This is a genomic window from Marinomonas foliarum, from assembly GCF_003337275.1.
Lineage (GTDB): Bacteria > Pseudomonadota > Gammaproteobacteria > Pseudomonadales > Marinomonadaceae > Marinomonas > Marinomonas foliarum.
In genome coordinates, this window is record NZ_QPJQ01000001.1 from 57672 (window position 1) to 115342 (window position 57671).

The following is a 57671-nucleotide window of genomic DNA, read 5'->3' on the forward strand; positions in this document are numbered from 1 at the left end:
TCAGCAACGTGAAGGTATGTTTGCGCAAATGGCAGAAACAATAAAAGAAGTCGACGAGTTTAAAAATGAAGTCACTAACAGTACCCAAACCACTCTCATTTCAGCACAAAATACTGCCGAAAAAACCCAAACAGGGCAAACCTCAATTAACCAAACCGTTGAGTCACTTGAAAAGCTGTCACACGAATTAGAGTCCGGTTTAAATTCAGTGGTTCAATTAGCAGAACAATCACAGACTATTGGTTCCGTATTAGATGTTATAAGCGCCATTGCAGAACAAACCAACTTATTGGCACTCAACGCAGCCATTGAAGCGGCACGAGCCGGTGAGCAAGGCCGTGGATTTGCTGTTGTCGCAGATGAGGTACGGGGGTTAGCAAGCCGCACACAAGCCTCTACCGACGAAATACAACACATGATTAACAAATTACAAAGCGGGGCAAAAGAAGCTGAAACCCGCATTACTGCAAGTCATCAGCAATCACAAAGAACCACTGAAGAAATCACCTTAACCACACAATACCTTCAAGATATTGCCGTTTCAGTGGACGACATAAATAAAGCCAGCAGAACAGTCATTGAAAGCGTCAACATGCAAAGTGATGCAGTCCAGAGACTAAACAGCCTTAATGAAAAAGTTGCTGAGCTTTCAGCACAGGCAGGGTTGCAGGTTAAACAAAACAATGAGACCAGCGAGTCATTAGCAAAAACAGCTAAAGAGACCCAAAAGATAATGTCGATATTTAAGCTTTAAAGGCATCTTTGAAAACAGCCAATGAGTATATTTTCTGGCTGTTTTTCTAGAAAATCATATCACCGTACAAAGCGGGTTTCCCATACCGGACTTCCAAGCCCTCTCGAACGGACTTTTTTAACTTCCTAACAACCAAACTGTATGAATGATCGATTTGCCTTTGGATCTCCCCCATTGGCAAATCGCCAGACAATACAACTGAATTCCAATGTCGCTTATTCATATGATAAGCAGGAATAACATCAGAGAAAATATCGCGTAATTCAATAGCATGATCCGGGGTGCACTTAAGGTTCAAGAGCGGCGATCCTTGCTTCTTTATCAATAAAGCAAACATCTTACCTTGCACTTTAAAGACGGCAGTATAATCATCAAATGGGTAATACTCTTCAGCCTCGGGCTTAGAAAGCAGATATTTTTTAAGTGTTGTTGAGTCCAAAATAGCTCCCTTTCAAGGTTTAAAACTGTTATCAGTATAAAACAAAAAAGCCGTTTACTGGATGTCAGTAAACGGCTTTATATAGAAGGATACTTAAGCAAGCTCAGCCCTGATGAGCAAGGTACTCGTCGTAAGTGCCTTGGAAATCAATAACCTTTTGCCCTTTGATTTCAATCACTCGATTCGCCAACGATGATACAAACGCCCTGTCATGACTAACAAAAATCAGCGTGCCGTCAAAGTCGAGTAACGCATTATTTAATGCCTCAATGGCTTCCATGTCCATGTGGTTAGTTGGCTCATCCATCACTAAGACATTTAGATCCATCATCATCAACTTACCAAACAGCAAGCGGTTCTTCTCACCACCAGAACAAACTCGTACTTTTTTATTGAAGTCATCCGCGGTAAACAGCAAACGCCCCAACATAGCACGAACTTTTAAATCATCATGTTTTACTGTACGCCATTTCGACATCCAGTCAAACAAGGTTAAATCGCAATCAAAGTCTTCTGTACTGTCTTGCGGGCAATAACCAATAACGGCATTTTCAGCCCATTTAATCTCACCTTGCTTGGCTTCTAGTTCATTCATCAAGCAACGCAAGAAAGTCGTTTTACCGGCACCGTTTTCACCGATAATCGCCAATCGAGAGCCAGCTTCTAAAATCATATTACCGCCAGAAAATAGCAGTTCATCATAACCATGGCCTAAATCTTCTAAGATCAAAGCATGACGGTGAAGTTTTTTATCTTGCTTAAAAGTTAGCGAAGGCGTCATACGGCTAGACTGTTTTACTTCTGACAGTTCAATTTTTTCTAGTTTTTTCGCACGAGAACTGGCTTGTTTTGCCTTAGATGCGTTGGCTGAGAAACGGTTAACGAAAGCTTGAAGATCGTCCATTTCTGCACTTTTCTTCGCGTTTTCAATTAATAATTGCTCGCGAATCAAAGACGAGGCTTCCATGAAGTATTCATAGTTACCTGGGTAAATACGCAACTCACCAAAGTCTATGTCCGCCATGTGAGTACACACAGAATTCAAAAAGTGGCGGTCGTGGGAAATAATGATCATGGTGCACTTACGCTGGTTCAGTACGCCAGCCAACCAGTTAATGGTATGAATATCCAAGTTGTTGGTAGGTTCGTCCAACAGCAAAATATCGGGATTAGCAAACAAGGCTTGCGCTAACAAGACCCGAAGCTTCCAACCCGGCGCCACTTGGCTCATTAGACCAAAATGAAATTCTTCTTCGATGCCCGCTTCCAACAAGATATCACCAGCGCGGCTTTCAGCACTATAGCCATCCATCTCGGCAAATTCTGCTTCTAGCTCGCCAGCTCGCATGCCATCTTCTTCACTCATTTCTGGCTTAGAGTAAATAGCATCACGCTCTTGTTTTACTTTCCACAACGCCACATCGCCCATGATCACGGCGTCAACTACAGAGTATTCTTCGAACGCAAACTGGTCCTGACTTAAGGTACCAACTTTTTCACCCGGTGTGATAGACACATTACCTGACGTTGGCGTCAGCGCCCCACTCAGAATTTTCATGAAAGTAGACTTGCCACACCCGTTGGCGCCAATTAGGCCATAACGATTACCGTTGCCAAATTTCGCTGAGATGTTTTCAAATAATGGCGTTGCGCCAAACTGCATAGTGATATTAGCCGTGGAGATCAAAAGAAAGTCCTGAAAAAAGAAAATAGAAAGCCGTTTAAATTTGCCACTAAGTCAGCGTACAAAATATAAACATAAAGGTGGGCGAATATAGTGATTTATGGGGATAAAGTCGAGGGATTAGGTGGTTTTTTACCAAACTAGTTTAAGAAAGCGTTAAAGAAGACAAGATCTCTATACTTTGCTCTTACTTGGAAAGACGTCTTCTATATCCTGATCGGTTTTTACAACACCGCTGTCAGGTATATTCTCAGTTGGGTCTGACGTTTTTGGGGCATCTTCTGCCCGCTCTGAGTCTTCCGGCTTTGGGTTTGGGGGTTCAGCAGTCATGTAAGCACTCGCTTGAGAGATCAAAAAGCTTAATACATCTCGACTCGCACCATTTAATAGATTTTTTCTCGCTTTTCGAGTGATATCCAGCTGAGTACTAGCGCCTAAGACAAAACTGGCAAGTAAACCTGTTGGACTGGTTGCTTTATCGAGTAGATTATCAACTGCTTTATCACGAGAGGCCTTGGCACGTTTTTCCAAGATTTGAGTACGAAAGTATAAACGTTCTCTTTGCTGACGCATTCGCTTTAGGCCGAACATATATTACTCATCTTCTGTTGGAATAATGGCATCAAAAGTACGGGTGAAATCCATGCTTTTCAATGTTTGTTTCACCAAATACAGCAAAACGATAGAGCTTAAAAAGGTCACTAATGTTGCCGTTAATAAAATTCCGACCAAAGAAAAACCATAACTCCATGCAATAGCCGCACTGCTTGCAATAATTAATAACCAAGTAGTGAGCAACAAAAAGATAACACCACACATTAAGGCAAGGAGCTGGGCACTGGATGTCACCCATAATTTTGCTTCTAACGCTCCTAGCCCTAATACACTCTTTAACCAGCTTTTGTGAGTGCCAATAACCTCATCAAAGTCAGATTTTTCTTGATCTGAGTCAGCGTCAGAGTGCTGCGGTTTTTCCATCAATACAATTCCTAAATTTATTTACGCTTACTTAGAAGACTAGCCGCTAAAGCGCCTGCTAGAAATGCAATACCAATTGTTTTAACTGGGTGTTCCTTGGCATATTCACCAACCGCTGTAGACACTTTTTCAGATTGGCTCTTAGCTGTGTCTGCAATTTTATGTGCTTGCTCACTAATCTGATGAGCAACTTCTTCAATTCGCTCTTGGCTTTGCTCTTTCATTTGCGCGGCACTATCTACACCTTTATGCGCTGCTTCTGCTGCGCTGTCTACTTTCTCATGTGCCTTTGATTGGGTCGTGCTCTTGGTTGTTGTAGCCATTCTTTATTCTCCTTGTAGAATTGAAATTAACTTTTCAACGCCAACGTAGCGACAAAAAACTGAACTAAACTATTATAGTTTAGTAAATAAATTAAAAAGGTTTATGCATATCACTTTAAGATTTTCTAAAGCTAAATGCTTAAATACATAATTTAAAAGCTATACATTAAAAATCGACTTACCTTTCCCTATTTACACTACGCGGTTAATTCGCGATGGTCAAAGCCACACATCATAACGCCTCCCTTTTCCTTTTTTTATCGTTAATCTTTAAGCTATTAGAGGCTAGACATAAATGCACACAGATTGAGAAAATAATATTTAGATATATTGGTCAATGATCTCCTATCAGCTTTTCTGACAATAAAAAAGGGCAGTAAGCATACAACCAACAGGTATGCTCTTTGCCCTTTTAGAATAGACTCATATCGACTCCTATCTACAGGTATCAGCCAAAGCTTTTCAATCTTTAAACTGGAACACTTTATTTTTTAACATCTACCCAAGCATCCCATCCTTTCCAATCATCCATGTCTGAATGGCTTCCTGTTTCAATATCAACAGGCTCTTTAGTACGACGACTAAATACATGTACGTTCATTAGCTTTTTAATTAAACGAGACATTTCCGCTTCCCTCATCTTTCATGATTTTGGAAATATCATCCTAACACCGAAAAACTAAAGTAATCGTCAACATAGCCTAAAGGAAGTATCTTTCCCTATTCGAAGGATTATTATTGATTTTCTTGACGTTGGAGTGCTTTATGCAGAATAAGTGACCATTTCATTCAATCAATAGCCACACTATGAAGATTATAAGGCACTATCAAACAAGCTTTTACCTACAAATAGACCATTGACGAGCAAGCATTAACGATTCGTTTAACAAAGACCAGCCCAATAAACTTTGCTGGTACTCACCTGCTTTACCATCCAAAGACACTCCATACGCTTTTAGACGGAAGGCAAGAATCGCATAAAAAGCATCTACTGCACCCGCTTGATCAAACATAAAAGGTCCTTTTGCTTGGGCAAAAATCGTTTCAATACGCTCAATCTCTTTTTTCATCGCATCCGATAAATTATCCAACGGAGAGACCGGATCAAAGGTAAACCCGCATTGACCACGCAGATTTATAAAGCCTGAATGCATTTCCATACAAAGGCTTCTTGCTTGTGCTCTTTCAGACTGATTCTTAGGATAAAGTGCACCATTGGAGCATTCATTAAGGTATTCGGTAATTGCTAAAGAATCGTGTACAACATCATCATCCACCAGCAATACTGGCACCAATCCAGTCGGCGAGTATTTCAATACTTCAGCTTTATAGCCTTTGGCTTCTAAATTAATTGGGATAAGGTCCAGTTTGATACCTGCAATTTGACTGCAAAGATACGCCCGTAGTGACCAAGTCGACAATGTTCCAACAACTAATTTCATACCGTCCATCCCATTTACGTTGCTACTTTAATTTAGTCACTAACAGCTGTTCAACTCTGACGCCTTCCAAATCCAATACTTCAAACTTATAGCTGTCATAGACATAAAAGTCCGTGCGCTTTGGCAAACGCTTTAAGCTGTAAGTAATAAAACCACCAAGCGTTTCATATTGAGTACGATCAGGGAACTCTTCTATATTCAAACTGCGCATCACATCATTGATCGGCGTTAACCCTTCAATCAACCAAGAGTTCGCATCACGTTGTACTATTTGCTCCTCATCATGAGGCGTTAACAAGCCACCCATAAAGCCACCTAATAAGTCTTTCACCGTTACAATACCGACAATCGTTGCGTATTCATTCACGATGACAGCAAAAGCTTGTGGCGCTACTCGAAATGCATTAAGCGCCTCGGAAAGCGTCAAGGTTTCTGGTAGATAAAAAACCTCTTTATCCACTTTTTCAGGTTTGATTTGTGCTGACTCACCTTTAAGCACCAAGCGTAGTATTTCTTTCGAATCAATAATGCCTTCGATTTTATCCAAACTGCCGTTACAAACTAAAAAGTCATTATGTGGATGATCAATAATCTTTTGGCTGATCTCTTCACTACTGTCATCGATATCAAAATAGATAATCTGATCTCGTGGCGTCATGGCACTAGAAATGTTTCGAGTTTCTAATTCGAATACATTGCCAATCAATTGATATTCTTGGCTCTGCAAACTGCCGTCTTCTGCGCCAGCATCCATCATGGCAACAATGTCTTCAGTAGTAACGACTTCTTGGCGCTCAATAGGCACATTAAATAAACGTAAAACCAAGTTAGTAAAACCGTTAAATAGAAAAACCACTGGTGTCAATAGAAAGGTCACCCAGAGCATAGGCGTGACCATTCGAATTGCCACAGCTTCTGGCATAATCATCGCCAAGCGTTTAGGTAATAGATCGGCAAATAGAATAAAAAGTGACGTCAGACACAGAAAGGAAACAACAAAGCTAACTTGATCCAATAAAGGTCCAGCATAAAGCAAACTAACAAGCTGCTTTATATAAGGCGTCAGAGCCTGTTCACCAACAATACCACCTAAGATAGCAATAGCGTTCAGCGCAATTTGAATCATGGCAAAAAAAGCGCCTGGTTTTTGTTGCAAGGCAAGCACAGCTTGCGCTTTAACGCTGCCTTCATCCGCTAAGACTCGCAGCTTAATCTTCCTAGCCGCCGCCATGCCAATTTCAGCCATAGCAAACAAAGCTCCAGCAATTATCAGCAATCCTATACTAAATACATCACTCATTTTTTTCTCTTTATATCGAAAGACAGAACGTCAATATAGGCCGCATTATAGAAGGAAGTTGCTACGATACAATGCTTATTTTTTATACTTTCAGAAGGGGTAAACGCAGTTCAAAAAAACACATTGAAGGCGTAATATAAGGTAACTAAACAGCGTAAAACACTGTCTTTATTTATTGATCAGCAGGACCCAGCATGATTATCACTCTAACGACTCCCGCAATGTTGTTCCCCGCCGTTTCTTTATTGCTTTTGGCTTATACGAACCGCTTTGTCACACTAGCATCAATTATTCGTAACTTTGACCCAAAACTTGAAGACGCAAACACAACAGATCAAATTACAAATTTACGTAAACGTATTTATTTAATAAGACGCATGCAAGAAGCTGGGGTGATTAGCTTTTTTCTGTGTGTATTATCTATGATGGCAATCTACCTTGAGTACCAAGAAATAGGCAGTTACATTTTCGGGGCGAGCCTAATCTGCCTAATGTATTCTTTGTATTTATCTGTGCGCGAGATCACTATTTCTTGCGATGCATTGGAGCTACACCTTCAGCATTTCAGCACTAACTTTAAAAAGAGCAGTCGCAAAAAATAGTTAAGGAAGGTGCGAACAAGCCCTCTTGTCTCAGCATGTGGATAAAAGCCTGTTATTCGAGGCGAGTAGCGAATGTGAATAGTGGTTCTATTTTCGAGGTGCTCAACAAAGAATACAGCCTTTTAGGCCATGCCCTGCGGGTCTTTCAGAGCTTACTATTAAAAATAACAGGCCACATATCGTTGCGACTCTTTGAAAGGTACCTACATTCCTTCAGAGTCGCGCCTTATTTGACGATTTCTCTGAAAGACTGAGGCTTAGTAGACTTATTCGCACCTTCCTTAAGCTGCTAGCGTCTTAATACTTGAACATTAAAGCCTTTTAAAGAAGAGGTTTTAGAGTAATGAGAGAAGTAATCTGAGAAATTTTCATCTATTACTTTTTTGTTCGTCAAACTAGCATGTCGAAGAAACAAGGTACCGTTTTTACGAATAGCCAGACCTTGGTGCGAGACATTCATATTCGTACCAATGTATTTCTTTATATCCCAATTAGGCCGTACCATACTGATCACACTGCCAGAAGGGATACGATCTAAAAGTGCCTGATTAACCTCATTTGTGTTACCACCAAACAGCGCCGTTAATGGTACATAAGGGATATAAGCAGGCTCTGCGGAATAAATACGGCCTTCATCATGTAACTGATTCAACAAAGTTAGACATTCGCTAGAAGAATCGGCATCACATTGCAGCACATCACCAGTAAGATACTTATACCACGCAGACTTATCTATCATCGCCTTCGCAACCCGCGCTTGGCCATGGCCAACATCCGGCGTGATGTCCATTAGCTTATCTTGGTTGTTGCGAAACCAATCAACACTCGGAAAATGATTACGAGAAACAAAATCAACGTTCGAGTTTCGATAGCGAATACTTTGTAAGTTTGACTGAAACTCATCAGACGTACTAGAAATAGCGCCAGCCAACACAGTTTCAACATAGGTAGTACAATCAAACACATCAAAACGGGTCAACGGATCTTTGTCATATTTACCCTGCTCACCTTCTCCAACACTACCGCCCACATAGATAGAACCTAGCAAGGTACGACTTAAAGCGTCTATTTTCTCTGCATTGGGCAAAGCAGAGCTATTGTCTATAGTTTGATAAAAAAGTGCTTTGTTTGCAGTATCAAGTGAGTTCAGTGCCATTGCAGGTGACAAAAAAAGAATAAGTGTAATAGCAGCAATGACTTTTTGAATAACCATGTTCATACGCCCCAACAGCTCCATTCAAGCTACTTTCAATTTAAAACATAAAAAAACAATCATTGTCTAAAAAACGAACACTCTATTGTGCTAGACTTATCAAATAATGCGGAATGAAGGTACGACTATGCAAATCAATAACTCGTCATTTATCTATGGTCAACAAGGCCTACAGCGTAGTCAAGACAAGCTAGACCAAGCAAGCCAAAAAGTAGCTGACGCATCGACCCGAACCTTGAGCCAACCAACTGACACCAAGGATACTGGACTTTACGGTTCACCAATTCAAGATGGCTTAATCGAAGCAAAAAGCAGCGTGTTAGAAGCGCAAGCCAATGCCAAAGTAATAGATTCATCCGATAAAACCATTGGTCGCCTCATCGATATAACCGTTTAATTACTCTGCTTCCTTCGTGTCTTAAATCGCTGTGTCCAATAATTTGCGAACGGCGTCAGAGGCTGTAAAACGCACAATACGACTCACCTCTTGACCATCTTTCAGAACGATTAAGGTCGGCCATAATTTAACACCAAACTGGCGCCCCAAACGTTTTCCTTTACCGTCAAATACCTTGATATGAGCCATATCTGAATATGATTGCATGGTTTCTTTCACGGCATCATGAGAAGCCTGACAATGACCGCACCAAGGCGCCCCGAACTCCAAAACGGCCACACCTTTTAGACTATTAATCTCATCAAGCGTTGGCGCTTCTTCTGCGTATTCTGGATTAAACCCAAATTGCGTTGCGTTCATAAAACTCCCCCTGCGACTATGATTCACCTCTACCTGATAACATTAAACTCTTCCTTACACTCATCGGATCCCATTTCGAACTCACGACAAATCCACGGACGGTTTTCATAAATAGTGCAAAGATAGGTCTCTCTATCAACGGCAGAGCACCAACCATCGTCTAATCTCAACATGGTTTCCCCACCCCACTCATCCACCGAAATATGTTTATCAGGCACACCAGTATCACTGATGATCATGACCTCCATCCGGCAGCAGCAAGCTTGACAGTTAGAGCAGACCACATCACTGGTAGAGATATTTTTCAATTCGATATTCATCGTTATTCTGTACCACCTAGAAAAATACAGTGTTGGTTAGTGGCCTAACCATTCGATAAGCAATAGTACACTCGATCTGGTGTGGAAGATATCTATCCCCTACGAGCACTGCGGTTCTTTAATTCAATGAAAACAGAGTGGTTATTTAAATAAAAAAGGAGACATACCATGCAAACTAGTTTATTAATACCTATCTCTTAAGGTGAAGTCCTCTTCCGTGAGAAACAAAATATCACCATGGTAAAATACCACTTATTTTTATCCATCAAGTTTGTGTGCATATCCTATTAATAGCAGCTAATTACATAGAAAAACTATGAGAAAATCATCTTAACTTTCTCCATAATTACCTTGCCCAAAGCAGCGTTATTTTCGACCGTGAAATGGATGCCATCCACACCGTCAGTTGTAATAAAGTCGCCAGCATTCAGAAATTCGATGTTCATAAAGTCAGCCAAGGCTGCATAATATTTGGGCAGTTCCAATGTTTTTTCAAGCCCTCCTTCGAATGTGCCTTGAAACCAAATATGCTTCAATTTACCAAGTGGCGGCGGTGCGACGAGAAGAACCTTAGGCGCCGAATACGATGTACCAACACCACCAGCACAACTAATCACTTGCCCAATTAATTTAGAAACACCATTCGCTATCTCGAACGCAGAGCGGTGAAAAAAAGCCTTTGTATCATTGGTGCCTAACATAATAATAACCAGATCTAGCGGAAGATGACTGGCCAGCGCGGAAGGCAGGTAGCTGGAGCCATTCAACCGTGGGTCAGTGGGGTCGTCTAACGATGTAGTACGTGCACTCAAACCTTCTTCAATTACATGAAAATCCGAACCTAATAACCCTCCCATCACGCCTGTCCAACGCTGTTCATAAGGGTAACGGCAAGTCGGAGCCCCCTCTTCGACTGGTATCCAGCCCCAAGTCAAAGAGTCCCCATAACAAAGTATGCTCTTTTTATTCGTCATTTTATTTGTCCTTTTTGAGTTAGTTGTGTTTAGTCAAATTGGTTATAGACCATAATATAATGGGGCGTGATGCTACCCATATCAGCGAAAACGGCTCAGATTCCCACCACACTCTTCCAAGGGCTATTCTCTTATTCATTCCGCTTAACTTTTGGACCGTATTCCATAAAATACAGCAGCCAAAAGAATGATCACGCCTTGCACAACCAGTTTCCCTGGCTCGCCTACGCCATAAATGGTCAGCACAACAAATAGCAAAGAGAAGGATAAAACACCAAAGAAAGGTCCCCATACACCACCTTCACCGCGACCAAAGGCGACACCACCAAGAATCGTCGCCGCCACAGCGAGAATAGGCAGATCTAAACCAATTCGAACACTGCCTACGGCAATAGATGCGGTTTGCACCAAACCAGCAATTCCGGCAATAACGCCCGCCATTGTATGTGCCACTATGACTGTCCGCTCGACAGGCACCCCTGAGAAATGTGCCGCCTCTGCGCTCTCCCCTACTGAGGTTACAAATCGACCATAGACAGAAAGCGATAGGAACAACGACATAATCAAAGTCAAGAATGCCCAGAAAATGACCGGATTAGGCATGACTCCCGTACGGGTGTTGTAGATATCTCTTAAAAATGTCGGTACATTTCCCGGCGGACTCCCACTGGATAGGAACTGAACCATCCCGATCAAAATGATACTCACCGCGAGTGTCACGATCACTGCAGACACACGTCGCTTAGCGATCATCCAACCGTTAAACATTCCGACGATAAATCCCGTGGCAACCGCGAGAAATATAAAGGCAGGAAGAGATGCACCGGGAAACATGCCCGAGGAAATATAATAATTGACCAGCAGGATTACCCCCCCACCCGAAAGATCAATCGATTTCACCCGCATTACTAGCAACTGACCTAGTACAAGAATACCAAGAGGGGCTACTTGACGGAGAAACACACCCAAAATGTTCAGATTTAGCATTTGTGGTCGTGTCAGCCATAGGATCAAGAACAGGGAAATGAAAACCAAATAAGATGGTGGAATCCGTAAAACTCGCTGAACTAAGGTCTGCAATTGAATTTTGGACATAATTTAAAGCCCCATTTTCTTGCGGGACTGTAACCCGACGACAATGAGTAAAATTCCACCTTTCACAACGGTTTGAACAAAGGGCGAAAGATTGACTAGGTTCATCCCGTTCGACATGAGTGCCAGTACTAACGCACCAATGACCGTTCCCTGTAGGCTGCCAACACCACCTGACAATTGAGTACCGCCCAACGCGACAGCAGTAATGCTGTCAAGCTCAAACAGCAATCCAACATTCGGATCACCAGAAGTAATTCTCCCAGCCAAAAAGATACCAGCGATGGTGGCAAAACAAGCAGACCCAACATAGGCAAGTACAATATTTCGACGAACGGCAATGCCGAAATTATGAGCTGCATCGGTTTGACCAGAAGCCATCCCACCGCCAATAGCAAACAGGTGTAGTCCATATCGAGATCTGTAGAGCAATTTCCAAGCAATAAGCACAACGACGATCCCCCAGAAAACGGGAAATGGTATACCGAAGAACTCACCTGAAACGGAGTCAAGCACCAATTGAGGAATTTCACCGCCTGACACAGGACGGATCAGACGTGTAGCCCCCAGCAACATATATTGCATTGCTAATGTAGCGATAATCGGATGCACGTTACAACGTGTCACGACCAGACCGTTCATCAGTCCGACCAATGCAGCGAGAACAAAAACTACAGGGAGTAAAACTATTGTCGGTGCATCTAATGACAAGATAGCCGTGGTAAAACTGATCACCGCACCAACGGATAGGTCAAGACCTCCAACCAATACCACCAACATCTGACCAATAGCTACTATGATCAAAGGCATCGCCTGAGCAATCAGGTTTTCAGCATTTTCTATCGTCGCAAAACGTGCTGTATTAAAAGACAACCACACACAGATCCCTAGAAAAACTAGGAGAGGAAAGCCCCATGCACCTTGGCGTGTATTCCGACGAGTCAAAATATCAATGTACTTACGCATAGTGGGCCTTCTTATCAGTTTTCAAGGCAGCATTGAGGATACTGTGCTCTGTGGCCTCAATCGCCAACATTTCAGCGACAATGGTATTTTCATGCACGACATACAATCGGTCACTTAAACCAATCAGTTCGAGAGTTTCTCTAGAAAGAACAAGGATCGCACCACCTTGCTCAGTAAATTCCCTTAATAATCGATAAATCTCCGACTTAGCCCCAATATCCACTCCGCGCGTCGGTTCCTCAATAACAAGAATGTCAGTCTTAGCAGCCAAATAGCGTCCAAGTAAAACCTTCTGCTGATTGCCTCCGGACAAGGATCGAACTCTCGCATTGGCATTTGGCGCTTTGACGTTCATCGACTGCATAATATCTGCAACTACGGGCCGATATTTTCGAACAAGGGCAATAGCGGCGCGGCGAGAGTGCAGACCAATAACAATGTTATGTAAAATCGGCAGTTCCAAAAACAATCCCTCTTCCTTTCGATCCTCAGGCACAAACCCAAGACCAAGTTTTTGAGTACGACGGATACCCGTAATACCAGAAAACGGTAACTCCAAAATCACCCCCTTAACCCTAATTTGACCCGAAAATAGTGCATGCTGTCCGATCAACGCACGCGAAAGTTTTTGCTGCCCCTGACCTTCTAAGCCTGCAAGGGCAACTATCTCACCTCTATGTAATGTTAGCGAAAGTGGACGGGCGTTTTCCGTGAGTTGTATGTCTTTTAGTTCCAGCACCACCTCTCCCGCCATAGTCGAGCGTGCTGGAAACAGGCTGGTTAACTCCCGCCCAACCATCATTTCGATCAATACATTAGGTGTGAGGTCAGAAATAGCCTGTTCACCAACCAGTTTTCCGTCTTTAAGAACCGTCACGGTATCGCAAATATTGAAGATTTCTTCCATCCGATGTGAAATATAGACAACCGCCTTACCACGTTCGCAAAGTTTACGAATACTAGTATTGAGCACCTCAACATCTGCGGCATTAAGTGCGGCAGTTGGTTCATCAAGAATCATCACGCTGGCGTCAGCTTCAATACCATGAGCAATCTCTACGAACTGTCGCTCGCCAATGGTCAGCGTTGAGACAAGTCGGGTTGGATCGAGGTCAAGCCCCAACTCATCCAAAGCACGACGTGTATCCCGTATCATAGCGTCATAATCAATTGCCCCAGTGCGAGTTAGCGGCTCTCGACCAAGAAACATATTTTCAGCTATTGATAGATTAGGCAGAAGCGAATGCTCCTGAAAAACAGTAGAAATACCAGAGTCAAGAGCATCGCGAGGGGACAGAAGATTAACTTTTTGGCCATTAATCTTGACTTGTCCGGCATCGGGCTGATGCACGCCAGCAAGAATTTTCATAAGAGTGGATTTTCCAGCACCATTTTCACCCATCAAAGCATGCACACTGCCAGAATTCAGCGAGAATGAAACTGAGTTTAGCACTTGGTTATGTCCAAAGGCTTTGCTAATCCCGTGCATCTCTACAATAATTGTCAACTTAATTTCTCCTATGTTTGGGTGATTTGCTTATTGTTCGACGAATACTGGAGACTGGAATGTACCACCCTCCAGTACCACGCAACCAAGAGAGTGTTGTATTACTTGTCGTAGTAGTGCAGCAATAGCTCTTCTGACAACTCTGATGGCCACCAAACATTTGCTGAGAGATCCTCACGGTATTGTTTCGTTGCTCGCTCACGATCCCATCCTGATGGATGATATATATAGCTACGATGAAGTGGTTTGCCTTCCAGCAGTGCAACAGCAGCTCGAATACCTGCGGCACCTTGAGCAGGACTATACTCAGGTGAAATTGAAGGAAAGCCATCGGATATCCATTGCTCAAAATAACCGTTATTTCCCTCACCTGATATAGGAGGAATATCTGCACCAAACTGTTTAAAAACGTCAATACAAGCACGGGTCATGTCCGCCCCAGAAGACCAGATTCCATCTACATTTGGGCTACTCAAATAAAGCGTTTCACAGATATTACGACTTTTATCATATTGCCAATCACCGTAACCTTCAGCAACAATCTTGATATCAGTACCCTTGATTGACTGTAATAATCCATTGTAGCGGTTGGTATCTTCAGGGTGTCCAGCAAGTCCACGCAATACCCAAATATTTCCTCTTTTATCCAGTTGATCAACTAGCCAATCCCCCATTACCTTACCAAAATGCTCAGCACCACCTTGAATTTCAGTAGTGAAGGCATCAGAATTGATTCGTCCAGTATGAAGCACAACAGGGATCCCCGCCGCGATGGCCTTCTCTATGCCACGGTTAGCAGAAGTGGTCGTCACGGGCATTACTATGATTGCATCCACCTCCTGAGCAATCAGATCTTCAATATCGGCAACCTGTTTCCTTTGGTCAAAACCAGCATCAAGCATAATGAACTTTGTGATGCGACCATCCAAGTTCGCTGCATATTCCGCTTCATGTGCAACCTGCACAGTCCAGGTATTAGCATTGACACCAAAATGACTCATGCCAATAACCCAAGGCGCTTCTGTCTTATAGGAATCAGCTTTAACAATGGCTGTATTATCAGGATTGATGGCAATGCCCTGCATCACATCACCAGCAATAATATCCACATCACTTTCAGCCAAAGCAATGCTCGTTAGGAAACCAGATACAATTAAGGGTATCAGTCCAAATTTTAGTGTCTTTTGTAGCTGTCGCATGTGTTACTCCTATTTTTTTGTTTTTAGATACGGGTTAGAACCCACGAACACATAAATTCATCTCATCGGATATGGAACTATAGAAAACGCCTCATCCAAAAAGTCCACAGACTTGGCCTCATCAGCCCCTCTAAAAATCCAATTCCACTAGCAGTTTTCCTTCGTCTACCCACCACTATGAAAGAAAGTATATACAGCGAAACATCTACCAGTCAATAATTATTCACTATGAATGATTAACTAAATCATTCATAGTGAATAATTATTGTTGTTGCACAAACCCGCCCAAACTGCCTATAATCAAACGCAATGGCAAAAACAAAAGCCATTAAGCAGTTAATAAATAAGTAGTACAAACCTCAGCGGTGGACATTCCCTCATGAAAAATCTTCTCTGTTATGGCGACTCCAATACACACGGCCAAATACCAGGCGGTCAATCTACGGAGCGATTTGGACCAGATGACAGATGGCCTGGTGTTCTAGCACGTAAACTAGGAAGTAGTTGGCATGTCATTGAAGAAGGATTGAGTGGCCGTACTACGGTTCGCAACGACCCAGTTGAAGGCAAGCATAAGAATGGTCGGCGCTATTTAACACCCTGTCTGCAAAGCCATGCACCACTGGACTTAATCATACTGATGCTAGGAACCAATGACCTGAAACGTCGATTTTGGCTAACAGCGTCTGAAGTCGCAATGGGAATCAGCTGTCTAGTACACGACATCAAAGAACTTGCGCCGGGTCCAGCCGGACGTGTACCCGAAATCTTGATTGTTTCTCCTCCCCCTATGCTAAACGACCTTAAAGAATGGTCAGCCATATTCGAAGGAGCACAGAAAACTTCACGAGAGCTGGCCATGGCCTACGAAATAATGGCCGACTCACTAGAAGTCCATTTTTTTGATGCCTCATCCGTTTGTGTTAGCGCCCCTGAAGATGGGTTCCACATGGACCTCCAAGCACACCATTTACTAGGTGAAGCCCTTGCTCAAGAGATAGTTAATATTGGATGGATAAATGATAATTAAGATTCAAATCATGGAAGTTTGCTAATGCCAGACATGCGCTTTTCCCCCCCAAATCCACTCCGTATTGCTGACCGTACGTCTGGATTAAATGCCGTTAGAGTACGTAGTCACAATGAACGCTTGGTTCTTTCAATGCTCTTGCGCAATGGTAATATCTCACGACTAAAGATTGGTGAGAGTTCAGGGTTATCCGCGCAGACTGTTTCAGTCATAGTGCGTTCACTCGAAAAAGAGGGCCTTATCGTTAGTGGCAGCGCACAAAAAGGCCGCGTGGGGCCACCGACCATCCCCCTTTCCCTTAATGCAGAGGGCGCCTATTCAATAGGGATTAGTATCGGTATTCGCAAGACCCATGTCGTCTTGATCAATTTTTTAGGCGAGATTACCGCACACTCTCAGTTTTCCCATGAATTTCCAGGAAATGATATAGTACACCCTGATATCTTTGTGGCAGTAGAAGAACTTCTTTCAAAACTGTCCGTTAAGAAAAGGGAGCGAGTCGCCGGAATTGGTCTTGCTTTGGCTGATACTTTCCGCGAATCTGAGGCGCTAAATGTTCTCCGAGAACTACTTGAAAAAGAGTTTTCATTAGAGGTATTTATTCAAACCGATATAACCTCAGCCGCTTCTGGCGAAAGCATGTTCGGGAAGGCCAAAAACCTAGAGAACTACCTTTTCTTTTATATTGGTGCCCAAATCCACTCCCGCCTTGTGTTGAACCACCAAATTCTTCGTAGTGCAACTAGCGCAACCTATGACGGCGGAACCTTAGAGCTTGAGAAACGACTAGGATCAGATAACCTATCTATTAATGAATTAGAACAACTAACAGAGCAGGAGTCTCAACACTCAAAAGACCTGCAAGAATGGACAGAACAATGCTCTGCACTCATTCGCGAGAAACTACGCGACGCAAGTCAATTTGTTGATGTTGAAGCCCTGCTACTGTCATCCTATATTCCCAATACTATGCTTCAAAATATCAGCACTGCATTGGTATTACCTGAAACAGGACCAGAAGTTGTCGTTAGCGAATTAACGAAAGCCCCAAAAGCCGTCGGAGCTGCTAGTCTTCCATTCGCTGGCCGATTCATGCTGTAAATATTCCGTTTGATAACATTCTTGGGCATACATTTTTGTATTTATTCTATAAACTCCTGAGCCCAATAAACTACGGTACTGGAGTCTATAAAAATATCACCTTTAATTCACAGAACTTTCAAATGCTCTTCGTTTGCAATCCAATACTCTAGTTCCTCTCTCGATAAAGGTGGAGACAATAAATATCCTTGGATAATCTGATAGCCTATAGTCGATAAATAAGATAATTGTTGTTGTGTTTCAACACCTTCAGCAACTGGCACAGCATCAATCTTTTGACAAATAGAGAACACTACCTCGCTTAATTCTTTTGATAGTTTATTAGGCAGCTCACTGACAAAAGAGCGATCTAACTTGAGCTGGGAAACGGGAAATTTTAACAACCTTTTTAGATTTGAATAATCCGTCCCAAAATCATCTAAAGAAATAGCCACCCCCAGCGCATGAATTCGTGCAATAGTATTATCAAAACAGCACGATGTGTTGATGGACTTATTCTCAGTCACTTCTATAACCAAATCCGATGGCAATAAGCTATTTTCCTCTAGAATAGCTTGTACCTTTTGTTCTAGGTGGGCGTAAGTAAAGGTAAGCGGTGAAAAATTAACGGCAACGGTAGGGATGTGAATGCCCTGCTCTCGCCATAGCGCTAATTGCCGACAAGCTCGACTCATTACCCATATATCCAAATCCGCTATTAACTCATGCTCTTCTGCCAAAGCAATAAAGTCGTCAGGAGCAACACGGCCAAATTCTTTGTTTGTCCACCTTGCTAACACCTCCACACCATGAAGGCTATTATCTGTAATATTTATCTGTGGCTGATAATGCAGGTCGAGCAAGTCGTCATTCAGATCATCTATCAAAGCCTGAACTTTTTTAGCTGAAGACAATGCAACTACATGCTCCTGCTCTACTAAGCGGTTTTGAAAAAACAGGCTGTAATATTGCTTCCCTAATAACCAAAAAGCATCCGCCCACACTTTCACTTTATGTGTATTAACCCCATTATCCATAAATAAAAGCCTGGCCTCCTTTCCAATAGAATCTTTGAACTCACTCAGCTGAAACAGTCGACTCTCATCATCTAACCAAAAACGATCAAACGGTAGTATTGTCTGTATTGTTAGAGCCAATCGAGCTAATTTCGCCTCATCGTTACAAGAAACAATCACACCCTTACTGTTTAATACAATAAAGCCACCATTCGTTTCTTGTATGTGATGCCAATCGCACTCAGTATCTAAACCATCATTTTTCACAAAAAAACCTTCAACTGCATGCCTCGATTCGTACATAACGCAATCAAAATTTTGTCTTTTAGACACAAAATCCAGCCAATATTGCCTATAAGGCAAAATGTGTCAAGTGAATTGCCTTATAGGTTTTGCTCTGTAAGCAAAGCAGGACGGATAATTAAAGTATGAATATTGGACATGTGATAAAAACTTTGAGGACTCAAAGGGGTCTGACGCAAGAGCAAATAGCCCTGGAAGCTGATATAGCAACCAGCAATATATCGCGCATTGAAAAAGGTCAAAGGCAGCCTTCACAAAAGGTACTACACAAGATTGCTCAAGCACTCGATACCAAACCGTCTGTGCTATACACGGCTAGTGAGCAGCCAATAAGCCAGATATCGGTTTTTTTACAGCAAGAAGGTATGCTGAAAAAAGAAAAAATAGAAGTGGATAGCCTTTTACTAAAGCAAGATTCACAAACAATGCTGTCGTTATTTAATGAGTTAACGCCAAGCAATAAATCATTGTTATTAGAACAGCTTAAAACTCTGCATAGCTGGCAAAATAAACCCAGCTCATAAACAAATCATTTTAAAATATAGCAACTTATGTGTTTTTAGGCCCCATAAAAATAGATTGAAAAATAGTGACAAACTGTCCCACCAAGTACAAATAAATGCCAAACCAAATGCCCGTAGCGCAATCGTGAATCCAGCACAAAAAACACCACACCAAGAGTGTAAAGCACGCCGCCCAACACTAACAAAAGTAGTCCTGTTGGTGCCATCAAAGCAACAAGCGGCTTAATCGCAATAAGAATCAGCCACCCCAACACAACATAAAGTATGGTTGAAACGGCTGGGTGAGAGACTTTGCCAAACGCCTTTAGCCCAACGCCAATACTTGCAAGCACCCAAACAGATATTAGTAAAGACCAACCCCACGCACCACCCAATACCCCCAACATAAATGGCGTATAAGTTCCGGCAATCAATAAATACACAGCCGAGTGATCGATTACTCGAAAGACATATTTTAGTTTACCTTTAGGCATTGCATGGTAAAGAGTAGAGGCTAAATACAATATGATCATCGTTGCTGAAAAAACACTGACTCCAACAACGTAACTCAAATCAGCGTATCGAATCGCGCTCAAAATAAGAAACGGAGTACCAACAATGGCAGCAATTAAGCCTAAACCATGGCTGATACTATTAGCCACTTCTTCTCCAAGCGATTGGTGACGGTTAGACGTCAGCTTTCCCATACTTCCCTACCTAACGTTAATTGGACTCATACCAGCATGGAGCAAGAAAACAAAATTAACAACGAAAGAGAATGAATAAACAATGGAAGCCTAGCAACAAAAACCTACATACTAACTCTGACAAATAATGGGCGCTTGATATTCTAGATCCAACAACTGAAAATAATTTTCACCCAAGGCAATATTTCGAAAGGCATCATCATCGATATACTGCAGAATTCTGCTAGTCGCTTCCAGCTCGGATTGATACACCTTAAAATTATTTCCGCGAAAAGCAACAAAATCAGAGCCAGGCAGAATACGATCTGAGTAACGATTCATAAAAGCAACGTACTCGCTCCGATTCCCAAACTTACTAAAATAGTAATCTTCAAGAACACGCCACGAAATATCTATCATCAAATTCGGGTATTGATCTAACAGGCGCGACAAAATAGCAATGTGTTCTGAAGCATCCAACGATTTTTGTTCATAAGAAATCCCCATGTGCGCCCAGACGATTTTATTATCAGGATAAAGTGTTAACGCTTTCTCCATTAAGGGCAAATATAAGGTTGGCGTTGCGTTGTTACCGATATCGGAGTGAATCGTTATCGGGTAATCTCTGGCTCTTAACTCGGCCATAAAACCCGCCCACTTTGTGATGTCTTTTGGTGTCGCGGGTTTATGTCGATTATTAAATTGAGCTTGCTTCACCAAATTCACTTCCCCCATCCAGTGAAATAGTCCTGGGTATTCCTTTTCGTAAAGCTCCATCAAGGCAACGGTCGGTTCAGGATCAGACAAGTCCGTAAAGGTCATCGACAAAGTCAGGTGAAGATCATCGGGCTTGTACTCCACCATGTTCGCAGCATTAACAAAATCATTTCGCGTTGTAGGCGATACTGGCGTGCCTGGGCATTTTAAATAATTCGAACAAGAAGAGTTAGCTGGCAACATTTGTCCAATGCCATACACATTGGCAAAGCGCACACTGGTTTGAGATAAATAGTCATTCACTTCATTAAAGGGAATCGCTCGACCATCAAATGGTCGGTAATGTAAATGCGTATCTACAACTGGAGTGTAAGGCTCTGTTTCTCGATCATAACAAGCTGAAGAACCTTTAAATGAGTCTAATGAACGATTTACTGGGGTGTTATCAGAAGAGGCACAACCTCCAGCTAACAAAGAAGCAAAAATGGCGAAAGGAAAACAACGACGCATGACAAACATCCCACTGAATCACATTGAAAAGGTAAACAGAAAGGAACATTACAAAACATCCCTTCTAATGTGTAAACCACTATATCACTGTAAATCACAACACTAAGAAAATCGTCTTGAGCTATAAGTCATTGATAAATGAAATTATCACGCAAAAGCCAGTAAAAGAACGCCAAATAAAATGCGATACCAGCCAAATGCCACAAAGGTAAATTTTTCCAAAAACACCATAAACAGCTTCATAACAATAAAAGCACTTAGAAAAGCCACTACAAACCCAATTGCCAAAGGTACCCACAGCTCCCCCGAGAACTCGTTATAATTGGAAAGAAGATCATAACCCGAAGCAGCCATCATCACAGGTAACGCCAATAAGAAGGAAAACTCCGCACTGGCCTTTCTGCTTAATCCCACAAGCAAGGCCCCCACAATCGTTGAGCCTGCACGGCTGGTGCCGGGAATAAGCGCAAAAATCTGGGCAATACCGACCCACAGAGACTGCTTAAAATCCAGATCATCCAAGCTATTCACTCTCGGAGACTTATGCTTTATATACCTCTCTGTCAGTAAAAAAACTCCACCTCCGACAATAAACATGGTCGCTACGACAGACACGGAAAACATCGCTTTTATTTGATGCCGAAATAAAAAGCCCACTATAGCAACCGGTAAGAAGGCCACGAATACCTGGCACCATAAACGGAAATACTTCACAGAAAAACGCTCTTTATAATTCGCCACAACCGCCAAAATAGCCGCCAGCTGAATAATCACCTCAAACGCTTTATTGCCTTCTGATTGCTCCATTCCCAACCATTGACTAACAACAATCAAATGGCCTGTTGAAGAGATAGGTAAGAACTCTGTCGCTCCCTCAACCAGCCCAAGAATGACACTATGAAATACATCCACTACAACCTACCTTCCACTACTTACAACGACTGGACCATTCAATGAAATCAAATGCATAATCATTTGCGCCGGCAATGTAAAACATTTTAGGTGAAAGAAAAATAAAAAATGCTTAACAAGAATCTTGACCTAGGACCTAGATCTAAGGTTTATACTGAAAGGAAATAAACAGGAGCAAGAAATGTATCGCATTGGGGAACTAGCAAAGGCCTGTGACATCAACAATGACACATTACGCTTTTACGAAAAAAACGCCCTACTCAGCCCATCAAGTCGATCTGAGTCTGGCTATCGTCTTTACACTGAAAAAGACAAAGACATTCTGCAATTCATCCTACGCGCAAAGAACGTTGGATTCACTCTGGCAGAAATTCGTGAATTACTTTCAATTGAAGTTAATAAAGCCGACAACGCCTGTGCTGATGTTAAAGAGCTTGTCGATACCAAACTCTCAGCTGTCGAAAGGAAACTTGCAGAACTCACTCGTTTTCAAACCTCACTCAAACGCCTATCCGATGCCTGCTGTGGCGGTGAAGAAAGCGCCGAGCATTGCACCATACTTGAAGCGCTAGAATCCAATACAGATGATGTCCGTCATGAACATCATCATGATTAGATATTCAATCAATCAGCTTGTTATTCTCATCGAAAAAGGGAAACGGGCCCGCTGACTTTTCTCCGGATTCAATATAACTGATATGACTCACCAGACTGTCTAACTCAAGTTTAAACAACTGAATCGCTGGCGGTTCAAGGGAAAATCTAGAAGGTGCATTAGGGTTTAAATCCAAGGTCACTGCATGACTGTGAGATGGCCCAACCCAAACTGGCAGCCCATTCCATGTTGCATAAATAGCACGGTGTAAATGCCCTGCTACCAAACCTTTGACTTGTTTATGCTGCTGAAGCACTTGCCATAGATCTTCATCGTTAAGAAGTTTTTGTACATCCATATGATCAATTCCCACCTTCATCGGCGGATGATGGAGAAAAATCAATGTCGGTAAGGCGCTTTGCTCATTAAGTTGAGAGTCCAACCAGACTAACGATTCTGGCGTTAGCTTCCCATAAGGCTTACCCAAGACAGAGGAATCCAAACCAATTAGATGGTAGCCATCAACTTGTTGGGAAAAATGGCAATACTCAGGGTGATCAAAACTCGCAAATCCATCAAAAGCCACTCTAAGATGATCTCTATGATCATGATTCCCAGGAATAACCTTAACCGGCGCCTTAAGCTTCTTTAGCTCTGGCACCAAGACCTCGTACTCTTCAGGTATACCAAAGTCACCTAAGTCACCGGTTATCACCACCCAATCTGGCTGAGGTAATAACTCATTAATATGGTTAACAGCATTTTTTAAGCACTGTAGAGTATCCACTTTTTGATACGCAATTTTTCCATCCTTTTTGATGTGCAAATCTGTTAACTGGGCAATTAGCATACTTCCTCCGATCCAGAATTGGGCAATAACACAAGACATGAAGGAGGTATGACTAAACCAACTCGATCCCCCATGCTGTAGCGTTTTCGCTCAAAGCAATCCACATGTACCAATTCTTTAACACCTTCTACGCTGAGCAAAACTCGCGTTCTGTCTCCTAAAAATACACTGTGTGACACGGCGCCTTTTAGCGTGGCGTCCTCAAACGTCGTTAAGCGCATATCCTCAGGACGAGCCATACATCGGAGTCGGTCACCTTCTTTGCAGCTAGAAAATAATGCTTCAGGCAACGGAATAAAATTAGAGCTAAAAGACAGAGCTTGACCATTCAATAAGCCATCAAAATGATTCATTTGACCAATAAAGTTTGCAACAAACTCACTATTTGGCGATAAATAAACCTCTTCAGCGGTCCCAATTTGCGCAATTTCACCGCGATCCAAAATGGCAATTCGATCTCCCATCGCCATCGCCTCTTCTTGATCGTGAGTCACATAAACCGCGGTGATACCTAAACGTTTCAACAACGCATTGATGTCCGTTCGCAAGCGTTTTTTCAACAAGGCATCTAAGGCAGACAAAGGCTCATCAAGCAAGAGTACTTCTGGCTCTGTGATAATGGCACGCGCCAAAGCGACTCGCTGACGCTGCCCACCAGACAACTGATCAATGCCACGGTGGGCATAAGACTCAAGATCAAATAACTCAAGCATTTCCTGGACTTTTTTCTGTTTTAACTCTTTGCTCTCGCCACGTACTCGCAATCCATACGCGATGTTCTCACTCACATTCATATTGGGAAACAAGGCATAGGATTGAAACACCATACCAACGCGGCGTTGTTCGATGGCAATGTTGGTGACGTTTCTTTCACCAAACAAAATTTGCCCGCCTTGATCGCAAAACTCCAAACCAGCGATAAGGCGCAACGTTGTGGTTTTGCCACAACCAGAAGGTCCCAGTAAAACTAAAATTTCGCCTTTCTCAATGTGCAGGTCTAAAGGCTTTAAAGCCAATGTCCCGTCTGAAAAAGTTTTCTGTACCTGCTTTAAAGTAATCGCCACACTTGTTGCTGTATTTTTCATTATGTTACTCATCTTGTTTATTCGTAGATGCGTTTATATCCGCTCTATGCCATACGCTTCGGTTTTCGGTTCAGCCACTGTGCCGCGATCAATAAAGGCAAAATCATCCCAAGGAAAATCAAGGTATAAGCCGAACTCACCTCCAACCGCATTGAGGCATAAGAATCCGCTAACCCCACTGGCAAGGTTTTGGTTAACGGTGTATGCAACATCCACGTCAGGTTAAATTCCCCTGCAGACAAGGTCAGAGTCATCAAGACACCACTGACAATACCCGTTTTGCAATTAGGCACGATGACATGAAAAAAGCGTTGCCAAAAACTCGCTCCCAAACTGGCGGCTCCTTCCTCTAACACTCTAAAGTTAATACTTTGCAATACCGCCAACACCGACTTCACCATGAATGGCAAAGTAAAAATCACGTGCCCAACCAAGATAAATAACCAACTCATACGAAACTCACTAATACCGCCATAAACAGAAATTAAGCCGAGCGCAATTGCCATACCTGGTATAGCAATGGGCAGCGTCAGACATTCATCCAAAAACGCCGATAATTTGCTGCGTGTTCGAGCTAAATAGTAAGCACAAGGCACACCAATACAAAGATTCACCAAAGTCGTCACTAGGGCAATCCCCATGGTCAGCCAAATAGTATCGGCATACATTCTCCAAACCTGCTCAACCCAGCGAAGAGTCAGACCGCTCTTAACGCCAACAAAATAGTTATTAGTCAGCCCCGCTGTGATCGACATGAAAATCGGCACAATCAAAAAAGCACAAACGAGCAAAGTGAAAGCCAGCTGCAAATAAAAATACATCCCCTTTTTCATATCAGCCTCCCATTCCTAATGACGAACCGCCTTGACGTCGCGCGATAGTCAGACACAGCCAAGTAATAAAGCCGAGAATCAAACTAAGCGCTGCCGCCATAGCAAAGTTCGCATTCAGGGTAAATTCGGTATAAATCGTCATGGGCAAAACATTCAGGTTGGTAGCCAAAGTAAAGGCCGTGCCAAACGCGCCCATGGAAGTGGCAAAACAAATTGAGCCGGAGGAAATCAACCCCGGTGTTAACGCAGGCAAAGTCACATCTCGTAATAACTGCCAGCGGTTAGCGCCTAACGAACGCCCCGCCTCCATCAAGTTATGATCTAACTTCTCTGCAGCGCCCATCACGGTAAGCACGACACGAGGAATAGAGAAGTACAAATAACCAATAAAGAGACCGGAAATAGAATAGGCAAGCGTCCAACGGTCGCCAGTCAGAGCAAGGCCAAGCTCAGCAAACAAACCTTGTCGACCTGCGAGCATAATGACGAAGAAGCCAATCACCACGCCAGGAAACACCAAAGGAAAGCTCAACATGGCGACTAATATTGATTTGCCTTTGAACTCATGCCGAGTCAAAAATAAGCCCACAATAGTTGCAATGACTAAACTGGCGATGGTCACCACAGCAGACAATAAAAAAGTTGACCAAAGGCTTTTCAAATACATGGGTTTGGTCAAAATATACCAATAGCTAATGCCATGCTGCTCAGCCAATGAAAGCCATACCAGTTTTGCCATAGGTAATAGAAAAAATGCCGCACTGATAATCAACGCGGGGATAATTAATAAAGTGTATTGCCTGTTTTGCTTCATAAAAGATATTTCTTTAACTGATTACTTCAACATGAGTAATGAAAAGAGCGGCGGTCTGCACACCACCCTTTTCATTATTAAATTAACGGACTTCGTTCAAATAACGCTGAGCAAAATCACTTTGAGCTTCTGCCATCTTGGCAAAATCCACAGTTTTAGCCCGTTTATAATCTGATTCAGGCAAGAACTTCGCCTCAATCTCAGGTGTCATTGCAGAAGAGATAACAGGACGAAGATAGGCTTGCGCCCATACCTGCTGGCCTTTATCCGATAACACAAAATCCAGTACTTTGTGACCATTATCAGGATGTGGTGAGTTCTTCACCGCACTCATCACGTATGGCACGACCACAGAACCCTCTTTAGGAATGACAAACTGTACATTTGCACTGTCTTTGTATTTAGCGCGGTAAGCATTGAAGTCGTAATCCAGCAATATCGGAATCTCACCAGAAATAACCCGAGCGTAAGCAGTTTGCTTAGGCACAATTGGCTGGTTCTTAGCCAACTTTTTGAAGTAATTGATTGACGGGGTAAAGTTGCTCATATCCCCCCCAAAAGATTGGTTGATAGCTACCGCGCTGGCATAACCAACAAAGGCACTAGTCGGATCAAGGTAAGCGACCATACCTTTATATTCTGGTTTTAAAAGATCATCCCATGACTGTGGAACCGGTCTACCATCAAGCGCATCTTTATTAACAAAGAAGCCGATGGTACCAGAATGAATCGCAAACCAACGCCCTTGTGGGTCTTTTAGACCTTGAGGAATCTTGTCCCAGTTTTTCGGTTTATAAGGTGCAACAACCCCTTTTTCAGCAGCCTTAATACCAAAAGACACACCATAATAGACAACATCCGCAACAGGACTGTTTTCCTCTGCAACTAATTGAGACAGAGACTGACCAGAGTTTTTATTATCCATTGGAATGGAAATACCTAGATCTTTTTTGATCAGCTCAAGCTGTCCACCCCAGTTTGCCCATTCCGGTGGGCAGTTATAACAAATCGCATCCGCTGCGAAAGATGCTCCCGCTGTCATCCCTAATGATAAAACTGCCAGTTTAGAAACCTTTTTAAAGATACTCATCGAATTTTCTCCTGCTATTTAAAGAACATTTCGCATTATGGATGGCTGACACTCAGCCACGGTGCCCACAAAGTGGGTTTGGAAATCTAACTTTCTAACTAAAGACAACGCCGTTTTATGCTTGGCGTTAAACAACAAATCCACAGCACACATACCCATGTCATGATGCGGAACCTGAATGGTGGCGAGTGGCGGATATAAAATTTGCCCTAGCGCCATACCGTCAAAACCGACAACAGATACAGTTTCAGGCACAAGAACGCCCTTAGACTTAAGATGATTAACTAGCTTCAACGCCAACAGGTCATTACTGCAAAACCAAGCCGTTGGGGCATTAGCAGAATCGAAAAAAGAAGATTGAGTTTGATCAAAGGGAGTTAAGGCATATTGATCGACTTCAATCAATTGCACAGAAGGTAAAGACGAATCCTGCTTTAAACGCTCAGTAAAACCCAAGTATCGTTTCTTAGCCCTATCAGAAGATTGAAAGCGCCCAGCCACCATGCCTACTCGTTTGTGACCGAGTGCTAAAAATTGTTCAGCGACTTCACTGCCTGCTTGGTAGTTATCAACGTACACGCAAGGCTCATCTGATGATTGGTTATGAACAAGACAAAAAGGAAAATTAAACTCTCGTAATAAAGACAAGGCTTCGTTGTCTTCTACCGAGGCAGTCGTCAAAATCACGCCGGCAACACGCTGTCGAATCAAATCTATAATGGCCTGTTTTTCTAGACCGCGTTCATATTGGGTATCAACAACAATGACGGAATAACCAAAGTGGCGCGCTCGCTTCTGTATTCCCGATACAATTTCAGAAAATACAGGGTTAAGTAAGCTAGGAATCATGACGCCGATGGTAGGATTGTGATTCCAATCCACCTGCCTAGATGCCTGATTCACCTCGTAGCCAGTTAACTCAACCACTTTTTCAATACGAGCACGCGTTATCTCATTCAATGGACCCGTATTGTTTAAGCATCGGGAAACCGTTGCAGGCGACACGCCAGCTAACGCTGCTACGTCCTTGATGTTCATGATGACCTTCTTCGACAACCATAAGATGTTGCGGAGTATAGAAATCATAAGTGACGAATTTGTGACAAAAAAAGACATCAAACAGCAATTTAGGAGATTTTAAATACCATTTAGTGAGTTTTTAATAGAACTTAGCATCTGAAACACTATCGTTTCATAGGGAAATAAACACATAAAAAAGAATAAAAAATAAACAAATTATTTTTTATTTTTTTCGTTACTTGATGAGATTAAGGGTGGGTAGCCACCAAAGAGAGTAAAGAACAACTAGAGTAGATGAAGGGCAACACGCGAGCTAAATCACAATTCAACATTATTGTCATGAAGTACAAGTTTATTACGACCTTGTTTTTTAGCTAGATAAAGAGCCTGATCGGCATGTTGGTAGATTTGACTAAAGGTAGTTTGTCTATCTCCTTCATGGTAATAAAGGCCTGTGCTGAGCGTGGTGTGGATCAAGGCACTGTTGTTCACCTTGATCTTGGTTTGCTCCACTGTTTGACGAATTTTCTCACAAATGTCGATTACTTCATTTTGAGTCTTCTCTAAGAACAGTATGCAGAACTCTTCTCCACCAAGACGAGCGACAAAATTAGGCGAGGAAATCGAATGCTCTAGTATATCAGCAATCATTTTAAGCACTTCATCGCCAGCTGGGTGACCATATAGATCATTTATTTTCTTGAAGAAATCTAAATCAATAATAGCAAAACCAATCTGTTGCGGCCGATTCAGTAAAACAGCTTGTGTTTTTTCTGTAATGAAACGTCGATTAGGCAATTGAGTTAAATGGTCTCGATTATTTTGTATGGTAAGGAATTCCTTATGCCAATAAAGACGAGTCAATACTAACAAAAGAGCTGAGACAACCAGCAATATTGTAGCAATCAACCCCCAAATTAAATACGTGAGTTCATTCTTTAGACGACGCTCTATGTTAGAAGCCGATTGAATTACATTGTGTAGACCTGTGTAGGAAAGTGCCAAGTCCAACTCTAGTTGGGTAAGCTGTTTAACGAGCATTTTTTTGGCATTTTTGTTTTGCTCGAATGCTCTAATATCTTGTTGAGACGTCTCCAAAGCAAGCTTCGTCTCATTTAGCTGATTTATATATTCAACATAAACAAAGTCTTCGGCTGTACTATCACTCATTTTTCTATCAATTAGAGGAATACGATACTGGAGTCTTAGTATTATTTTTTTCAATTCTTTGATATCAAAAAATGGGCTGTCTTCCTTTAAGTAGTCCAAAGACCGCTTTAGCAAATGAACATCCTCTTGGGCTTGAGTAATGTCAATTGCCAGCGCCGTAAAATTTGAACCAAGCAACTGCCTAGACTGCTGTTGAAAATAAAATACGGACCAAACACACAAGCTTAGAAATACGGCGAAAATCAGCCAGATTCTAATTTTGATTTGCTTTGCACTGGTTTTAATCATTGAGACAAGATTTCATTGAGAGCCCAAACCCAGTAGTTTTTACTTTCAGAAAGGTGTGAAGCAAGGCCAGCATCAGCAGGGATAATTAACAGTAAAGGCCCTAGATTTTCAGCACTAATAGGTTGGCGATTTAAGCGGGTAGCTATCAGATAACGCTTTCTCTCTATACTTTCTTTTGGAATAAATACTTCATATCCATCAATAGCAATAAAGCGCAGTCTTGGCGAATCGTTAAGGCCATACTTTATTAATAAATCATCCAGCCATATACCACTAAAACGCCCTTGAGGACCATCAAAATGCACCATGTCTTCGGTATCAAACAGAGGAAGAGATTCTATTTCCGCCATAGATATTGAAACTTCTTGGCCGGATACTCCCAAAGTGAGTACTGCAGATGTATCAGAAGATGGTAAAAGGTCACTAGGATAAACGTCTACGGCGTATGCAGTGGCATTGAGAAGCGAAGAGATTGCCATCAGCAAAATTAACTTAACTAGGTATGATTTGACGGCTTTTATTTTGAATAAGGAACAACTCAAAAAAATTTTCATATACGCCCTTTGAGCCTGTCTCGCTTAATTAAGTCTGTGGTTTGATTGGTCTACATAATACTGTTTTTTTCTCCTCTATGATGTTGTAAATCGTAATTTTTTGTCTGCTTTCCTACACTAATAAGTATCAAAGGCAACTTTTGAGACAAAGTTATTAACTAGTAATCGCGCTCAAAACAACCCTATTTCGTCCTTGTTCTTTAGCGTCATAAAGCGCGGCATCTGCACGATTCAGCACCTGCTCATAGTGTGAATCATCAGCGAGGTAGATAGCCACACCAAAACTAGCCGAGACAAATAAACCATCACTCATCTCTTCTTTTTCAAGAGCCGAGCGAAGAGTCTCAGCAATAATTTCAGCCTCCTCGACAAGGAAATTAGGTAATAGAACCGTAAACTCTTCACCACCAAATCGAGCAACCATGCCCTTACTCCCGACCAGACGGGAAAATAGGACAGCCATTTTTTTGAGTACGGTATCGCCAACCGTGTGACCATATACATCATTTACTTTTTTAAAATAATCGACATCGGCCATAATCACAGCGAACGGCCGCTGCGATTGTTTCGCTAAATTATATTCATCAAGCAAAGCCTCATCTAAAGCCAAGCGATTATAACTTTGAGTTAATGGATCTTGTCGCACAATCACTTCTAGTGACCGATTGCTGGCTTCCAGTTCGGCCGTTCGAGTGCGTACTTTTGTTTCTAACGTGAGATTCATTTGCATTAAAGACTGTTCTCGCACCAATAAAGAAGACATCATTTTTTCTAATGAACAACTCAGGCTCGCAACTTCGCTCAATTTACTATCATCTTGGAAAGTCGCATTACGATTTCCTTGCTGAATACTTTGAGCTGTGAGCGCCAACCTTTCAAGAGGGCGACTTAAAGTACTCGCAAATTGGTAAGCCAAGAACATACAAAACAAAGTGGCAAGCCCACCAAACAAAATCAATAATTTATGCACTTCATTGACGGTTGCCATAGCAATAGACAGCGGCTGACGCACGACAATTTGCCAACCAAGCTTCGTTGAATCTAGAAAACCCACAGAAACCAAGCTGGTTAAATAAGCCTCTTCATCTTGCCACACCAGCGATTTGAATTGACCATTCTTAGGCAATTCCTTTGGTACAGCAATATCACCTTGCGCACTACCACTTGGATATAAAACATTCCTATCTCTATCAATGATAAAGACATCAATTTTTTTTCGTTTCGATGCCTCAGTTAATGAAGAGGAAATAATATCCCTTACCCAAGTCCAATCCGCATGTATTCCAACAACTCCCTTAAACTCACCATTTTCACCGGTTACAGGAGCCGCAAAGTCAACTAAGCGAATAGGAATCCCATCCTTCGGCTTAGGCAGAAGACTTTCAAGCAAGAGTGCTGGGTGAACATCGCCAACAAAAGGAGCGGTTCGAGCATTAATAAACCAAGGTCGCTGACTCACATCCGCCCCCTTTAACAACCCATTACCTGACGCTAATACCAACCCATCGGGATTAGCAAAACCTATCCATGCGTAGTCTTTATAGGAGCTTTTGATTCGATCTATTACGTCTTGCAAATCACTTAGATCTTGATTTTCATATAAAAAAGTACGCTTACTAAGCAGAATAACTTCCCGCTTACGCTCAGCAATATTGGCGGTTAACATATTTGAAATGGATTGGCTGATGCCGACGAGAGATTCCCCACTCGCGTGCGAAAGACGAGTTGAGGTGAGCTGGTAAAAAGAAGCAATAAGCACCAAGCTTAAAGAAAGAAGCAAACCACCAGATAACAAAGTGATTCGCTTTCGAAAAGTGTCAAAGCCTCTTAACATGACTTGTAAACCTGATAATAAATAAAAGTTAACTGCGGATATTTCTGCATCATAACACGCCTATACTTGCACTTTATATACACAATCAAAGATATGTCTCTAGCACGTTCAGGACCATTTTTTGCTTATCAAGATTGAAGCTTTTCAACCATGTTATTCAGTCTCTATACAATTCAGCAGCATATCAAGTAACCTCACAAAAACAGCCAAATCATAAAGAGACCAAAGCACGAAAAGTACCGCTGAGAACGGTATAGCAGTAAACAAAGAGCTAAAGCATTAACACAACGCTACAGTATAAAACACTAATGTTACCTAACTATTCAGTATGCTAAGTTAGTGCTTTGTTTATTATTGGTATGCTCATAAAGAGTAGGATGAAGAGTGATTAGCTAAGTGGACCGATTTAAATTTACTCTGCCCCCATTTATCTAATCACGATTAAACTAAACATAGTCGTCGAGATTCATCATCAAAACGTTTACGCAGAAAATCAAGGAACGTTCTTACTCTAGCTGGCATATAGCGATTTTTGTGATATAACGCATGCACAGGGGCGTCGGTAAAGCTCCATTCAGGTAAGACAACCTCTAGTCGTTTTTCTTCAATATCCATTGCTACATCCCAAATAGATTTTAGGACTATTCCATGTCCATCAATTGCCCATTGACGAGCTATAGCCCCATCATTTGTCTCTCTTGCACACTCCATCGAAATCGTAACGTTTTCTACTTCTTCGTCATATTTGAATAGCCACTGGTTTATGGGGCCGCTGTCTGTACTCAAAACAATACAGGGAAACTGGACAAGGTCTTTTGGCGACTTGGGAGAACCATGTTTTTTAAGATACGTTGATGAAGCGCACAATACTCGTCGGTTTTTAGCCAATTGACGAGCTATAAACAAACTATCTTGAGGCTCGCCAAAACGGATAGCTAAATCAATATCGTCACGATGCAGACTGGATAATGAATCTGAAAGCAACAAAGTAAACTGCACATCTGGATAAACCTTATTAAATTCATCCAACCAACCAGTCAACTTATGTCGACCAAAATCCGACGTAGCTGAAAGCCGAATTCGTCCGCTAACCGCCTGAGTGCGGTTTTCTAGAAAAGCAAAACCATCATCAAACGCCTCTAACCCTTGTTGGCAATAAAGCAAAAAAGCTTTGCCTTCATCTGTAAGCCGAAGACTGCGCGTTGTCCGTTCAAATAACCGAGATTTTAAATGCGCCTCAAGATTGTTAAGACGTGCACTAGCTGCGGCAGGAGACAGCCCAAGCTTACGGCCTGCAGCTGATATACCACCTAAATTTGCAGCTTCAACAAATAATCGAATATCACCAAGGTTTTGCACAACTATTCCAAATAATTTGATAATACTTCAAACAATAGACCAATTATCAAATCATTAAAACAAGTAAATAATAACTCCTAATAGTTACTGATTAACGTGGAGATCAATAAGATGCTAACGAACAACACCACCCCAAATACACTTTTTTCATCATTTACCTTTTTAGGAAAAGAGCACCCTCATCGAGTTGTTATGGCACCAATGACACGCGCCAGAAGCACTCAACCGGGTGATATTCCAAACCAAATGAACGCGCTCTATTACGCACAACGTGCATCCGCAGCACTAATCATTACAGAGGCGACACAAATCTCACCACATGGAAAAGGTTATTCTTACACCCCAGGCATCCACAGTGAAGAACAGGTAAAAGGATGGCGTATAGTGACTAACGCTGTTCATTCCAAAGGCGGTAAAATATTTCTGCAGCTTTGGCACGTTGGTCGTATGTCTCACCCAGACTTCCATCAAGGAGATCTACCTGTCGCGCCATCTGCAGAGCCTTTTAAAGGGCAGATATGGAAAGTTGACCCTGCTACGGATAAAGGTGTTATGGTCGATTGTCCAACGCCTAGGGAATTAAACAAAGAAGAAATCGCAGCTATTATTCAGGATTATAGACACGCAGCGCAAAATGCAATGGATGCAGGATTCGATGGTGTTGAAATTCATGGAGCAAATGGCTATTTAATTGACCAATTTCTTCGTACCACGTCTAACACACGACAAGACCAATATGGCGGCTCACGTGAACATCGCCTGCGTTTTCTAAAAGAAGTGGTCATCGCTGTGGCCGATCAAATAGGTCCTCTGCATACAGCAATACGATTAGCACCATTTCTTACTGCACGTGGCATGGATTGCTCAGACATTCTTCCAACCATTGCCGACGCTGCTGAATTCTTAGACAAAATAGGCATTGCTTATTTACACCTTGTCGAAGCGGATTGGGATGATGCGCCGACATTCACGGAATCATTTAGACAAACTATTCGAAGCCGCTTTAGTGGCCCAATCATCGTAGCAGGAAAATATAACCTTTCTCGTGCTGAATGGGTTATATCAAATGGTTATGCAGACTTAGTTGCCTTTGGTCGAGACTTCGTAGCGAACCCAGATTTACCAAAGCGTTTAAGGCAAAATTTACCACTTGCCCCCTTTGATGGATCAACTCTTTTTGGGGGATCTGAGCGAGGCTACAGTGACTATCCAACATGGGAAGAAGCTTCCTATTAAATTAGAGAAACAAAGCACTTATTCGCTTCTAAACCCTCTTGCCAAAGCACAGGTCGCTTTGGCGTTTTTGATTTTATTCAAGATAAGCTCAGGTTCTGTACCTGTTTTAATTTGGGCAGCTAACAGCGCGGCAGATTCGGCGACGCCATAAACACCGACGGTGTTGAGGATGTAATCGGATTTGGTACTAAGAAGCGATTCCATTGGCGTGAGCTCTTGGGCACTGTAGGTGTTGAAGTCCCAATGGTATTTTTCCGCGAGGGCGATGAGGTTGGTTTCGTCGGCTTTGATGTCGATGCTGTTTAAGGAATGAATATCGCTTGGCGTTAAGCCTTTTTGACTAAGCGCATCAAGCATCAGGTTTTCGATAAATTCCAGCGGGCAGTTGCGTTCGCAGCCCATTCCCAGAGTATAAATAGGATTCAAGTAAGGCTTCGCTGTGGTCATAACCAACTGTGCGCTAAGGGATTTTGCCACTTGCGCGCCCCACTCGTTCGCACCACCTTCATGTCCAGATAAAAGCGGAATGACAAACTTACCTTCTTCATCCAATACCAAGACTGGCGGGTCTTGATACTTGTCTTGTAGCACAGGCGCGAGCGTTCGCATCACGATGCCAGTGGCACAGATAAACACCAGCCAATCGCCATTTTTAAACGCCGTTTGCACGAACTCGGCGAAAGGTTTTGGTTTGTAGTCGACAACCGCATCTGGCCAGTTATTCTGTGTCCCGTTAGACAATAGTTTTTTCGCTAGCTGTTCACCTGCTGGCGTTAATGCGATAAAGCGTATCACCGAGTGCCTCGCTCACTTTTAGTCACCACAAACAAGGAGAAATACGGCCCTACTTTGTCTTCCAAGGTCGATACATCGCGCACGATACGTTCGTTGTCACGGCCAATGTACTCAAGATATTTTGCATCTTGCATACGATTGGTTTTGCGCAGAGCCATCAAGATGCGAGGACGCGCGCGTCCTGCTTTCATGATAACCACACTATCGTGTTGTTCTAGCGCAGTATCAATTTGCAGTGCGGTGTGACGACCGCTCACCACCGCAAAGGATTCTTTTAATACGGTTAACGGATGATTCAAGGCGGACGATGCGGCATTGATTGACGACACACCGGGCACCACTTGGCATTGAAAATCGCCTTCTAGGCGTTCCAATAAATAAGCAAAAGAGCCAAAAAACAACGGGTCGCCTTCACACAAGAAAACCACGTCTTTGCCTTGCGATAATTCATTGGCAATGGCTTTCGCACCATTGTCGTAAGCTTCATTTGCCAAGGAGCGATCTGTCGACATCGGCATGACAATGGCAATTTCATTTTGCGCATGAGTAACGCCCGCAAAGGCTTCACTGGCGATATTTTTCGCTTGGGAACCACCTTCGTCGTTGGCAAGGTAACTCACCACACTGGCACGCTGAATTAAACGCAAGGCTTTTAAGGTGATCAATTCTGGGTCACCAGGACCTACGCCCACACCAATGAATCGGCCTGTTTTTTGTGATGTTTCCAAGGCACTCATTGTGCGTTTTCCTTATGATTTGTATTGATGGCCGATGTTGTGGCCGTATATTTTCTAAAATGATAAAGCGTCACCGGCAAACTAGGACGAAATAATCGCTGCCCCGCTAATCGCTCGCCTTTGGCGATCGATACCTGCAAACTCTGCTCGTCGGCGTCTTGTGCTTGGTCACGCTGTTGCGCGAATTGCATGACCTGATATTTTGTTTCTTCGGTAACAGCGCTGACCATCAAACTGCCACCATCGGGTAATAGCTCCCAAACCTGCGCCATCAAGGTATTCAATTCACCATCACTGCCACCAATGAAGACTTTGTTAGGCTTGCCATGTAGTGCGTTTTTGCCGGCAAACAAATTGTCAGCAAGTAAATCCACCAGCACGTCCGGCGCTCGCCCTGCGACAATAGATAAATTCTGCATAACACCAAATCGATCTTGGTTAGCCGCCAAACAAGCCAAGCGATCAGGATGATGTTCAATGGCGATAATCTGACTACGCGGATGCCAATAGGCCATTTCCACGCTCACACCACCGCAGCCCGCGCCAATGTCCCAAACGGTGTCGCCTTGCTGAATGTCCATGTAAGACAAAATCGCCAAGCGCACTTCCCGCTTAGTAATCATGCCTTTACCGTCGCCTTTATCGGTGATGAAAGCCGTATCAGGGATACCAACTGAGCTAGGATAAAGTGAGGTTTGTTGGCTGGTTTTCAGCACGATCACATTGAGCGGATCGAATTCTAGTTCAGACTCTACAAAAAACTTAGCTGCAAACGTACGGACTTTTTCTTGCGGATAACCCAAGGCTTCACATACGGTTATCTCACTTTGATCCAACCCTGCTTTAACGCATTCTTCGGCAACATGTTTCGGTTGGCTGTATTGATCGGTCAATAAAACCAAGGTTTTATTCGACTGCAAATAACGACGCAAAGACGCCAAAGGACGACCGTGCAAACTCACTACTTGCACATCTTGCAAAGACAAACCAAGACGATGACAGGCCGCTTGGATACTGGAAACATTCGGATAAAAGTGTAGGTTTTCAAGCGAAAAAGTACGCATCAACCAAGCACCAATGCCGTAATACAGCGGATCGCCAGAAGCTAACACCACCACTTGCTTCGCCCCTTCGGACTGCCAATCGGCAAAGGCTTCTTTCAACATACTAAGTTTGGGCAGATCTTCACGACGAGCCAGATGGGCATAGTGCGCAATAGTTTCATGCTGACGAGGAGCACCCAACACAATATCGTTCACCGACAAGCTCGCCAAAACCACTTGCACCGCCTCATCCAGATGCGCCTCTTGATTAACACCCAGACCGATTACATGGATTGGCATTTGTGTGTGTTTCATAAACCTACTTCCATTCAATGCCATTAAATTAAGCTAGGTGGATTAACGAGAGTAAAAAACGGATAACAAGAACCTTGGTATTTGATTCACGCTGACGCGTTGAGCTTGCGAAACAGGCGCAAATGCATTGAATACCAAGACTCATGGAATGCATTAATAATACTCGCCTAAATTACACCGCAACAAAGCATTACAACTGGCCGATGTCACGGCGCTGCCACCCATTCGCCCTAGCAAGGTGATGCATTCAATACCCAGTTTCTCATGGGCTTCCCACAGCGCGTCTTTCGATTCCGCTGCGCCGACAAATCCCACCGGCATGCCGATAATTAAAGCTGGTTTTGGCGAGCCTTGTTCGATCATTTCTAACAAGCGAAACAGGGCCGTTGGTGCATTGCCGATTAAAACCACGCTGCCAGCAAGATCTTGCTGCCATAAACTCAGCGCCGCCATAGAGCGAGTCTCACCTTTGCTTTTGGCCAATTCGACAGTGCGAGGGTCGTTCAAAAAGCACAAGGGTTCCTGCGTTATCATGCGCTTGGTCACGCCTTGCTTGACCATTTCCACGTCGCACAAAATCGCCCCATTGTTGGCTAACGCCTTGCGCCCAGCTTGAGTTGCATTGGCACTGAATCGCACTTGTTCAGCAACGTCTGGCAAACCCAAACTGTGTACCACACGCATAACGACTTGCTGCTGATCTTGGCTCAAGCCAGACAAATCAGTTAGCTCGCGGATTTGTCGAAAGCTGTCGCTCTCAATGGCTTGAGGGTTGTTTTCGTATTTTCTTTCGTATTGAGAGTCGTCTGAAGAAGTCACTGTTGGCTATCTTTTTGTTGATGCTTAATGTTACTAGAAGTATTCCCCCAAGCGGCTAAACAGGCTTGAAGGCACTCCTCTGTGTCACTAAATTCACGTTCTGCTTCTGGCAACAATGGCCGAGCATGCAGTAAAACGGGAATAGATAATTCTCTGGCGGCTTCAAGCTTGGAATAGGTTGCCGAACCGCCGCTGTTCTTACTAACGATAACATCAATGCCGTGATCCATTAACAATTGGCGCTCGTCTTCTAAGGCAAAAGGCCCAATGGCTTTTATCCAATCTATCTTATCTGGCAGATCAAACTTAGGCTCAACCGCCGTTCGCCACACAATACGTTCGATATTCGGCAATTGTAAAATACGTTCTAATAACGCTTCGCTCATTTGCCCAGCACTTAATAAGGGCACTCGAAAACCATCAAGCTGAGCAAGTAAATCGGTTTCATCTTGGTAATATATCCAGTCATCGGCCTCTTCTTGTTGCCAAGCAGGGCGATGAAAACGCCAGCAGGGAATGCCAACATATTTAGTGGCCGTGACGGCTTTGCTGCTCATGGTTTGCGCATAAGGATGGGTCACATCCAAAATCGCGCCAATATTATTGTCTTTCAAGTACTGAGCTAACCCACCAAATTGGGTAAAGCCTCCTACCACCAGCTGGCAATCGACTTTTGGCACGCGTACCAACCCCGCCAAGCTGTAGATGACTCTTACACTCTCTTTATGTAATGAGTCGGCCAAACGGCGAGCATCGGCGGTGCCACCCAACAATAAAACCTTCATAGCTCGTCTCGCTTAATCATATCCGCATCCAAGGCTTTACCAACAAATTGGCCTTTGCGATCAATCGCCCAGACTTCTAACTCGATATGAGCGGGAATGTGCTGTCTTGCAAAGTCTAAAGCTTGCTGACAGATGGCATCAGCCAGAGGTAATCCTGCGAACATGGCAAAAGACAAGGCTTCCACACTGGTGTTGGCGTTTGTCATACGCTCTTGTAACTCAGCCTCAGCGCCTAAACTGGCCGCCAATTGCGCCAAGGAAGCAAGATCTATACTGGATGCGCGACTGTTTAGATCCATGTGATGCTGAGCCAACTTGCTGATTTTACCAAAGCCTCCGCAAATACTCAGCTTAGTCAGTTGAACAGACGCAGCGGATTCGACTTTTTTAATATGTTTTAACACGGCACCAACAAAGTCGCCCATTTCGATTAAAGCCATATCATCGAGCTGATAATGACTTTTTATCGCGTCTTCGCTGGCGTTGCCAGTGGTAGCGGCAATGTGTGTAATTGAATTAGCACGAGCTACATCAATGCCCTGATGAATAGACGCAATGTAGGCGGCACAGGAAAACGGACGCACAATGCCTGTGGTGCCCAAAATCGATAAGCCACCCAAAATCCCCAAACGTGGATTCATGGTTTTTTGCGCGATTTGCTCGCCATTAATCACGCCAACTGACACATCGAAACCACCATGATATTGATAGGTTTGCGCAAAACCTTCCAAATGCTCGGTCATCATTTTACGCGGCACTGGATTAATTGCTGGTTCGCCAACATCAAGCAGCAAGCCGGTGCGTGTCACAGTGCCCACGCCTTGCGCCGCATGAAAGCGTACGCCCTGCTCTGGCGATAATCTAAGCTCGACAAATAAGGTTGCCCCGTGGGTCGCGTCTGGATCGTCTCCAGCGTCTTTAATCGTCGCGGTTTTGATGCCCATGTCTATTTCTTGGTATTCGATAATCGGCAGATCAACCACTTTGCCTTTAGGCAAGGTGACGCTGACGCTTGCATCTTGTTGTTGGGCAAAAAGTGCCTGAGCCGCCGCCACACAGCAAGCTGTCGCGCAGGTTCCGGTGGTTAAGCCCGTACGCAGTGGCGCGGGCGATTCAGCACTTTCAGGCCACATAATCCGCTAGCCCTGCTGACCCGCTAAAAAGATCTTAGCAGTGACGTCTAAATTCGAAGGGAAAAACAAATGCAAATAACTCGCGGTTAAGCCTTTCTGCTGATAAATCGCCTCGCCCGGTGCTGGGTGTCGCTGACGACGACCATAACCAACCGGCTCAGGTGTATTGGCACTGCGCGACCTGTGATGCGCATGGCCGCGAATTTCACCTTGTGGAATCACCGCAGTTTGCATGCCTTGGCAGCCGCGTTTGCCGCGCATTGCGCCTTGACCTGATAAAATCCCCAACATTGGATAACACTGATTATCCAAATCGGTTAGATCATCCAAGCTATAAAGCATGCCGCCACATTCCGCTAAAATACCTTTTCCCGAATGGAAGAAAGCCTTGATGGCTTGGCGCATTGGAAGGTTTTCAGAGAGCGCTTTGGTGTGTAATTCAGGATAACCACCCGGCAACCAAAGGGCATCAGCATCGGGTAAAGCTTGATCGTGCAAGGGAGAGAAATACACCACCCTCGCGCCCAAGCTTTTCAAAGCAATCAGGTTCGCATCATAGATAAAACTGAACGCGGCATCTCTAGCAACCGCAATGGTTTTACCCAGCAAGCTTTGTTCGATGGTTTGACTGTCATCTATTTGCTTAGCGGCATAAAAAGGCACGGTGTTAGGCAATGCCAACAAGCCCGTGTCTTGAGTTTCTTTCAGCCATTCTACTGCCGCTTCAAAACGCACTTCTAGTTCGTCTTTTACTTCATCAGCTTGCACCAAACCTAAGTGACGCTCTGGCAAGGTAATTTCTTCATCACGCTTTAAGGTTGCGAGCAAAGGCAAGCTTTTAGGTAGCGCATCGCGGATCAATTCCGCATGGCGTTCGCTGCCACAACGGTTAGCAATCAGACCTGCGACTTGCACATCATCACGGAAATTCGCCAAGCCAGTCGCTACCGCTGCAGCGGTTTGCGCCATGCCTTTAACGTCCATAACAATCGCCATGGGAATACCAAAACGAACGGCAAGATCGGCACTGGAGGGTTCGCCATCAAACATGCCCATGGCACCTTCCACCAAGATCAAATCTGCCACTTGGGCAGCTTGGTAAAGCATGTCTTGGCAATACTCTTCGCCCGCCATCCAAATATCCAGTTGCTCGACTGGCTGCTTAGACGCTTGCGCTAAAATCTGCGGATCTAGGTAATCAGGACCTGTTTTAAACACACGAACTACTTTGCCTTGATTGGTAAAATAACGCGCCAACGCCGCCGTAATGGTGGTTTTTCCCTGATTAGACGCGGGAGCTGTCAAAAATAACGCGGGACAATGAACAACAGAAGTGGTCATAAAGCAGTCTCTAAGAGCGAATTTAATGAAACGTATTGTGCGCCCAAATGCTGGGCAATATCCTGGCCTCGGCCTCGTTTAACTGGCGCGTTTTCAATATCGATTAATACTGTATTGCCTGGCAACACAAGATCTGACACGTCGGCTTGAGTGCGGCCATCGGTCAAGATGTAAGTTTGGCTGTGCAAGCCTGTCGTTGCTTTATGCTGCTGCGCCAAATACTGACTGGCGTTTTCAATAGCAACACGAAATGGCGTACCGCCACCAGCACCTAAATCCTCCAATAAATCAGAGATTTCTTTAGGAGCGCGGACTTTGGCCAAAATCGACGACACGCCATCTTGTCCAAAACCTAAAATAGCAATCTGTTCTCGCGCTAAATAGGCACGCTTAGCAATGTCTAAAATCACACCCTTGGCATGGGCAAAAACGCCTTGGCTCAAGGTGGATGCAGAGGTATCTAACAACACCAAATGCAAAACAGATTGACCGGTTTTAGCGGGCTTATGAGCCAGGTTCTTCGGTGGCCATTCTTGCGGCTGACTGATAATGCTACGAAACCAGTCAATGCCATCCGCTGCTTGAGGGTCAATTGATTGCGCCACATCAGGACGATAACCGCCCAGCTGCTTGCCTTTATGCTTTCCCGGCGTCACCTCGGCGACCATTGATTGAGTTGCACTTCGTTCATCCGGTTTGTCATCAATGACAACATTGATCGGCGCGCTGCTCGCAAGCGTTTGGGGAGACATACTGCCCCACTCCCCAGAAGCATCTTGCTTATGGGTCTGGTTATCTTGAGAGCTTTCTTGATCTTGTCGCTGATTACCTTTGTTTTGCGAAGGCGAACGCGAACTATCAGGACGACGAGACGGTGGTGGGCTAGGAGGCTGTGACTGGTTCTGAGTTTTAACTTGGCGTCTATGTGCCAACACCAAATCTTCCACCGCTTGAATATCATCTAAGGACACGACTTTTGCGCCACGCCAAGCGGCGTGGGTCATAGCGGCTCGAATCCAAACAATATCGCCACGTACACCGTCTATGTTGGCTGACTGACAGCGAGTTGCGACATCTAAACGTAATTCATCAGAGCAACGCACTTGTGTCAAAGCTTGCCTTGCCAAGCGAATGCTGCTTTTTAGGTTGCGCTGTTTGTATTTAAAGGCTTCACAAAATGCTTGAGTGTCTTGATCGTATTCGTCTCGCAGACGAACAATCTGTACGCGCTCTTCAAGGCTGTATTGATTCACTAATTCAACCATTAACCCAAAGCGGTCTTTTAACTGCGGACGCAACTCGCCTTCATCGGGGTTCATGGTGCCAACCAATAAAAAGCGCGCAGCGTGTTCATGGCTGATGCCATCACGCTCAATACGGTTTACACCGCTGGCGGACACGTCCAAAAGTTGATCAACTAAATGGTCGGCAAGCAAGTTCACTTCATCGACATACAAGACGCCGCCATGGGCTTTACTCAATAAGCCGGGCTTAAAAGCGACATTTTTATCCTGTAGAACTTGCTCTAAATCTAATGCGCCAAGCAAGCGATCTTCACTGGTACCAAGAGGTAGAGTGGCAAAAGGAACAGATTCATCATCTTGTAAAGCTGGCATGACGCCAGACAAACCACGCGCCAAGGTAGACTTTGCAGATCCACGCGGACCGCTGATCAAGACACCGCCAATTTGCGGATTAATCGCACATAAAATCAACGCCAGTTTAAGCGGCTCTTGCCCCGCTACTGCGGTAAAAGGAAAGTCACTAGAGGCTAAACCGGTCATTGAGCTACCTGTTGCGATTGATTAAAGTCAAAAGGAAATCATAAGCCGTCTATTGTAGGCGTTTTCTCTATGATTTGTCTTGTTTGACCTTATCCAGATTACTGTCAAACCCAAATCCTTCAATATGCCTTGAGTGGAATACATACAACAAAGACAACATACCGTAAATTAGGGCTTCTTAGACTAATTCTTGTTAAGCAGAATATTGGGCAATTAGGTTTTCCACTAAACCCAAATCAAATTGACTGATCGCCGTTTGAATGGCTTTTTGTTGATTCGAAGGCAAGGACTTACCTAGTAACTGAAATACTTCTTCAGTGGTCTGAACATCACCACTTTGTGCAGCTCGCAATAATGGCTGCCAATCGTCTACTGTTAACTCAGTTAATGGCTCTTTTGGCTCAGCGTCCAAAGCTGCTTCTTTAAACTCCCCACCAGTATCATTCTTCCTTTTTGTCGTTTCAACGATAGGTACAAATTTTACATCAAGGTGAGCGGCTAACGCGGTATAAATATTTTCAATCTGATAAGGCTTGGCAATTACCTGCCAAAAACCTTCGTCCAAAAGTGCTTGCTGTTCATGAATCAATGTCGACGCAGTCACCGCAATAACAGGAATCAGCTGTTCTGTGTCTTCTTTTTGAATAAATTTTAATAAGTCGATTCCTGTTTTATTGGGCATTCGAATGTCTGTCATCACCAAATCGGGTGGATTCAGCCTAAACGCTTTTATGGCTTGCTCCCCATCTTCGGCTTCAATTATCTGACAGCCTGCTTTTTCGAGCAAAGACACAAGAATATCTCTAGACCATTCGTCATCCTCTGCCACCAGCACTCTTATCGGGTTGTTTAACCTCATATTCAGTAAAGAATCTTGCTCCTCACCATCCAGCACGTCACCGTCCTCCACTTTTGATAGTGGTAGATCGACGACAATTTGCGTACCTACACCGTCACTACTTTTGACCGATAGCGAACCTTGCATTAACTTAACTAGAGTCGTCGACAATGCCAAACCTAACCCTGTTCCGCCTGACGCTTCACCAGCTTTACCCTGTATAAATGGCGTAAACAAATGCTCCATTAATTCTGTCTCGATTCCAGGGCCTGTATCTTCGATACTGACATGAATGCGGTCTTCTACAATTTGAACAACGACCTGAACATACCCCTGAGCTGTAAACTTCACCGCATTGCCTAAAAGGTTAGTGATGATCTGCTGAAATTTAACTGGATCCATCCAAACAGACAGACGCTCATCAATATCGCAATCAACAGTAAGGTCTAAACCTTTTTCCTGCGCTTGACCTTGAAAGAGCCTGCCAATCTGACTAACCTCTCGACAAAGATTCATTTTTTGCTCATGCAATACAAGTCGACCAGATTCAATACGCGCAATATCTAAAATATCGTTAATTAAGCCTAGTAAGCGATTACCTGCGCTGGCAATAGATAAAAATCGCGTTCGGGAAACTCCCGTCAATTGATTATCTTCGCTAATCAATTGCGCATAGCCAATGATGGCATTGAGCGGGGTGCGGATTTCATGACTCATATTGGCAAGGAAATGGCTTTTCGCTTGGCTTGCTTGTTCTGCTGCTTCTTTGGCTTGCTCTAATTGTGCTGAGACATTTTTTTGTTCTGTGATATCACTCATTATGTAACCAACAGAAGTGGCATGACCATTTTCATCACGCAGTAAAAAATAAGTTTCGTGAGTAGCAAAAATGCGATCATCCATGCTCTTAGCTTGCATTTCCCCTTCCCAGACACCATGATCTTTCACATAAGGAATCACGGTTTCTTTAAGGAATTTCTGGCTAGCTTCAGGGTAAAAATCGAGATAATTTAATTCAGCTAAAGATGAATTAGTCACTTCTTCATCAACACCAAGCAGGCTGCGTATTTTTTTATTGAAGTAATTGATATCACCATCCAATGTCGCCATAGCAAAGCCTTGTGCTGAATTATCAGCAAAGCTTTTAAATAGTTTTAATTGGTTAAAAAGTCGGTGACGTTCGGTAATGTCTCGGGCAATACCTAAAGTGCCACAAAAGTTTATCGAAGGCTCTACCACTGGAACACGATGAACTTCAAACAAACATGGCTCACCGCCATCTTTTGGCGTCCCCCAACCTTGTTCATGTGATGTCATACCCGTTTTTAAGGGAGTATTTCCTACACTTTGGTAATAAGCGCCTTTCCCATCTAGGTTTAGCTCTAAGTCACTTTTTCCTTTAATTTCATCTAATGTCAGTTGATTGAAATCTAAAAAGGCTTGATTACAATCAAGGTAATTCCCTTGCTCATCTTTAGACCAAACAATATCGGGGATATTATTAAGCAACGAAGACAAGGTCAGCTCTCGACGCCGCGCATCTTCACGGGCCACAATTAAATCGTTCTCAGTCTGGACCCAATAACCTATTTCTTCAAAAATTCCAGCTACGCTCAAGGCCCTATTACGACTGTCTCTACGAGTAACGCTACCGCGCATCTCTATCCAAAAACATTCTTTTGAAGGGTTTTGTATTTGCAAACGTACTGACTTACGTTCAATCGCTACTTCTTGCTCAAGTAATGCGGCTTTCCATGCCTTGAACGTTACTTGATCGTCTGGCGATAAGAACGCCAACCAATCCTCTACGCATTTTGGCGTCTTTTTTTCTTCAAAACCCAACTGCATGAAAAATTCAGAGGAAGCATACAAACGATTCGTTTCCGGATACCACTCCCACACTCCAGCATTAGTTGCTAAAATTGCTCTTGAATAACGGCGCTGTAGAAGTTTAAAGCGCCATAAAAAAACAAGCTGAAGAATAACCAAAGCAAAAGCGGTCACACAAAATAAAAAGACAAGTATTTTGAAAAGTGTAGGCAGTTGAATATCCATGTTTAATCCCTAAAAACATCAAACACTAGACTTATGTAGATGAGATATTGGTTTAGATTTGAGGTTTCGATACTCTACAGTTTTTCTGGCTTATGAAAAAAGTAGCCTTGGCCCCATTCAACCCCAAGCAATTTAAGTCTATCAACAATACTTTGGTTTTCCACAAACTCAGCGACAACAGGTTTATCCAGCATTTTGGCTAGTTTAACGATTGAATCCACCATGCCGAAGTGAAGCTCGTTAAGGTGCATGTCTTTTATAAACATGCCGTCTATTTTGATTAAATCGAAAGGCAAATCCATCAAATAGGCAAAAGAAGAAAAACCTGTTCCAAAATCATCTAACGCAATCGTACAGCCATGCTCATGCAACAAAGACATAAAACGACGGGTATCAGCGAAGTTATTTAATGCCTCGGTTTCGGTAATTTCAAAGCAAAACTTTGAACCGTCTAATTGAAATTCCGCCAACTGCTCAACGATGTATTCAGCAAAGTTCGCTTGCCTGACAGAAAGTGCTGAAACATTAAGTGCAACCTGATCAATTGTGTCCCACAAATCACTGTTTTCAGCCATTTTACGCATAGTATTACGAATCACCCAGCGATCTATCTTGGAAACAATTCCAAATCGCTCTGCGGCACGGATAAAATCATTTGGATAAATTAATTTACCAGTCTCTTCATCGATAAGTCTCACCAGTATCTCAATTTTCTTTTTTGGCCCTTCTTTAAGAAGTGAAAACACTTGCTGAAAATGAACTTCAAAAAGGTCTTTCTCTAAACCATCGATAATACGGAGGCCCCAATTTAAGTTCCCTCGATGTTCTTCATATGCTAAATCTTGTGCATTCTTGATAACTTTAGAATGAATACCAGACTTTTTACTGGTATAGCATAATTCATCAGCCAGCATGACAACTTGCTCAAATGACACCATATCAATAGTAATAGGCATAGCGACTTGCGTTACGGTCATTCGAAATTGACGTTCATCCCACACAAAGGCGAAGTCTTTAAAGCCCTGCTGCAATAGACGAAAAAAAGACTCAACCGCCACATCGCCGCCTTGGCTAATCACTATGGCAAATTTATCACCACTTAAACGTGCACAGAAATCTCGTTGAGGATCGGCAAGTTCACTCATCATAATGGCCAACTGGTGCAACAATTCGTCACCAGCGATACAACCACATGAATCGTTTATCAGACGAAACTCGTTCACGTCGATTAAAATAAAATATGGTATGTGCTCGGCTGTTTTAGCTTGGACTCCAGAAATAAGGTGGGATACGTGCTCATCTAGTGCATCGCGGTTATAAAGTTGGGTTACGAAATCGTGCTGAGCAAGATAATTGAGTCGATCTTGCATATAACGCCTTTCGTTCACTTCTTTTCGAAGATTTCGATTTACCAAATTAAGATCGGCTGTGCGCTCACGAACCTTCTCTTCTAGTGACGCAGTAAGCTCTCTTAACTCATTTACTAATTGGAACTTTTCTAGCTGATGCTGGACTCTTGAACGAACTTCTTCAATTCGGATAGGCTTACTTATATAGTCATTACCGCCTGCCTCAAAACCTCGACTTACTTCGTCTTCTAATGCAGTGACAAAAATAACGGGGACGTCTTTGTGTATAGGATGAGATCTAATACGCCGACAAGTCTCAAAACCATCTATGCCTCCCATCATAACGTCTAGCAGTACTAAGCAAGGTTCAGTTCGCTCAAGCAGCTCTAATGCACGTTCACCAGAATTCGCAACAGCAATATGACAATCTAACGCGTCCATCACTTCCTGTAATACGCGTAAATTCTCTGGTACATCATCGACAATTAACACTGTTGGGAATTGCTTCATACCTAGCTATGCCTTTTCTATGATTTAACAATCACTTGTAAAAGTAATTAAAACGCCATAATCGAACAATATTTAAGTAACGCCCCTAAATATTAACCCTGTTCCTGACAAAATATCCATCTTAGTTATGCAGATAAAGAGACGAAATGTAAAGAAAACACACCTTATACTATAATGTAAGTGTATTTAGGGTACATATTTATTAAACGGGGAGTACAGCAAAACAAAAAAGCACCAAAGAGATGCATCCAATAAATCATATTGCCACGTGAAGCATCTTAATCAACCTAGTTAGGTAGTAGCAGCTAGAAGAATAAAAACCTCAATTAGCCTTAGCATCAACCAAAGAACTCTGCGCCCATTTAGGTGGTCGATGGTAACGTCCTACAACAGAGCTCAATAGCAAAAACGCCACCAAAGAATAACCTAGCTGGCTTAAATCAAGAAAAATAACAGCTGCAATCAAAACCGAGATATCAGCAAATAAAGTGGTTTTACTCGCGTGGATAGAGAATCGACGTTCTAAATAGACAGCCAAAATATTTAATCCACCCAATGAAGCGTTATGGCGGAATAGAATAATCAGCCCAAAACCTACTAATAGCCCACCTAACGCACCTGAAAGTCCAGGATGGATAGATAAGACAACATAATGCTTCATCAACTCTGATAAAGCAGATAATAGGCTCACACTAACAAATGTTCGGATAGTAAAATCGCGACCCAAGGTACACCAAGCCAAGATATAAAAAGGAATATTAAGAAGAAAAAATAAGGTTCCAAATGACAGATCTGTCAGCCTTAGTAGAATCATACTCACTCCTGCCGTTCCGCTAATTAATAACCCAGCAGAATTAAGAATGTGTATGCCTAAAGCAACGAGCAAGCAGCCTTCAACAATAGAGAGCCAACGATGGGTAGTTTTCATGGCAAAATCCTTCACATAAATCGTATTAACTTTTGGTTAATAACAAAGGTTTGTAAATCGCCTCTTGTGGAAGCGGATAACACAGACCGATTGCAGTACTGAGTCTATCAATACAAATTTCTGCATATTTCATACCATAAAAGAAAAATGCACAATCAATTTTTACGGATTTATTGGCACTTTCCCCCATTTATATAGTCAATAAACATTAGCACTACTCTTCCAGCTAAAAACAGAGCTACAATAGCAAAATGAGAATAACACTTAGACAATTACAGATATTTGAAGCCGTTGTGCACACCGGATCAGTAACAGCTGCAGCCGAAATGGTCTCTATCAGCCAGCCTGCAGCCAGTCAGGCCCTAAGAGAATTAGAAGCATTACTTGGACGCCCTCTTTTTCGACGGCATGGCAAGCGTTTACAAATCACCCCTCAAGCTAGGCACCTACTTCCACAAGCACGCGCCGTTCTCAGCCAGATAGAGCAAATAGAAAGCATGGGCAATGAAGATGAGCTTAGTGGTTCACTCCATTTGGCAGCCAGCGTAAGTGTTGGTAATTATCTACTCCCAAAACAAATGTCTCTATTTAAGCGCCAACACCCAAATATTCGTTTTAACTTGGATATTGGCAATACGCAAAGTGTTATCCAACAGCTATTAACAGGCAAAGCTGAAGTGGGCTTCATTGAAGGTTACTGTCAGCACGCTGAACTCATGACTCAAATTTGGCTTAAAGACGAATTAGTTGTTTTTGGCTCTGCTGAAGAAGACCGACCAGAAAGTTTATCTTGGGAAGACTTAAAAGAAGCCAGCTGGGTAATGCGAGAATCAGGGTCTGGCACACGAAACATATTGGAACAGGCAACTGCAGCTCATATTTCCCAACTCAATGTGGTTTTATCCCTTGCTCATATGGAAGCGGTAAAACAGGCCGTAATCCATCAAATGGGGCTAGGCTGTTTGTCGCGTATGGCTATTTCACAGGAACTCAACTCTGGGCTGATCCGTCTTTATCAAACACCATTAGAACTGAACCGAAACCTATTAATAGTGACACCAAAAAATACGGCTCTCACTCAGAACGCCCAACGTTTTATTGATCTTTGCTGTGCCGTCCCAATTTTACCGGGAGTTTAACACCGACAACAAAGCAAAATGTAGACTCACAATATGCATTCTATTGTTGTAGTTTACACAAAGGTCAATACAATTAATTCATTATATAAGCCATGCGAAACTCATAAAAAATATGAATATTAATAAAATCGATCTTAATCTTCTTATTTATCTCGATGTACTGTTAAGAGAATGTAACGTCACACGCTCTGCAAGCAAACTAAACATTACTCAGCCAGCAATGAGTAATGGATTAAAGCGCTTAAGAGATCTGCTTGGTGACCCTTTACTTGTTCGCACCAGCGAAGGTATGAAGCCCACAGAGAAAGCCTTACGTTTACAACCTATTGTACGTAAAGTACTTCTAGAGTTAGAAGAAGCACTTCAACCTGAAGCAGACTTTAATGAAAGCACAAGTACACGTGTGTTTCGCATTATGGCAAGCGACTACGCTGCGTCTACTGTTATTCCCAGACTATTGAACCGCTTACGCGAATTTGCGCCTGGGATCACACTCGATATCATGACTCCTAGCGATGTTACCTTTCATGATGTCGAAGCGGGGAAGATTGATATGGCGATTAATCGTTTTGAAGAGTTACCGCAATCCTTCCATCAAAAAAGCGTCTGGTTCGACACTTTTGTCTGCATGATGAGCTCAAGAAATCCAATTAAAGACCACTTTGACATTAAAGCTTATTTAGCTGCACAGCATATTTGGGTAAGTAAGACAGGGTTTGGCGTGGGCGTCGGCATGGACCCAAACGACGTACAAAAATTAGGCTGGGTTGATGAAGCACTGCAAACTCTGGATCATAAACGTAGCATTCGAGTCTTTACCAGAAGCTACCACACAGCAATGCATCTGGCGCTTGAACAAGACCTGATTGCAACTCTGCCTAAAAAAGTCGCCATGGTTAATAAGAAGAACCCTGACCTCGTTATTTTAGACCCACCATTCGATATACCAAAAATTGAACTTAAAATGATTTGGAGCCCATTACTTCATCATGATGCCAGCCATATTTGGTTTAGAAGGCAAGTCATCGATGTAGCCAATGAGCTAAAAGCACAAACAAAAAAATAAGACGTATCATTATGTTTTCAGTCTCACACATTCATCACGTCGCTATTATTTGTTCGAACTATCAAACTTCAAAAAAGTTTTATAGCGAAATATTGGGCTTTCGTATCATTGCTGAAACTTATAGAGAAGAGCGTCAATCCTACAAACTAGATCTTGCTATTAACCCCAACCAACAAATCGAGCTTTTTTCATTTCCATCGCCGCCAGAACGCCCTTCCCGGCCTGAAGCCCAAGGCCTGAGACATCTGGCTTTTGCTGTAGATGATTTGGAATCCTGCATAAAACATCTAAATCAGCATGGCGTCATAACTGAAACCATTCGATGGGATGAGCTTACTGGCAAACGCTTTACCTTCTTCGCCGACCCTGACGACTTACCTCTAGAGCTTTACCAACTATAAACACAGCATCAACTTACTAATCATCCACTCACTAATATAGCGATAAGCTCGACACAAAAAAAAACGCCCACTACTTTTCAGTAGCAGACGCTCTTTTTACTATAAAACGAAAGTTTTATAGTGATTTTGAATTCTCAGCAAGGTAAGACGCAACGCCTTCAGGTGATGTGTTCATGCCTTTGTCACCTTTGTTCCAGCCAGCTGGGCAAACTTGACCATTTTCTTCGAAGAACTGAAGTGCATCAACAACACGAACCAATTCGTCCATGTTACGACCGATAGGCTCATCGTTTACTACTTGTGAACGAACGATACCTTTTTGGTCGATAACAAAAGACGCACGCATCGCAACGCCAGCTGGGTAGTAAGAATCACCACCTTCTGACTCAATGCCGTATGCTTTAGCAATTGCATGGTCCATATCTGCAGCTAGAGTATATTCAACAGCACCGATACCACCGTCTTCTACTGGAGTGTTACGCCACGCATTGTGAGTAAAATGAGAATCGATAGATACACCGATAACTTCAACACCCATTTCACGGAATTTGTCCATGCGGTGTGACATAGCGATAATTTCTGAAGGACATACAAATGTGAAATCCAATGGATAGAAAAACACGATTGCATATTTGCCTTTGATTGTTTCAGCTAGGCTGAAAGAATCAACAATTTGGCCGTCAGCCAATACTGCAGGAACTGTAAAATCTGGAGCTTTCTTACCAACTAAAATAGACATTTTTAACGTCTCCTTTTTATTGCTTGATGTTTAAAGGCTAAATTTAACTCAACGTAGCATCACGTATTATTTACCATAATAAGCAACGCAAAAAACTTATTCTTCAGAAGAACCTACGGCTTCATTAATCAACGTCTGTAATTCGCCGTTAGATGCCATCTCTACGATAATATCGCAACCACCTACTAACTCACCTTTAACCCAAAGCTGAGGGAATGTTGGCCAGTTAGCAAACTTTGGTAGCTCAGCACGAATGTCTGGGTTATCCAAAATATTAACAAAAGCAAAACGCTCGCCACACGACATTAATGCTTGAACAGCCTGAGATGAAAACCCGCACTGCGGAGCGCGAGGATTACCTTTCATGTAAAGCAGAATATCATTACTGCTAATTTGCTCTTTGATTGTTTCGATTGTATTACTCATGCTTAAAACCTCGCTCTGCAACTGTCTTTTTGTAATGACTCAATCAATGATTAAAGCCCTTACGAAATTCAAGTCTATTAAATTCACTAAACTTGCATCAGTTTATTGGGTCTAGTGGTGTATTTACAACCCCAAAAGAGCGCTTTCAGTTACACTTTCCCTTGTTAAATGTCCTTTACTCACTTACCTGAGTGTATTAAATTGGTCGATTCCCTTTTCAGTACACAATTAAGGAGCTATAGCGTGTCGCCTAGACATTTTCTTACTCTGAAGGATCTTTCTTCCGATGAGTTAAAACAGTTATTATTTCGAGCCTCTGAGCTTAAGAAAATCCATCACGAAGGCACACTATTTCAACCGCTTAAAAACCGAGTGTTGGCGATGATCTTTGAAAAATCATCTACCCGTACACGGGTTTCTTTTGAAGCCGGCATGGCTCAGTTTGGTGGTCACGCGTTATTTCTTTCTTCACGCGATACACAGCTTGGTCGCGGTGAGCCAGTAGAAGACAGTGCTCGTGTGATTTCGAGCATGGTTGATGCCGTAATGATTAGAACATTCGATCATCAAACAGTAGAAACTTTCGCTAAATATTCTTCGGTACCTGTAATCAACGCCCTCACCGATGACTATCACCCATGCCAACTACTTGCAGACATGCAAACATACCAAGAGCACCGCGGGTCAATCGAAGATAAGAAAGTCGTTTGGGTTGGCGATGGCAATAACATGTGTAATTCCTACATCAATGCGGCCGCCATGCTCGACTTCAAATTGGTTGTTGCATGCCCTGTTGGTTACGAGCCTAACGCTGAACTTGTTGCTGAACACGGCGATCGTATTACCGTACTTCACGACGCTCACGAAGCAGCAAAAGGCGCTGACTTAATCGTGACCGATGTTTTTGCTTCTATGGGACAAGAAGATGAGCAAGAGCAACGTCTAAAAGATTTTGATGGTTTCCAAGTCAATACAGACTTAATGTCCAAAGCAAATCCTGATGCTTTATTCATGCACTGTCTGCCAGCGCACCGCGGTGAAGAAGTATCTGCCGATGTGATTGACCGCTCTGATAGCGTTGTCTGGGATGAAGCAGAAAACCGCCTACATGCACAGAAAGCGCTACTTGAATTTTTGCTGTGCCGCTAACACACTATTAAGGCTCGTATGAGTGAGTTTCTCTACGAGCTTTTTTACTCCCAAGCACTGCCCCAACATTGAAAAGACACATCAACAGTGAATTACTATGAGCATTATTGAAGTTAGGCATTTAAAAACACTGGCCGCACTCAGAGAAACTGGAAGCTTAGTTGAAGCTGCTGAACGAGTTCACCTAACACAATCCGCTTTGTCGCATCAGCTCAAAGATCTTGAAGAAAAGCTAGGCTGCCCGCTTTTCATACGAAAAACAAAACCCGTCCGCTTTACCAGTGCAGGATTACGTTTATTGCAGCTTGCCGATGATGTGCTACTGTCATTCCGCTCTGCTCAGCGCGATATTCAACGCTTCGCAGAAGGTGAAAGCGGTCGCTTACACATCGCTATTGAGTGCCACAGTTGCTATGAATGGCTTATGCCAACTATTGACCATTTCCGTGAGCACTGGCCAGACGTTGAATTGGATCTTTCAACAGCTTTTGGCTTTATGCCGCTGCCTGCGCTTGCCCGTGGCGATCTGGATTTGGTGGTAACATCCGACCCGCAAGACATTACCAACATTGAGTACATTCCATTATTTCAGTATGAGTCACAAGTTGCGCTATCGCGACATCACGCTCTTGCTAAAAAAGAATACTTAACACCGGAAGACTTCGCTAAAGAAACACTGATTACCTACCCTGTAGAAACCGAACGCTTAGATATCTTCAAACACTTTCTAAACCCTGCCGATATATCTCCTGCGAAAATTCGCCACAGTGAATTGACACTAATGATGATGCAGCTAGTAGCAAGTGGCCGTGGCGTATGCTGCCTACCAAATTGGGCATTAACGGAATATACCAACCGACAATATGTAATTACTAAGTCGCTTGGCGAAGAAGGGGTTTGGTGTAAGCTCTATTTGGCAATAAGGAAAGATCAGCGTGAAAACACCTACATGGAAGATCTGATAACAACAGCGTCAAAAACTTGCTTTAAAAATCTAAAAGGCATTTTGGCACCAGAACTATAATCAGCAAGCCTTCGTAACCAGCATTACGCCACAGTTTTTTTATGCTGGTTACGAGACCAAATAAAGCTAAATTTGGCACCACCAGATTCACTAGCATCAATCAACACAGCACCACCGTGCCAGAACGCAATCCTCTGAACAATCGCTAATCCCAAACCATACCCTCCTGAGGCTCGTGTACGGCTATTGTCTAGCCGTTGAAATGGTATAAAGACTTTATCTCTATCTTCAAAAGCAATGCCTGGGCCATCATCCTCAATATCTAATTGCCAACGTTCGTCATCGTATGAAAAAGTCACAGATATTGCTGTCGAGGCATATTTGGCGGCATTAAGAATTAGATTTTGCAAAGCGCGACTTAAATGATGCTCGTCAGCTAAGACAATATCTTCTTTGGAAATATTCACTTCAACGCTAAGATGCTGCAACAACAAATGATTATGACTCAAAATCCCATCAACCAATTGCGATACAGACAACTCTTTAAAGTTAAGTTCTAACGAACCACCCTCTAGTTTTCCGTAGGTTAATACCTCATCTACAAGGGTATTTAACTCTTCTACATCACCTTCTAGAGCTTCTATCGTTTTAGCAACACCATCATCCACTTCATCTTTCATAACCTCTAACCCAAAGCGTAAACGAGCGATCGGAGTTCTAAGTTCATGGGAAATGGCATTAATCATCTCTCTCTGCACTTTTAATAAGCGCTGTATATGAGAGGACATTGAATCAAATGAATAAGCTAACTCTTTTAATGTCCCACTACTGTCTGGAACACCTTTTGGAAGGCCGCTTCGGCCACGGGCAATCTGGCGAGTAATACTTTCAAATGTCTTGCGTTTAGAATCTAACGAAACGAGCTCCCGCCAAATTAAAATCAACATGACAGCGATTCCCAAACCCACGACGATAACAACGACTAAGGATAAAGAAACATCATTTTCTTCAGTGACAAACACCAGTAGAGATTGACTGGCATTTTTATCTCTCCAAACAAAACCATGTTTAGTATAAGCTCCGTGGACTGTTGCCACGCCCGTTAATGGACCAGGAACGTCGTAAGAAACCGCCTCCATATCCACACAGTTGAAACTTTCCAGTAAAACCAACTTGTCTGAATAACTTATTAAATCCGTTAACAATAACTGACTAAGCAAAAACTCTAACTGAAACAATGGATCACTTTCATCAACACGACCAACCAGCACGGGCTCATCGGATTTACCAAGAGCTATCTGATAACTGTCTTCGGGGAGTTTTAGCCACTTTTTCTCTTGAATCAAAGCTGAAATGGCCGAAATATTGAGAGATTCTCTGGGTTGAACAGTCCAGTTGAATTGGGACTCTGGAATTTCTTGTCGAATACCTGAAAGCAATAAGGCTGAGCTTATTTCTGCATCGACACAGAGTAATTGCTCTTCTCTTGAGCCACTAAAACGAGCTTGAGTAAACTCAATAACAATATAGCAACATGCAACAATAACGACACCTCCTATAATAAGGTGTCGATATAATCGCCACATTTCAGCACGCATCAGGCTACACTTCTTTTACGAACAAATAACCTTTGCTACGAATGGTCTTAATACGACGAGGGTGAATAGGATCATCACCTATTTTCGAGCGTATACGAGAAATACGAACATCGACAGATCTGTCTTGACCATCGTATTCAATACCACGTAACTCTCCGAAAATTTCTTCTCGACTAAGAATTCGTCCAGCATTACTCGACAACAGCCATAGCAAATCAAACTCTGCACTGGTTAACTCAACCTCTTCTTCAAGAAGCCATGCCTCACGACGAGAATTATCAATAGTTAATGGGCCAAATATGAGGTTTTGCTCTTCTTTAGAGGAGGCAGCGTCAAGGTCAACATCTTGATTACTACGACGTAATAAAGACTGAACCCTAGCTAACAACACTCTAGGCTTGGCTGGTTTAGACACATAATCATCTGCACCAATCTCCAAACCTAATATCTGATCAACATCATCACTGCGAGCCGTTAGCATTAAAATAGGACCTTTATAGTCATTTCGAACACTTCGACATACTGTAAAGCCATCAGCACCTGGTAGCATCAAATCAAGGATTACTAAAGAAGGCTGCTCGGCAATAATACGAGAAATTGCTTTACGTCCATCAGGTTCAATTGCCACATTGAAGCCATTTTTTTGCAAATATTCCTGAGTAAGTAGCGCCAAGCGCTCATCATCTTCCACTATCAAAATAGTTTTGTTGTCATCTATACTC

At 43.0% G+C, this 57671-nt stretch carries 58 protein-coding genes (2 of these 58 cut by a window edge); 13 read left to right on the forward strand and 45 right to left on the reverse strand.

Annotation, left to right across the window (positions count from 1 at the left end; genetic code table 11):
* Positions 1 to 754 carry the end of a methyl-accepting chemotaxis protein gene (locus tag DFP77_RS00260; protein WP_114410300.1) on the forward strand. It extends 884 nt beyond the left edge of the window, so the window shows 754 of its 1638 coding nt (coding positions 885-1638); its start codon lies beyond the left edge, outside the window; the stop codon is at positions 752 to 754.
* A 46-nt stretch (positions 755 to 800) separates the two neighbouring features.
* Here DFP77_RS00260 and DFP77_RS00265 read toward each other — a convergent pair whose 3' ends face one another.
* From DFP77_RS00265 to paeA, 8 genes are all read right to left on the reverse strand, one after another.
* Positions 801 to 1193 (reverse strand): MmcQ/YjbR family DNA-binding protein, encoded by a 393-nt coding sequence (locus tag DFP77_RS00265; protein ID WP_114410301.1) that lies wholly within the window; start codon positions 1191 to 1193, stop codon positions 801 to 803.
* Positions 1194 to 1296: 103 nt separating this feature from the next.
* Positions 1297 to 2880 carry an ABC-F family ATPase gene (locus DFP77_RS00270; RefSeq protein ID WP_114410302.1) on the reverse strand — a complete coding sequence of 528 codons (1584 nt, stop codon included), beginning with the start codon at positions 2878 to 2880 and terminating at the stop codon, positions 1297 to 1299.
* A gap of 171 nt (positions 2881 to 3051) precedes the next feature.
* The gene (locus DFP77_RS00275) at positions 3052 to 3468 is read right to left on the reverse strand and encodes a hypothetical protein (RefSeq protein WP_114410303.1); all 417 of its coding nucleotides are present in this window, start codon (positions 3466 to 3468) and stop codon (positions 3052 to 3054) included.
* 3 nt (positions 3469 to 3471) lie between these two features.
* Positions 3472 to 3855 carry a hypothetical protein gene (locus DFP77_RS00280; RefSeq protein WP_114410304.1) on the reverse strand — a complete coding sequence of 128 codons (384 nt, stop codon included), beginning with the start codon at positions 3853 to 3855 and terminating at the stop codon, positions 3472 to 3474.
* A 17-nt stretch (positions 3856 to 3872) separates the two neighbouring features.
* On the reverse strand, positions 3873 to 4178 hold the full coding sequence (locus DFP77_RS00285) for a DUF883 family protein (protein ID WP_114410305.1): 306 nt from the start codon (positions 4176 to 4178) through the stop codon (positions 3873 to 3875).
* 484 nt (positions 4179 to 4662) lie between these two features.
* Positions 4663 to 4803, reverse strand: a complete 141-nt coding sequence (locus DFP77_RS19510; RefSeq protein ID WP_181858467.1) for a hypothetical protein — start codon at positions 4801 to 4803, stop codon at positions 4663 to 4665.
* Positions 4804 to 5017: 214 nt separating this feature from the next.
* Entirely contained in the window at positions 5018 to 5620 is a 603-nt protein-coding gene (locus tag DFP77_RS00290) for a glutathione S-transferase N-terminal domain-containing protein (RefSeq protein WP_114410306.1), read from the reverse strand.
* Between the two features lie 22 nt (positions 5621 to 5642).
* Entirely contained in the window at positions 5643 to 6920 is a 1278-nt protein-coding gene (gene paeA / locus DFP77_RS00295; RefSeq protein WP_114410307.1) for a polyamine export protein PaeA, read from the reverse strand.
* A gap of 194 nt (positions 6921 to 7114) precedes the next feature.
* On the opposite strand from paeA, the gene DFP77_RS00300 reads away from it, so the two are divergent.
* The gene (locus DFP77_RS00300; RefSeq protein ID WP_114410308.1) at positions 7115 to 7522 is read left to right on the forward strand and encodes a DUF2721 domain-containing protein; all 408 of its coding nucleotides are present in this window, start codon (positions 7115 to 7117) and stop codon (positions 7520 to 7522) included.
* A 289-nt stretch (positions 7523 to 7811) separates the two neighbouring features.
* Here DFP77_RS00300 and DFP77_RS00305 read toward each other — a convergent pair whose 3' ends face one another.
* Positions 7812 to 8741 (reverse strand): N-acetylmuramoyl-L-alanine amidase-like domain-containing protein, encoded by a 930-nt coding sequence (locus DFP77_RS00305; RefSeq protein ID WP_114410444.1) that lies wholly within the window; start codon positions 8739 to 8741, stop codon positions 7812 to 7814.
* A 121-nt stretch (positions 8742 to 8862) separates the two neighbouring features.
* On the opposite strand from DFP77_RS00305, the gene DFP77_RS00310 reads away from it, so the two are divergent.
* Positions 8863 to 9132 (forward strand): hypothetical protein, encoded by a 270-nt coding sequence (locus DFP77_RS00310; protein WP_114410309.1) that lies wholly within the window; start codon positions 8863 to 8865, stop codon positions 9130 to 9132.
* A gap of 21 nt (positions 9133 to 9153) precedes the next feature.
* Here the strand turns inward: DFP77_RS00310 and DFP77_RS00315 are convergent, their stop codons facing one another.
* The 7 genes from DFP77_RS00315 to DFP77_RS00345 all read right to left on the reverse strand — a co-directional run bounded on the left by DFP77_RS00315 (position 9154) and on the right by DFP77_RS00345 (position 15550).
* On the reverse strand, positions 9154 to 9492 hold the full coding sequence (locus tag DFP77_RS00315) for a thioredoxin family protein (RefSeq protein WP_114410310.1): 339 nt from the start codon (positions 9490 to 9492) through the stop codon (positions 9154 to 9156).
* A gap of 29 nt (positions 9493 to 9521) precedes the next feature.
* Complete coding sequence (locus tag DFP77_RS00320) at positions 9522 to 9812, reverse strand: YkgJ family cysteine cluster protein (RefSeq protein WP_114410311.1); 291 nt, start codon at positions 9810 to 9812, stop codon at positions 9522 to 9524.
* 314 nt (positions 9813 to 10126) lie between these two features.
* Entirely contained in the window at positions 10127 to 10786 is a 660-nt protein-coding gene (locus DFP77_RS00325; RefSeq protein WP_114410312.1) for an SGNH/GDSL hydrolase family protein, read from the reverse strand.
* Between the two features lie 144 nt (positions 10787 to 10930).
* Positions 10931 to 11881: an ABC transporter permease gene (locus DFP77_RS00330; RefSeq protein ID WP_114410313.1), complete on the reverse strand. Its 951-nt coding sequence runs from the start codon at positions 11879 to 11881 to the stop codon at positions 10931 to 10933.
* A 3-nt stretch (positions 11882 to 11884) separates the two neighbouring features.
* Positions 11885 to 12844: an ABC transporter permease gene (locus tag DFP77_RS00335; RefSeq protein ID WP_114410314.1), complete on the reverse strand. Its 960-nt coding sequence runs from the start codon at positions 12842 to 12844 to the stop codon at positions 11885 to 11887.
* A complete protein-coding gene (locus tag DFP77_RS00340) occupies positions 12837 to 14351 on the reverse strand; it encodes a sugar ABC transporter ATP-binding protein (protein WP_114410315.1) in 1515 nt (504 codons plus the stop codon). The genes DFP77_RS00335 and DFP77_RS00340 overlap by 8 nt, the downstream gene beginning before the upstream one ends.
* 101 nt (positions 14352 to 14452) lie before the next feature.
* Positions 14453 to 15550: an ABC transporter substrate-binding protein gene (locus DFP77_RS00345; RefSeq protein ID WP_114410316.1), complete on the reverse strand. Its 1098-nt coding sequence runs from the start codon at positions 15548 to 15550 to the stop codon at positions 14453 to 14455.
* 379 nt (positions 15551 to 15929) lie between these two features.
* Between DFP77_RS00345 and DFP77_RS00350 the strand changes: the two genes are divergently transcribed.
* Together DFP77_RS00350 and DFP77_RS00355 are read left to right on the forward strand one after the other, a co-directional pair.
* Complete coding sequence (locus DFP77_RS00350) at positions 15930 to 16580, forward strand: SGNH/GDSL hydrolase family protein (protein ID WP_114410317.1); 651 nt, start codon at positions 15930 to 15932, stop codon at positions 16578 to 16580.
* 24 nt (positions 16581 to 16604) lie between these two features.
* Entirely contained in the window at positions 16605 to 17681 is a 1077-nt protein-coding gene (locus tag DFP77_RS00355; protein WP_114410318.1) for an ROK family transcriptional regulator, read from the forward strand.
* A 107-nt stretch (positions 17682 to 17788) separates the two neighbouring features.
* On the opposite strand, the gene DFP77_RS00360 is transcribed toward DFP77_RS00355, so the two are convergent.
* Positions 17789 to 18943 carry an EAL domain-containing protein gene (locus DFP77_RS00360; RefSeq protein ID WP_181858468.1) on the reverse strand — a complete coding sequence of 385 codons (1155 nt, stop codon included), beginning with the start codon at positions 18941 to 18943 and terminating at the stop codon, positions 17789 to 17791.
* 161 nt (positions 18944 to 19104) lie between these two features.
* On the opposite strand from DFP77_RS00360, the gene DFP77_RS00365 reads away from it, so the two are divergent.
* Positions 19105 to 19503 carry a helix-turn-helix domain-containing protein gene (locus DFP77_RS00365; RefSeq protein ID WP_114410320.1) on the forward strand — a complete coding sequence of 133 codons (399 nt, stop codon included), beginning with the start codon at positions 19105 to 19107 and terminating at the stop codon, positions 19501 to 19503.
* A 35-nt stretch (positions 19504 to 19538) separates the two neighbouring features.
* On the opposite strand, the gene trhA is transcribed toward DFP77_RS00365, so the two are convergent.
* The 3 genes from trhA to DFP77_RS00380 form a co-directional block, all read right to left on the reverse strand.
* Positions 19539 to 20189, reverse strand: coding sequence for a PAQR family membrane homeostasis protein TrhA (gene trhA, locus DFP77_RS00370; protein ID WP_114410321.1), 651 nt, complete (start codon positions 20187 to 20189; stop codon positions 19539 to 19541).
* Between the two features lie 111 nt (positions 20190 to 20300).
* Positions 20301 to 21395 carry an amidohydrolase family protein gene (locus DFP77_RS00375; protein WP_114410322.1) on the reverse strand — a complete coding sequence of 365 codons (1095 nt, stop codon included), beginning with the start codon at positions 21393 to 21395 and terminating at the stop codon, positions 20301 to 20303.
* A 147-nt stretch (positions 21396 to 21542) separates the two neighbouring features.
* Positions 21543 to 22307, reverse strand: a complete 765-nt coding sequence (locus DFP77_RS00380) for an undecaprenyl-diphosphate phosphatase (protein WP_114410323.1) — start codon at positions 22305 to 22307, stop codon at positions 21543 to 21545.
* A 181-nt stretch (positions 22308 to 22488) separates the two neighbouring features.
* Between DFP77_RS00380 and zntR the strand changes: the two genes are divergently transcribed.
* Positions 22489 to 22923 (forward strand): Zn(2+)-responsive transcriptional regulator, encoded by a 435-nt coding sequence (gene zntR, locus DFP77_RS00385; protein WP_114410324.1) that lies wholly within the window; start codon positions 22489 to 22491, stop codon positions 22921 to 22923.
* A gap of 4 nt (positions 22924 to 22927) precedes the next feature.
* Here the strand turns inward: zntR and DFP77_RS00390 are convergent, their stop codons facing one another.
* The 10 genes from DFP77_RS00390 to DFP77_RS00435 form a co-directional block, all read right to left on the reverse strand.
* Positions 22928 to 23752 carry a phosphodiesterase gene (locus tag DFP77_RS00390; RefSeq protein ID WP_114410325.1) on the reverse strand — a complete coding sequence of 275 codons (825 nt, stop codon included), beginning with the start codon at positions 23750 to 23752 and terminating at the stop codon, positions 22928 to 22930.
* Positions 23746 to 24837 carry an ABC transporter ATP-binding protein gene (locus DFP77_RS00395; protein WP_114410326.1) on the reverse strand — a complete coding sequence of 364 codons (1092 nt, stop codon included), beginning with the start codon at positions 24835 to 24837 and terminating at the stop codon, positions 23746 to 23748. Before DFP77_RS00395 ends, DFP77_RS00390 begins: the two co-directional genes overlap by 7 nt.
* Positions 24838 to 24881: 44 nt before the next feature.
* Complete coding sequence (locus DFP77_RS00400) at positions 24882 to 25670, reverse strand: ABC transporter permease (protein WP_114410327.1); 789 nt, start codon at positions 25668 to 25670, stop codon at positions 24882 to 24884.
* Position 25671: 1 nt separating this feature from the next.
* Positions 25672 to 26484, reverse strand: a complete 813-nt coding sequence (locus DFP77_RS00405) for an ABC transporter permease (RefSeq protein ID WP_114410328.1) — start codon at positions 26482 to 26484, stop codon at positions 25672 to 25674.
* Positions 26485 to 26566: 82 nt separating this feature from the next.
* Positions 26567 to 27574, reverse strand: coding sequence for an ABC transporter substrate-binding protein (locus DFP77_RS00410; RefSeq protein ID WP_114410329.1), 1008 nt, complete (start codon positions 27572 to 27574; stop codon positions 26567 to 26569).
* Between the two features lie 18 nt (positions 27575 to 27592).
* A complete protein-coding gene (locus DFP77_RS00415) occupies positions 27593 to 28612 on the reverse strand; it encodes a substrate-binding domain-containing protein (RefSeq protein WP_114410330.1) in 1020 nt (339 codons plus the stop codon).
* A 300-nt stretch (positions 28613 to 28912) separates the two neighbouring features.
* Positions 28913 to 30052: a GGDEF domain-containing protein gene (locus DFP77_RS00420; RefSeq protein WP_114410331.1), complete on the reverse strand. Its 1140-nt coding sequence runs from the start codon at positions 30050 to 30052 to the stop codon at positions 28913 to 28915.
* Positions 30049 to 30606, reverse strand: coding sequence for a molybdopterin-binding protein (locus DFP77_RS00425; RefSeq protein WP_114410332.1), 558 nt, complete (start codon positions 30604 to 30606; stop codon positions 30049 to 30051). Before DFP77_RS00425 ends, DFP77_RS00420 begins: the two co-directional genes overlap by 4 nt.
* A gap of 154 nt (positions 30607 to 30760) precedes the next feature.
* Entirely contained in the window at positions 30761 to 32440 is a 1680-nt protein-coding gene (locus DFP77_RS00430) for a sensor domain-containing diguanylate cyclase (protein WP_114410333.1), read from the reverse strand.
* Positions 32441 to 32881: 441 nt separating this feature from the next.
* Positions 32882 to 33799 carry a LysR family transcriptional regulator gene (locus tag DFP77_RS00435; protein WP_114410334.1) on the reverse strand — a complete coding sequence of 306 codons (918 nt, stop codon included), beginning with the start codon at positions 33797 to 33799 and terminating at the stop codon, positions 32882 to 32884.
* A 111-nt stretch (positions 33800 to 33910) separates the two neighbouring features.
* Between DFP77_RS00435 and DFP77_RS00440 the strand changes: the two genes are divergently transcribed.
* The gene (locus DFP77_RS00440; RefSeq protein WP_114410335.1) at positions 33911 to 35035 is read left to right on the forward strand and encodes an alkene reductase; all 1125 of its coding nucleotides are present in this window, start codon (positions 33911 to 33913) and stop codon (positions 35033 to 35035) included.
* Between the two features lie 18 nt (positions 35036 to 35053).
* Here the strand turns inward: DFP77_RS00440 and DFP77_RS00445 are convergent, their stop codons facing one another.
* The 11 genes from DFP77_RS00445 to DFP77_RS00495 form a co-directional block, all read right to left on the reverse strand.
* Positions 35054 to 35830, reverse strand: coding sequence for a cobalamin biosynthesis protein (locus DFP77_RS00445; protein ID WP_114410336.1), 777 nt, complete (start codon positions 35828 to 35830; stop codon positions 35054 to 35056).
* On the reverse strand, positions 35827 to 36567 hold the full coding sequence (gene cobI, locus DFP77_RS00450) for a precorrin-2 C(20)-methyltransferase (protein ID WP_114410337.1): 741 nt from the start codon (positions 36565 to 36567) through the stop codon (positions 35827 to 35829). Before cobI ends, DFP77_RS00445 begins: the two co-directional genes overlap by 4 nt.
* Positions 36564 to 37925: a precorrin-6y C5,15-methyltransferase (decarboxylating) subunit CbiE gene (gene cbiE, locus DFP77_RS00455; protein WP_258860944.1), complete on the reverse strand. Its 1362-nt coding sequence runs from the start codon at positions 37923 to 37925 to the stop codon at positions 36564 to 36566. Before cbiE ends, cobI begins: the two co-directional genes overlap by 4 nt.
* Before the next feature lie 153 nt (positions 37926 to 38078).
* Entirely contained in the window at positions 38079 to 38744 is a 666-nt protein-coding gene (locus DFP77_RS00460; protein WP_114410339.1) for a precorrin-8X methylmutase, read from the reverse strand.
* Positions 38741 to 39529 (reverse strand): precorrin-6A/cobalt-precorrin-6A reductase, encoded by a 789-nt coding sequence (locus DFP77_RS00465; RefSeq protein WP_114410340.1) that lies wholly within the window; start codon positions 39527 to 39529, stop codon positions 38741 to 38743. Before DFP77_RS00465 ends, DFP77_RS00460 begins: the two co-directional genes overlap by 4 nt.
* A complete protein-coding gene (locus DFP77_RS00470) occupies positions 39526 to 40662 on the reverse strand; it encodes a cobalt-precorrin-5B (C(1))-methyltransferase (RefSeq protein ID WP_114410341.1) in 1137 nt (378 codons plus the stop codon). The genes DFP77_RS00465 and DFP77_RS00470 overlap by 4 nt, the downstream gene beginning before the upstream one ends.
* 6 nt (positions 40663 to 40668) lie before the next feature.
* Entirely contained in the window at positions 40669 to 42003 is a 1335-nt protein-coding gene (locus tag DFP77_RS00475) for a cobyrinic acid a,c-diamide synthase CobB (RefSeq protein ID WP_114410342.1), read from the reverse strand.
* Positions 42000 to 43787 (reverse strand): ATP-binding protein, encoded by a 1788-nt coding sequence (locus DFP77_RS00480; protein WP_114410343.1) that lies wholly within the window; start codon positions 43785 to 43787, stop codon positions 42000 to 42002. The genes DFP77_RS00475 and DFP77_RS00480 overlap by 4 nt, the downstream gene beginning before the upstream one ends.
* A gap of 193 nt (positions 43788 to 43980) precedes the next feature.
* Positions 43981 to 46680, reverse strand: coding sequence for a hybrid sensor histidine kinase/response regulator (locus tag DFP77_RS00485; protein WP_114410344.1), 2700 nt, complete (start codon positions 46678 to 46680; stop codon positions 43981 to 43983).
* Between the two features lie 74 nt (positions 46681 to 46754).
* Positions 46755 to 48539 carry an EAL domain-containing response regulator gene (locus tag DFP77_RS00490; RefSeq protein ID WP_114410345.1) on the reverse strand — a complete coding sequence of 595 codons (1785 nt, stop codon included), beginning with the start codon at positions 48537 to 48539 and terminating at the stop codon, positions 46755 to 46757.
* Between the two features lie 322 nt (positions 48540 to 48861).
* A complete protein-coding gene (locus DFP77_RS00495; RefSeq protein WP_114410346.1) occupies positions 48862 to 49467 on the reverse strand; it encodes a YitT family protein in 606 nt (201 codons plus the stop codon).
* 251 nt (positions 49468 to 49718) lie between these two features.
* Between DFP77_RS00495 and DFP77_RS00500 the strand changes: the two genes are divergently transcribed.
* The 3 genes from DFP77_RS00500 (at position 49719) to gloA2 (ending at position 52073) form a co-directional block, all read left to right on the forward strand.
* Positions 49719 to 50606 carry a LysR substrate-binding domain-containing protein gene (locus DFP77_RS00500; RefSeq protein WP_114410347.1) on the forward strand — a complete coding sequence of 296 codons (888 nt, stop codon included), beginning with the start codon at positions 49719 to 49721 and terminating at the stop codon, positions 50604 to 50606.
* 112 nt (positions 50607 to 50718) lie between these two features.
* Positions 50719 to 51672 carry a LysR family transcriptional regulator gene (locus DFP77_RS00505; protein ID WP_114410348.1) on the forward strand — a complete coding sequence of 318 codons (954 nt, stop codon included), beginning with the start codon at positions 50719 to 50721 and terminating at the stop codon, positions 51670 to 51672.
* A gap of 11 nt (positions 51673 to 51683) precedes the next feature.
* On the forward strand, positions 51684 to 52073 hold the full coding sequence (gene gloA2 / locus DFP77_RS00510; RefSeq protein ID WP_114410349.1) for an SMU1112c/YaeR family gloxylase I-like metalloprotein: 390 nt from the start codon (positions 51684 to 51686) through the stop codon (positions 52071 to 52073).
* A gap of 115 nt (positions 52074 to 52188) precedes the next feature.
* Here the strand turns inward: gloA2 and DFP77_RS00515 are convergent, their stop codons facing one another.
* A complete protein-coding gene (locus DFP77_RS00515) occupies positions 52189 to 52812 on the reverse strand; it encodes a peroxiredoxin (protein WP_114410350.1) in 624 nt (207 codons plus the stop codon).
* 96 nt (positions 52813 to 52908) lie between these two features.
* Positions 52909 to 53238, reverse strand: a complete 330-nt coding sequence (grxD, locus tag DFP77_RS00520) for a Grx4 family monothiol glutaredoxin (protein WP_114410351.1) — start codon at positions 53236 to 53238, stop codon at positions 52909 to 52911.
* Positions 53239 to 53481: 243 nt separating this feature from the next.
* Between grxD and argF the strand changes: the two genes are divergently transcribed.
* A complete protein-coding gene (argF, locus tag DFP77_RS00525; RefSeq protein WP_114410352.1) occupies positions 53482 to 54387 on the forward strand; it encodes an ornithine carbamoyltransferase in 906 nt (301 codons plus the stop codon).
* Between the two features lie 97 nt (positions 54388 to 54484).
* Positions 54485 to 55411 carry a LysR family transcriptional regulator gene (locus DFP77_RS00530; RefSeq protein ID WP_181858469.1) on the forward strand — a complete coding sequence of 309 codons (927 nt, stop codon included), beginning with the start codon at positions 54485 to 54487 and terminating at the stop codon, positions 55409 to 55411.
* A gap of 23 nt (positions 55412 to 55434) precedes the next feature.
* Here the strand turns inward: DFP77_RS00530 and DFP77_RS00535 are convergent, their stop codons facing one another.
* On the reverse strand, positions 55435 to 56949 hold the full coding sequence (locus DFP77_RS00535; protein WP_114410353.1) for an ATP-binding protein: 1515 nt from the start codon (positions 56947 to 56949) through the stop codon (positions 55435 to 55437).
* Positions 56950 to 56953: 4 nt separating this feature from the next.
* A protein-coding gene (locus DFP77_RS00540) for a response regulator (RefSeq protein ID WP_114410354.1) crosses the window boundary here: on the reverse strand, positions 56954 to 57671 show its 3' portion. 2 nt of this gene lie beyond the right edge of the window; 718 of the gene's 720 nt are visible here — the last part of the coding sequence; the start codon is cut by the window's right edge — 1 of its three bases falls inside, at position 57671; it ends in the stop codon at positions 56954 to 56956.

Bases quoted from the DNA above. Each gene is read 5' to 3' on its own strand.
- DFP77_RS00310 (WP_114410309.1), top strand. From the start codon at position 8,863: ATGCAAATCAATAACTCGTCATTTATCTATGGTCAACAAGGCCTACAG.
- DFP77_RS00505 (WP_114410348.1), top strand. From the start codon at position 50,719: ATGAATATTAATAAAATCGATCTTAATCTTCTTATTTATCTCGATGTA.
- DFP77_RS00420 (WP_114410331.1), bottom strand. From the start codon at position 30,052: ATGATTAAAACCAGTGCAAAGCAAATCAAAATTAGAATCTGGCTGATT.
- DFP77_RS19510 (WP_181858467.1), bottom strand. From the start codon at position 4,803: ATGTCTCGTTTAATTAAAAAGCTAATGAACGTACATGTATTTAGTCGT.
- DFP77_RS00500 (WP_114410347.1), top strand. From the start codon at position 49,719: ATGAGAATAACACTTAGACAATTACAGATATTTGAAGCCGTTGTGCAC.
- DFP77_RS00335 (WP_114410314.1), bottom strand. From the start codon at position 12,844: ATGCGTAAGTACATTGATATTTTGACTCGTCGGAATACACGCCAAGGT.
- DFP77_RS00305 (WP_114410444.1), bottom strand. From the start codon at position 8,741: ATGAACATGGTTATTCAAAAAGTCATTGCTGCTATTACACTTATTCTT.
- DFP77_RS00315 (WP_114410310.1), bottom strand. From the start codon at position 9,492: ATGAACGCAACGCAATTTGGGTTTAATCCAGAATACGCAGAAGAAGCG.
- DFP77_RS00330 (WP_114410313.1), bottom strand. From the start codon at position 11,881: ATGTCCAAAATTCAATTGCAGACCTTAGTTCAGCGAGTTTTACGGATT.
- DFP77_RS00375 (WP_114410322.1), bottom strand. From the start codon at position 21,395: ATGCGTCGTTGTTTTCCTTTCGCCATTTTTGCTTCTTTGTTAGCTGGA.
- gloA2 (WP_114410349.1), top strand. From the start codon at position 51,684: ATGTTTTCAGTCTCACACATTCATCACGTCGCTATTATTTGTTCGAAC.
- cobI (WP_114410337.1), bottom strand. From the start codon at position 36,567: ATGAGTGCCTTGGAAACATCACAAAAAACAGGCCGATTCATTGGTGTG.
- DFP77_RS00515 (WP_114410350.1), bottom strand. From the start codon at position 52,812: ATGTCTATTTTAGTTGGTAAGAAAGCTCCAGATTTTACAGTTCCTGCA.
- DFP77_RS00430 (WP_114410333.1), bottom strand. From the start codon at position 32,440: ATGTTAAGAGGCTTTGACACTTTTCGAAAGCGAATCACTTTGTTATCT.
- DFP77_RS00415 (WP_114410330.1), bottom strand. From the start codon at position 28,612: ATGAACATCAAGGACGTAGCAGCGTTAGCTGGCGTGTCGCCTGCAACG.
- DFP77_RS00300 (WP_114410308.1), top strand. From the start codon at position 7,115: ATGATTATCACTCTAACGACTCCCGCAATGTTGTTCCCCGCCGTTTCT.
- DFP77_RS00535 (WP_114410353.1), bottom strand. From the start codon at position 56,949: ATGCGTGCTGAAATGTGGCGATTATATCGACACCTTATTATAGGAGGT.
- DFP77_RS00400 (WP_114410327.1), bottom strand. From the start codon at position 25,670: ATGAAAAAGGGGATGTATTTTTATTTGCAGCTGGCTTTCACTTTGCTC.
- DFP77_RS00465 (WP_114410340.1), bottom strand. From the start codon at position 39,529: ATGAAGGTTTTATTGTTGGGTGGCACCGCCGATGCTCGCCGTTTGGCC.
- DFP77_RS00395 (WP_114410326.1), bottom strand. From the start codon at position 24,837: ATGAAAAATACAGCAACAAGTGTGGCGATTACTTTAAAGCAGGTACAG.
- DFP77_RS00425 (WP_114410332.1), bottom strand. From the start codon at position 30,606: ATGAAAATTTTTTTGAGTTGTTCCTTATTCAAAATAAAAGCCGTCAAA.
- DFP77_RS00405 (WP_114410328.1), bottom strand. From the start codon at position 26,484: ATGAAGCAAAACAGGCAATACACTTTATTAATTATCCCCGCGTTGATT.
- DFP77_RS00390 (WP_114410325.1), bottom strand. From the start codon at position 23,752: ATGCTAATTGCCCAGTTAACAGATTTGCACATCAAAAAGGATGGAAAA.
- DFP77_RS00320 (WP_114410311.1), bottom strand. From the start codon at position 9,812: ATGAATATCGAATTGAAAAATATCTCTACCAGTGATGTGGTCTGCTCT.
- DFP77_RS00440 (WP_114410335.1), top strand. From the start codon at position 33,911: ATGCTAACGAACAACACCACCCCAAATACACTTTTTTCATCATTTACC.
- DFP77_RS00485 (WP_114410344.1), bottom strand. From the start codon at position 46,680: ATGGATATTCAACTGCCTACACTTTTCAAAATACTTGTCTTTTTATTT.
- DFP77_RS00530 (WP_181858469.1), top strand. From the start codon at position 54,485: ATGAGCATTATTGAAGTTAGGCATTTAAAAACACTGGCCGCACTCAGA.
- DFP77_RS00490 (WP_114410345.1), bottom strand. From the start codon at position 48,539: ATGAAGCAATTCCCAACAGTGTTAATTGTCGATGATGTACCAGAGAAT.
- DFP77_RS00285 (WP_114410305.1), bottom strand. From the start codon at position 4,178: ATGGCTACAACAACCAAGAGCACGACCCAATCAAAGGCACATGAGAAA.
- DFP77_RS00495 (WP_114410346.1), bottom strand. From the start codon at position 49,467: ATGAAAACTACCCATCGTTGGCTCTCTATTGTTGAAGGCTGCTTGCTC.
- DFP77_RS00325 (WP_114410312.1), bottom strand. From the start codon at position 10,786: ATGACGAATAAAAAGAGCATACTTTGTTATGGGGACTCTTTGACTTGG.
- DFP77_RS00345 (WP_114410316.1), bottom strand. From the start codon at position 15,550: ATGCGACAGCTACAAAAGACACTAAAATTTGGACTGATACCCTTAATT.
- DFP77_RS00280 (WP_114410304.1), bottom strand. From the start codon at position 3,855: ATGGAAAAACCGCAGCACTCTGACGCTGACTCAGATCAAGAAAAATCT.
- DFP77_RS00470 (WP_114410341.1), bottom strand. From the start codon at position 40,662: ATGTGGCCTGAAAGTGCTGAATCGCCCGCGCCACTGCGTACGGGCTTA.
- DFP77_RS00475 (WP_114410342.1), bottom strand. From the start codon at position 42,003: ATGACCACTTCTGTTGTTCATTGTCCCGCGTTATTTTTGACAGCTCCC.
- DFP77_RS00480 (WP_114410343.1), bottom strand. From the start codon at position 43,787: ATGACCGGTTTAGCCTCTAGTGACTTTCCTTTTACCGCAGTAGCGGGG.
- zntR (WP_114410324.1), top strand. From the start codon at position 22,489: ATGTATCGCATTGGGGAACTAGCAAAGGCCTGTGACATCAACAATGAC.
- DFP77_RS00410 (WP_114410329.1), bottom strand. From the start codon at position 27,574: ATGAGTATCTTTAAAAAGGTTTCTAAACTGGCAGTTTTATCATTAGGG.
- DFP77_RS00350 (WP_114410317.1), top strand. From the start codon at position 15,930: ATGAAAAATCTTCTCTGTTATGGCGACTCCAATACACACGGCCAAATA.
- DFP77_RS00355 (WP_114410318.1), top strand. From the start codon at position 16,605: ATGCCAGACATGCGCTTTTCCCCCCCAAATCCACTCCGTATTGCTGAC.
- DFP77_RS00365 (WP_114410320.1), top strand. From the start codon at position 19,105: ATGAATATTGGACATGTGATAAAAACTTTGAGGACTCAAAGGGGTCTG.
- trhA (WP_114410321.1), bottom strand. From the start codon at position 20,189: ATGGGAAAGCTGACGTCTAACCGTCACCAATCGCTTGGAGAAGAAGTG.
- cbiE (WP_258860944.1), bottom strand. From the start codon at position 37,925: ATGAAACACACACAAATGCCAATCCATGTAATCGGTCTGGGTGTTAAT.
- DFP77_RS00290 (WP_114410306.1), bottom strand. From the start codon at position 5,620: ATGAAATTAGTTGTTGGAACATTGTCGACTTGGTCACTACGGGCGTAT.
- grxD (WP_114410351.1), bottom strand. From the start codon at position 53,238: ATGAGTAATACAATCGAAACAATCAAAGAGCAAATTAGCAGTAATGAT.
- paeA (WP_114410307.1), bottom strand. From the start codon at position 6,920: ATGAGTGATGTATTTAGTATAGGATTGCTGATAATTGCTGGAGCTTTG.
- DFP77_RS00275 (WP_114410303.1), bottom strand. From the start codon at position 3,468: ATGTTCGGCCTAAAGCGAATGCGTCAGCAAAGAGAACGTTTATACTTT.